This is a genomic window from Psychrobacter sp. CX14 (genome assembly GCF_057396205.2).
In genome coordinates this window covers 1268773-1326443 of the sequence record NZ_CM183187.1, presented here as the reverse complement: position 1 = coordinate 1326443, position 57671 = coordinate 1268773, and the positions used below count along the sequence as shown (strand labels likewise).

The following is a 57671-nucleotide window of genomic DNA, read 5'->3' as shown; positions in this document are numbered from 1 at the left end:
GCTCTGTATATATTGCTTACTGGGAATGAGCCAAGCATAGTTCTTCCCGTAATCACTACAAAATACACCTATATGACTTGGGTTTACTATAGAGTTGTTTAAACGTCCTTATGTCTCGTTTTCCGCAAATAAAATCAATGAACCGTCGTTTAAATCTATCAACAGCAACCCGTGTTCAAACGTAGTTTTTTTGACTAAACATAACTGTGTATTTTATCAAGTTCCATAACAACAGCTGGTTTATCATTAGACGGTAAAACAGTTTGTTCACCAAGTTGTTTGACCCAGTGGTAAACAGTCCCATAGCTGATACCAAGTATGGGACCAATAGCCCGAGACCATAAGCCTTCTAAGTACATATGAATGGCAAGGCGTTTGATATTATCGAGTATCTTGGTAGACTTTCTTTCTACGCTATTGGCATAGTATCACTGACATGATAGCCCATAATTCGTCTCGAATAAGCATCTATCACTAAAGACAGATAATGCGTGCCTTGCTTAGAAGTCACATAGGTTATATCTGCAACTAAGGTTTGTTCTGGTCTGACCGGTGCTGGTGCATCTTTAGTCAAGTTTGGGTGCTTTTTCATCCAGTACTTACTAAAGATCGTTTTAGTATAGCTTCGTCTAGGCTTTACTAATAGCTTGTGCACTCGTAAATAGTCAAAGAATGCGTCACGACCCATTTTTATCTTGTGTACAATAAGTTTAGGTTTGATCAGCCAGTATAGCTTTCTGCCACCTATTCGAGGCATAAACATTCGATAGTCTTGCACCCACTGCTTGATACAAGATAGCTCGTGTACTCTTTTATAGCAACGCCTTAAGTACTGGTAAATAGCTTGAGGGCTGATGTTTAATATACGACACCCTTCGGCTAAACTCATTTGCTTGTCTTGTTTGAGTTGCCAGAGGATGTCGTAGGTGACTTTTTTGTCTTCTTGACTCCGTTTGTCCCTTCTAGTGCTTCAACTATCTTAGAATCTGTATTCACAAGGATAAATAAATTAAAATACTCACATGAATAGAAAGATATATCCAACCGACTTAACCGATGAGCAATGGAGACGCATTGAACCTCACTTTAGCCGTCATCGGCGTTATAAATGGGACAAGCGAGAGCTAGTCAATGCGGTACTTTACATCACAAAGACAGGCTGTCAGTGGCGTTTGCTTCCTAATGACTTTCCGCCTTACACCACAGTATGGAGTTTCTTTAGGCGAGCTAATCACTCAGGTCTATGGGACAAAATACTACAAGACTTGGTTAAAAAAAGCGATTAAAAGCCAAAAGGGATGCTGAACCAAGTTACGCTATCATTGACTCTCAAAGCGTTAAAACAGCCAGTAAAGCACATGACACAGGCTTTGATGGCGGTAAAAAAATAAAGGGTCGTAAACGCCATATTGTGGTCGATACAATGGGTAACTTACTATCCATTGTCGTTCATGCTGCTAATATTCACGATACCAAATCAGGAAAGTTAGCCATAGAAAAACTACTTAGTGTCTATACTACTATTAAAGCCGTATCTGCTGATGCAGGTTATCGTAGAACCTTTGAGGAACAAATGATGCAAGATTTTAAGCTACCTGTCGATATCTCAACTAAGATTGCAGGTTCTTGGCAGATTATTCCTAAACGCTGGGTTGTTGAACGTACCTTTGCTTGGCTAAATAATTCACGTCGTCTTGCTAAGACTTTCGAAGTTACTGTGACCTCTGCTGAGAATTTCGTTAAGTTGGCTTACATCCATCTAATATTAAGGACTCTTTAGCTTGTGAATACGGCTTCTTACTAAGTAGTAACGTACGTTTTTTTCATCAGCCAGTTGTCGCTCTAGTCTTTTGATGGTTTGGACTGGGGTTTCTTTGTGTGGCATTCTTAGACTCCTTGGTGGTGTGCTCCAGTCTAATGTACCCTGTTTTCTAAGCCAAGTTAAAACGGTACTGCGTCCTTGTATGCCATAATGCTTTTGAGCTTGTTTGTAGGTCATGTCGCCTTTTTCAACTTGCTCTACCACAGCTAATTTAAAGCCTAGTGTGTAATCTTTCTGTGTACGCTTAATTATTGTAATCTGTGACTTGTCCATTTATAAGCTTCCTTTTCGTAAACTTATTTTAGGATGGGACAGTTGATGAACATGGTTTCTTTAAAAAACTTTTAGGAAGATAAAGAATATGGTATTACAACTATCATGACACAGGGGGAGTCTATCCAATTAAAGATTAATAAAACCGAGGATTAAATATGCATATAACTTTTTACTATTAAAAAAATGGAGAATGGTTGATGAGTCGGTTTATATTTACAATCATATGAGACCGCCTTTCGAGATTCATCAAGGTTATGGTTGTTCTGCATAGAAAAACCAGATACACGGGGTATCTGGCTTATTTTAAATCATCAACCTATTTTAATACAGGACAGTTTATTTAAATAGCTATTAAAAGAGATCACGGCTTATAGTTATCACGTAAACTAACAATTTGGTTAAACACAGGCTTATCGCTGGTGTGTTCTTCCGCATCGGCAACGAAGTAACCTTCACGTTCAAACTGGAAACGGCTGCCCGGCTCGCTGTTTGCTAATGATGGCTCAACCACTGCATTCAATACCGTTAATGAGTTCGGGTTTAACACTGCATGGATGTCTTCGGCAGCGCCTGGATTCTCAACGCTAAATAAGTGCTCATACAAACGCACAGTCGCAGGCACGCCTTGGTCTGCCGATACCCAGTGGATAACGCCTTTCACTTTGCGGTCTTCAGGGTTGTTACCCAGTGTATTTTTATCAATGGTCGCTTTTAGCTCAACCACATTGCCTGCATCATCAAGCACATGCTCAGTCACTGCAAGCACATACGTGTTACGTAAACGGATTTCTGTCTTCTCTGGTGACAGACGCTTATAGCCTTTAGGTGGCTCAAGCTCGTAGTCACCTTGATCGATATAAATGGTCTCGGTGAATGGAATTTCACGATCGCCCATATCAATATTTGGATGATTTGGCTGAGTTAACCATAAGGTACTGCTCGCTTCATCCCAACGTGCGTTTACACTATCGGCTTTCAAGCTTTCCCACTCGCTAACTGCTTCATTAAAGTTAGTAATGGTCACTTTAAGCGGTTTTAATACAGCCATACCGCGTGCAGTGGTATTTTCAAGCGATTGGCGAATGCTGAATTCTAGTAAACGGAAATCCACCATGCTGTCTGCTTTGGTCACACCAACACGGTCACAGAAGTCACGTAACCCCTCTGGCGTATAACCACGGCGACGCATGCCTGCAATCGTTGGCATACGTGGATCATCCCAACCGCTAACGATGCCTTCATCAACCAATTGCTTCAGCTTACGCTTACTGGTCATCGTATGGTCAACGTTTAGACGGCTAAATTCATACTGATGCGGCGGTACATCAAAGCCGATTTTTTCAACGGCCCAATCATAGAATGGTCGATGGTCTTCAAACTCTAACGTACATAATGAGTGAGTAATCCCCTCAATCGCATCAGATAAAGGATGCGCATAGTCGTACATCGGGTAGATACACCACTTATCACCCGTTTGGTGATGCGTTTGATGCATAACACGATAAATAACTGGGTCGCGCATGTTCATATTTGGGCTTGCCATATCAATTTTGGCACGCAGCACCGCTTCACCTTCAGCATATTTGCCGTTTTTCATATCATCAAAGCGCTGTAAGTTCTCTTCAACGCTGGCATCCCGCTGTGGCGACGGCTTACCCGGCTCATTAAACGAACCACGGTTTTCTTTGATTTGCTCTGGCGTTTGCAAGTCAACGTAGGCATCACCTTGCTCAATGAGCTGTAAGGCCCACGCATACAATTGCTCAAAATAGCTTGAGGCATGATGCGGCTCTCCCGCCCATTCAAAGCCTAACCACTGCACATCGTTTTTAATATTGTCGATGTAATCTTGTTTTTCCGCAGTTGGGTTGGTGTCATCAAAACGCAGGTTACACGCGCCTTTAAACTCTTCAGAAACACCAAAGTTTAAGCAGATAGATTTCACATGCCCTAGATGCAGATAGCCGTTTGGCTCTGGCGGGAAACGGGTCACAATTTTATCGTATTTGTCTTGTGCTAAGTCTTCGCGGATTATATGACGAATAAAGTCATTTTTCTCATCGGCAACATTGGCATTGGTATTCTCATTACTCATTCAGTTACTGCTCCTAACATCAAAAATTCTTATAAAAAGGGCAATTAAATACCCATTAAAAATAACAAATGCCCTATTCTAACAAACCTAAGCACAATCGCTCATCTATTTACACAATATATTTTGTAGCCCCTCTTTTAAAAGCCGTTAATCTTTATATTTCAATCTACTTTTGAATTCAAATATTTACTATTTCATAAATTCATGAAATAATGAACATTATAAATTAATCACATTCACTATAAAATACTGTGCTTGTATGACGATTGACCAAATACCGACTTGCCATAGCGATGACCATCAACATTCTAAGCTTTCGATGGTTGAGCTCAGTGAAGCTCAACACAAACAAGTCACAACTATGTTAAAAGCACTAGCAGACTCTCAGCGGTTACAGATGGTTCTTCTATTAAAGGATACTGGTGAAGTCTGTGTCAGTGAGATTGCAGAGATTACAGGTGATAAGATGTCCACCTTGTCTAATCGTTTAAAGCAATTGCATGAAGCAGGACTGGTCAATAAACGCCGAGAGGCACAGCATATTTATTATAGCTTGCAAGATGATCATGTGCGTCATCTACTTGATAACTTGGTTGCTCACGCCAACCATTTATAACGACTTGTTTGTTAGCCACGTGATTTACCTTTTACCTTCAAATTTTCGAGCATTAAGGAGTTATTATGAATACATGTAACCACCCTCAACATCAAAACCATGACCATCAACACGGTAAAAACTGTGGACATATTGCCATTCAACATGATGACCACGTTTGTTATGTACATGATGGCCATCTACATCATCCACATGGTGAACACGTTGATGAACATCGTTTAGAGGTTAGCGATACAAACCCTAACGCCTGTACGCCGGACCACCATTGCAGTGGACACGACGCTGATCACGTTCACGGTCCAAACTGTGGACATGAGGCAGTTCCTCATGGTGATCATATTTGCTATATTGTTGATGGTCATTTGCATCATCCACATGGCGACCATTGTGACAACCATGGCCCTGTAACGGTTCTATCTTAGTTGCCACTTATCTAAAGATGTCACAGATGTCACAATAGATATTTGCGTACATCTAGCGTGAGTAATAACCCATGTTGCTATGCCGTATAGCAACATGGGTTTTTTTATTAGCAATTATAAGAAGCGCTATATGCATCAGAGATAATTATAATTAGTGGTTGTCTCACAGCGCAACAGATGACAATATCAAAAAAAGACGTTAGACTAGCCTTTAATTTTTCACGCTTTACTTTATATGGTAATTCTTAGCTTCTGAAACACGTGGCTATTTATTTAAGATGCGTTTAAACACGTTTATCAAATGAAGTGTTTTAAAATACGCCACTGTCCCCATATAAAGACTGTTTTCATATAAAACACAAAGGGGCTGTTTGTACGTTTACTAAACTATAAATGAGCAGTAACCCAGTAAGGATTTTCCATGCAAGCAATAAAAGCATTTGGCTTTAGCACTTTAATGATGCCAGTATTTTTAATGGGCTGTGCGAACACGACCCCAACCACAAACTCCGAAACAACAGTAAAAACTAAGGAAACACAAATGAGTGATATGCCAGTAGTACAATTAGACACCTCAATGGGCGACATCGTTATTGAGTTAAACTCAGAAGCAGCACCTAAGACCGTAGACAACTTCGTTTCATACGTAAAAGCCGGTCATTATAACGGCACTATCTTTCACCGTGTTATTCCAAACTTTATGATTCAGGGCGGCGGTATGGACGCTGAAATGAATGAAAAAGCGACCAATGCTCCTATCGAAAACGAAGCAGACAACGGCCTTAAAAACGACGAAGGTACGATTGCTATGGCACGTACACAAGATCCACATTCAGCGACTAGCCAGTTCTTTATTAACGTAAAAGACAACGACTTCCTAAACCACTCTGGCAAAAACATGCAAGGCTGGGGCTATACTGTATTTGGTAAAGTAACGAGTGGTATGGACGTGGTTAAGAAAATTGAAGGCGTTCCAACAGGCCGTTTCGGTATGCATGCTGATGTACCTAAAGAGCCTGTGGTTATCAACTCTGTTACCGTAATTAGCGAGTAATTTAGCGGGTCTATTTTGACCTACTAAACCATCTAATATGTCAGATAATACCAAACAGCTAGCAAAGTACAGTCACTTAATCACCACTCGGCCGCATGATATTCGCCGAGTGGTCATCAGTGACTTACATTTATCTGCTGATGAGCCTGCCTTAGTGCAGGCTTTTTTGGCGTTACTAAATGACCTGATTGCGCTGCCTAATCTGACTGAACTATATATATTAGGTGACTGGTTTGATGCTTGGATTGGCGATGATGCCTATTTAGCACTATCAGATGAAGCCAAAACTCAGCACTGGTTGACGCCGCTTATTAACGGCTTAAGCCACTTGCATAGAAATGGCTGCAAAACCTTTGTGATGCATGGCAATCGTGACTTTTTAATTGGTCAGGCCTTTTGTGATACCTTTTATGGCAAGCTTATCGCAGAGCCGTATTATATTACCATTGGCGACAAGGTTTATCGCTTAGAGCATGGCGATGCCTTATGTACCGATGATAAAGCTTATCAACGCTTTCGCAAGTTAATACGAAACCCTCTGGTACAATGGATATTATTAAGAAAGCCTCTCGCTAAACGTGTTGAGCTTGCACATAAAATTCGTCAGAAAATCAGACAAGGCAAACAAACTAAGTCACTTGATATTATGGATGTGAATGACAAGGCCGTTACAAAAGCAGTGAAGGATTCTGACCACCTATTACATGGTCATACCCACCGCCCTGCCCAGCATCTGATTGCTAATCTCACTGTTCCAAAGATACGTTACGTATTAGGCGATTGGCGTGTGCTTCATGCAGGCAGCTCTAAGCAGCAAGTAGAAGCAGTCATTGCAATAACGTCCGTGTCAGAACAAAGCGAAGAGCAGTTTCAATTAACTAAGTTTGTGGTTTAGCCTTCGCTAACACCCATTAGTCACATCATTCACGCAAGAATCAATCAAAAAAAGCCAAACGGCTATACTTTCAAAGTATAACCACTTAGCTGTTATTATCTGCTTACCCATTTATCTATCCATATCGATTTTTAGATATGAGTAAAAAAAGTATCTTGGCAGATTAATCCAATAATTTGAAGAAATGCTGACGGTAGTGCTTAAGCTCTCGGATTGAGTCGCGAATGTCATCCATAGCAAGATGACTGCCTGTTTTCTCGACGCCTTTTAATATATCAGGGCGCCAGCGATAGCAAAGCTCTTTGATAGATGACACATCAAGATTACGGTAATGGAAGAAACGCTCTAAATTTGGCATTTGGCGTGCTAAGAATCGGCGGTCTTGGCAAATAGAATTGCCACACATCGGTGATTTGCCTTCATCTACCCATTTGCTTAAAAACTCAATAGTCTGACGCTCTGCTTCTTCTAATGTCACTGAGCTTCTACGTACTCTATCAATTAAGCCCGATTGGCCATGCTGCTTGGTATTCCAATCATCCATACCGTTCAGCTTTTGATCCGATACTTTAATCGCCAGTACAGGGCCTTCAGCCAAGACATTCAAATCATCATCTGTCACAATAGTGGCAATTTCGATAATCTCATCTGTCATGGTATCGAGACCCGTCATTTCTAGATCTATCCAGACCAAGCCTTTTTTGCCTTGATTTCTAATTCTAATTTTATTGGGATGATCGGTCTTACTCATAATTTTTCCTAAACTAAAACATGAAATAATAATATGATAGGAATCCGTCTAATCAGACACCTATACGAAAGCCTTTTATAGAAATACGGCAAGAATACAGTGATGACTAAAATTAACTTTATAATGAATCACTATTTGAATAATGGCTCTATATTAACAAATTTAACCCAGTTACCCTGAATAAATAACTCGATTGGTACATTAATTTGTGCATACTAAGGCATATATTAATAAATCCGACCACTTTTTAATCATTCAAATCTTTTAAACAAAACAGATAAATCAAAAATAGGTAAATCGCTTTTATGGCTTTAATACGACAACGTAAGCTCACCAAACAACAGTTAAGACGCATTGATAAACAGCAAGCGCAGCAACAAGAATCCATTGATGGCAGCCTAATGGATGGTGTCGTCATGGCGCATTATGGCAAACAGCTTGAGGTTCAAGTGACCTCATTGCCTGCAATCATTCCCGAGCAGCCCGAAGTTGCTGACGGTGATCCAGAGCCTTTTTGGCAAGAAATTGAGTTAGGCGATATTTGGCGTTGCCATGTGCGCACCAACCTGCCGATGTTAGCAACCGGTGATAACGTACGCTGGATGGCAGATCCCAATACAGGCTTTGGTCGTATTGAGTCGGTACAGCCTAGAACCTCACTTATTTCACGCCCAGACCGCTATCATAAACTCAAGCCGGTTGCTGCCAATGTCGATATTTTGGCCATTGTATTTGCCCCCTTGCCTGCTGCTGCACCAAACCTCATTGACCGCTATCTTGTGGTGTGCCATCACGCCGATGTCACTCCGCTACTGGTGCTTAACAAGGCCGATTTACTGTCTCTAGAGAACTACGCTTTTACTCAAGATTTGCTTAAAGAGTATCAAGTGCTTGGTTATGAGACCGTACTAACCGCAGCACCTTGTCCTGAAAATATCTTACAAAAAGCAGACGCTGAGACGGAGCAACAAGCATCAGAGTCTGATACTGTTGCGGCAGAGGATACTCAAAAGTCAGTCGGTCTTGGCGAGTTACAACAGAAAATTAAAGACAAGCTGGTTATTTTTGCCGGTCAATCAGGTGTGGGCAAAAGTACCTTGGTCAACGCCTTACTGCCAAACTCTGAGCAAAGCGTCAATATTATCTCTACAAACTCCAAACTGGGGCAACACACCACTACTACCAGTCGCCTATTGCCATTTGACCCAAGTGATTTGACCCAAGGTGGCATCGTCGATACGCCAGGTATTCGTGAATATGGTATTTGGCATCTAACGCCTGATGATATTATTGCAGGCTTTGTAGAGCTTGACCCCCTTGCCGGAGATTGCCAGTTCAGAGACTGTAAACATACCCAAAACAGCAAAGGTTGCGCGCTTTGGGCAGCGGTCGCGGAAGGTAAAGTATTGCAGCGCCGCGTTGAAAGTTTGGTGACCTTGCAAGCAGAAGCAGACACCCCCACTTATTAAGTATCCCTATATAGCAGAACAATGGCAGTACATCGCCTAAAAAGGAAGGCTAGGTAATGCATTCCTAGCCTTATCACGTTATAATAATTGCCATAAAAATTTTTACTGGAGAAGTGTTTTGTCACTAGATCGTTGGCTTGAGTTCATGGGTCACCACCCATTTTTATTTGGTACCCTAGCCGTCCTTATCGTTTTGTTCTTTACTGTAGAAAATAAACGCAGCGGCAAGAAAGTATCGCCAAATACCTTGGGTACCCTTGTAAACTCGCAAAACGCACAAATAATTGATATACGCGCTAAGAAAAAGTTTGAAACTGGTTATATTCAAGGCAGCCGTAACATTCCATTTACTCAGCTAAAAGATCGTTTGTCTGAAATCCAAGCCATTGAAGCGCCTGTTGTGATTGTTTGCGACATGGGTATTCAAGCTGGTGCTGCGGTGCAAATGATTGGTAAACCTAATGTATATCGCCTAGACGGTGGTATCGGTGGTTGGCAAGCAGCAGGTATGCCACTGGTTGGTGCGGCCTCTAAAAAAGGTAAAACTGTTAACGGCCAAGCTAAAACCCGTTAATAGCCGGCCAAGCTAAAACCCGTTAATAGCTTTTAGTATGATTATATTTACCATTATTATTAGCGCTATTGATCAAAATTAATTTACGTTAAATATACCGTATTTGGTTGAATCAATATAAACCAATACACTCTCTAAATTTATATATAAATAAAAGGGTTCATCATGACAACACCTGTAACCGTCTACACCACGCCTATTTGCCCATATTGCTCAAACGCAAAACAGCTTTTGAAATCTAAAAGCATTGAGTTTAAAGAAATCGGCATGCACGATATCAGCTCTGATGAGCGTATGGACTTAATGAAAAAGACCAATAACTACAGAACCGTTCCACAAATCTTTATCGGTGAGACCTTTATCGGTGGTTTTGATGAGTTAAACAAGCTTAATCAGGATGGTAAGCTTGATGAAATGGTTAATACTTAATTCGTTAAACATTAGCCTATAAGTATTTTATGGGCAGCTATCTACTGCTCTATATAGTAATAAATAATAAAATATCGCTACGTATCTCATGACTCTATTTACCAAACTATTTAATAGTACCGTCAATTTTACTAGGCGGATTTAACGAGATATTCTAACTTTACTTTTTTAATTAAGGATAATTATCATGGCCGAACAACAAGCCCAGCCACAACTTGCTCTAGAGCGCATCTATGTTAAAGATATGTCACTTGAAGTACCAGGCGCTGACGTATTCACTAAAGAGTGGCAACCAGAGCTTGATATTAATCTTGCAACCAATGCAGAAAAACTTGATGAAGATCATTATCAGGTAGTATTAACTGTGACGGTTACTGCTGAAAACGCAGGCGCACCAGCCTTTATCGCTGAGGTACATCAAGGCGGCATTTTCTTATTAAAAGACATTCCAGAAGACCAAATCGGTCAAATCTTAGGTGCTTATTGCCCGAACGTTTTATTCCCATATGCACGTGAAGTAATTAGCGACATTGTGACTCGTGGTAGCTTCCCACAGTTATTGCTAGCCCCAGTAAACTTTGACCAAGCTTATGCTCAAAGCCAGCAGCAAGCTCAGCAACAACAAGCAGCTGCTCAAGGTAACGCTTAATCTATTAGAGGTTTAATAGATGACAGATGACTTCATCTAATATAAAAAAGCCCCCTAATTAGTAATTAGGGGGCTTTTTCTTTATAGCGCTAATAATTATATTAGCCAGTTAATAATTAACATTAACCCTTTAGCGCGCTTAAGATGTTTTCTTTAACTACTTCAATATCTTTAGTACCGTCAAACTGATGATACTTAGGTGCATCAGCGTCTTCTTTGGCTTTTTGCTGATAGAAACCAACTAAAGTAGATGTCTGCTTATGATAAGTCGCTAGGCGGTCACGGATGGTCTCTTCTTTATCATCATCACGCTGCACAAGTGGTTCACCTGTCACGTCATCTAAGCCTTCTTGCTTAGGTGGATTGTATTTAACATGATATACACGGCCAGAACCTGGATGCTGACGACGGCCTGATAAACGTGCCACAATCTCGTCATCTGGTACGCTAATTTCTACCACATGATCAATAGCAACGCCTGCATCAACTAACGCTTCCGCTTGAGGAATAGTACGCGGGAAGCCATCAAAAATGCAACCATTAGCACAATCAGGTTTAGCGATACGCTCTTTCACTAGATTGATGATTAAATCATCAGATACAAGTCCACCTGACTTCATGATGCTTTCAGCTTTTTGGCCCAGCTCAGTACCCTCTTTGATAGCCGCTCGCAACATATCGCCTGTTGAGATTTGCGGAATATCATATTCTTTAGAGATAAACTGCGCTTGTGTGCCCTTACCTGCCCCTGGTGGTCCTAGTAATATAATACGCATCATAGTCGTAATCCTCTTATTTGGTGGAGATGAGCAAATATCATCTTATAAATTTAAGCGTCAATAACCACAAAGCCCTAAATATTTGGTGTTGCTACTAGGTATCTAACTATGGACGCTTTTATTGTCATTTATGTCGCATTTAAAACACAATTACCTTACATTGTGATGAAAAAAAGCTCAAGCTATTTTAATTATAAATACCGCTATAACGAAAACTTATGAGTCAAAATAATATCAACCAATAACGGCAATATATTGACAGCCTAAATAAAGCCTCATCTAAAAAGTGTGTCTTAATTCAGGCTGTAATTATTTTAAATAAATCATTTTATAGTACCCGACTTAAGGCACTTGCTGATTAATTTCGATAGACACCGCAAGGTTACCAGTATTACTATCTGTATAATTTAATACGATGGGCTCTGCGCTTAAATCACCTGATTCAGTGATTGCCTGACCTGACTTACTCACTCGTGCCGTCACTACAAGCTCAGCGCCTTCATTCATCGCTTTAGTTAAGGTGTGCGTTGGCATCATCGCATCATCATCGCTTAATTCCATCTTAAAGCCATCCACGGCTTTAGCCAAGTCACTTGCCGGCATACGTTTGACTGCTAATGGTGCACCGCCGCTCGACTCTCTAACAGTAACGTATAAGATATCAGTAGGCTCAACCAAAGCATGCAAACTGCTGTTTAATGTCACGCTTACCATGACCTTATTTGCAGCTACTGACTGATTATTAGCATTTGCACTTTGAGCCTGTGTATGCTCATTCAATGCTTCTGCTTTTTGTGCAGCTATATTGGCACTCAATGTATCTAGACTTTGTAAGGCTTCGCTATGGTCGCCGTCTCTTGCAGAGATACCCGCACGCAGCTTATCAATCCAAGCTTGTGCTTGATCAAAGTTACCGGCACGCGCTTCACCCATTGCCATAAGCATCTGAGCGCCTTGGTGATTGGGATTTTTTTGCAATACTTTTTGTAGCGCACGTCGGCCATCCGAACCTAGTATACCGCCATTAGTAAAGAATTCAGTCTGCGCATAGCGAACCGCAATTGCCTCATCTTCTGGCTGCAAACGATAAGCACGCGCCTGTGCTTCCATCGCCTGCTCATTAGCTTCGAACGCTAAGAAAATGTCTGACAAACGCATCCAGCGCATGGCATCGTGCGCATGGTGATGCACATTGGTTTGAATAGTACCCAATAGGCCAATACTATCCTCTGCCGCCCATTCAGGTGGCGCATCGATCTTACCCGTAAGCAAGTCATCTGCGACCTGACCGACTTTGTCCTGTGCTTCCCACAGATTAACCACCGGCGAGCGATCTGCTGATAAGAAGTACGCTAATACGATAAGAATAGGAACACAAATTAGAATCGTTAAGCGCGCTTTTGCGCTATGCGTAAATCGATACTCTTGTTTGGCTTTTGCTAGGGCACTATTTGTTGCATCGCTGTTGCCGGCACCCTCGTCTTGTATCTCAACATTCTTATCGTCACTGGCCAAAATTAACTGGCGCTCTAACTCTGTTTTTTGAGTTCTAAAAGACTCTTCGCTCATCTGACCTTTTGAATAGTCATTTCTAAGCTCTTCTAGGCGCTCTTTAAATACCTCAACATTGAGGGCGATTAGCTGATCGTTTTGAGCCGATTTGTCAGCTCTCAACCAAGGCATCAAAACAATAACAGCCAATAAAATTGCCAATATGACTGCCAGCGCGACAAAAATCACTAACGTTGGCATGATTTAACTCCTTACAAGTTGAGCTATAAACAGCAGAGTAGCGACAGCAGGATAATTGCTGTGTTGGTTAGCCTTTTTATCATTCATAGTATTAACGATAAAAACTAAGCTTCTTTTTAAACAAGATAATTAGTTAAACAAGATAATTAGAGGTTCTCATCTTTATGATAAGGTGACTTCTTACTACTAGTATGCTTATTTAACAATGCTTCTAATTTTTCAGCTTCTTCGCTAGATAAGTCGGACTCTAACGTATCCACTTCAGCTTGTGAGGCAGCCGTAGAAGCAGCAGCGGGCTGATTAGATTTGGCTCTTTTTGAGCGTAATATCCACCAACCAATGACCAAAATTAGGAATACAGGTGGAAAATACCAAAGAATCCAAGTTGATGGTCGTACAGGCGGTTTGTAGCTAATAAAGTCACCATAACGCTCGTACATATACTCACGTATCTGAGCATCTGTCTGGCCGGCCATGACCATCTCGTACGTCTTACGCTTTAAGTCTTGAGCAATTTGAGAGTCTGAACCTGCCAAGTTTTGGTTTTGACATTTTGGGCAGCGAAACTCTTCGATTAGCCCTTTGTACTGAGCTTCTTGACGCGGATTGTCAAATTCATAAACCTCAATAGCGGCATTCGCCAAGCCACTGACACTGCAGATAGACAAAATTAATGCCAACATTCTAAATAGTGGTAACAGTTTGTCTTTTGCAGTAATTAATATTGAATGCTTAGAGCTTAACGCACTTTTATCGAAAACGCTTAGGCTATTATTATTGTGTGTCATTTACATACCTCAGCAATATTTGCAGTCATCTCAGGAGTATCTAGATTGGCCTTTTGCTGTCCAAGCTCGTTTAATAAATCCATACAAGGTTGAATTCGAGCCTGCCAATTCTGCTCGTTTACTTCTCCGACGATATGCTGACGAATATTGCCTCGACTGTCCACAATAAACGTTTCAGGTGCACCGGTTAATCCCAAATCAATAGCAAAGCTGCCCGAATAATCACGGAAACTAAATAAGAAAGGGTCGCCACCATTTTGTAAATACTCAGTTGCATTCTCTAACTCATCTTTGTAGTTCACACCGACCATAGGCACGCCGCGGTCATGCAGCTCCATCAAAAACGGATGCTCTACAATACACGTTGGGCACCATGAACCCCACACATTAAGCAAGTAAGGACTGTCTGGCATATCACTATTAGACATATTTTGTGAAGTGTCCGCTAATAAAGGCAAATCGAAAGTCGGCACCGGTCTATTCAAAGCGTTATCAATCACTACATCTGTAGGCTTGCCAAGCTTGAAGAACAGCATAACAATCAAACCCACGAACACAATAAGAGGAACCAAAAACCAAAGCTTCATTTGCGACTTATTCATAACCGGATCAGACATCTTACTTCCTCATGCTCATAGAAAATCTAGTACATTTGGTCAAATACCCAAACCTCAGTAAACAAAGCGTCTCTTGAATTTCAAAGATACCCGCTTACTCTCTGATTGATGCTTACTACTTTTTTAAACGATAACGGCGATCTAATATACTAATAATGCCGCCCAGTGCCATGATGATTGCACCTAGCCATAACCACGCAATCATAGGCTTCACGTAAATTCGAACTGCCCAATTACCATTAGGATCATTATCATTAATCGGCTCACCAAGCGCTACATAGACGTCACGCATCAAAGTGGTGTTAATACCTGCTTCTGTCATTGGCATCATGCTAACCACATAGTTGCGTTTTTGTGGATATAGCGTGGTAATATATTTATCGTTTTTCTCAACTTTAATCTCAGCTTGCGTGGCGTCATAGTTTTGAGCACGCACTTCATCAAAGGCAGTTAAGGTAAAATGATAACCTCTAACTTCTACAGTATCGCCAACCGTCATCGCCACATCTTTTTCTACGCTCAGCGCGCTGGTTACACCAATACCTAATGCAAGAATTAGCATACCAGTATGCGCAATATGCATACCCCAGTAATGTAGCTTCAAGCGCTTTAGACCTTGCATAAGACTTGGGGCGTTACGAGTCTTGTCTTTAATATCAAAGATAATCCAGCTCAATACCCAAAAACATAATACGCCAGTGATAATAATCTGCAGGTTCATGCTTTGGGTCAGTAGATAAGTGGCAATACCGGCGAGCAATAAGCTGCTCGCAATGATGCCAGTCGCAACGCCTAATAAAGGACGCTTTTCACGTTTCCAGCGGATATTTGAACCCATACCCAAGGTTAATAATAATAGCCACGTTAATGGTACAAATAACGCGTTGAAGTACGGAGGGCCAACCGATACCTGACCAAGGTTGAACGAGTCGGCAATGATTGGATATAGCGTACCAAGTAACACCACTAAGGTTGCTACTAGAATAATAATGTTGTTAATAACCAGTAACGTCTCACGAGATTTGAGATCGTAATGACTCTCAACCGTCAGTCTCCAGCCGCGTATAGCAAAGGCTAATAAGCCTGCACCAATCACAATACCGAGAATCGCTAGAATAGCCAAACCACGGGTCGGGTCAGCGGCGAATGAGTGAACAGAGGTGATAACCCCGGAGCGTACTAAGAAAGTACCTAATAAACTCAGGGCAAACGCAAAGATGGCAAGCATAATTGTCCATGCTTTAAATACACCTCGTTTTTCGGTTACTGCAAGCGAGTGAATCAAGGCCGTACACGCAAGCCATGGCATCAATGAGGCATTCTCGACAGGGTCCCAGAACCACCAACCGCCCCAGCCAAGCTCGTAATACGCCCACCATGATCCCAGCGCAATACCTAATGTCAAAAAGCACCACGCAGCCAACGCCCAAGGACGCGACCAACGTGTCCAGACGGCATCCAAGCGACCTGCCCATAACGCTGCCATACAAAATGCGAAAGGTACAGACATGCCCACGTAGCCCATATAAAGCATGGGTGGGTGAAAAATCAAACCAGGGTCTTGTAGTAGTGGATTTAAATCAGCACCATCAACAGGAATGTTGGGTAACGTGCGGTCAAAAGGAGATGAGGTAAAGATGAGCATGGCCAGCATCATAAACTGAACAGCGGCTAGAATAACCAAAACGCGAGCACGCATATTCAGCGGTAAGCCGCGGCTAAACCAAGCCACCATGGCGGACCAAGCGGCTAAGATGGTTACCCATAATAATAGCGAGCCTTCATGACCACCCCAAGTAGCAGAGACCTTGTAATACCAAGGTAATAACGAGTTAGAGTGCTGAGCCACGTAGATCAAGCTAAAGTCGTTATAATAAAAGCCTGCCATCAAGGTCAAAAATGACACAAGGGCAGCGGCAAATTGCGCCCAGGCCAGGCTTGGAGCCAAACGCTGCAAATGGGTCTGATTTCTGACAATACCAAAAGTTGGCAGTACCACTTGCAATAAGGACAATACCATTGCTGCAACTAACGCAAAATATCCTAGCTCAGTTATTACCATATCCGCTCGCCCTAAACTACTACACTGTGACCTATTTTAATCGATAAAATAGGTGCATGAATACTCACTAAATATAAAATTCGGCTACTAATGATGACGCTAATTGTACTGAATGTCTATCCAAAAACACATCAAAAATCACCAAACAGTCATCTTGATACGAATGTTCTCAAGCAATCTTTAAACTCTATTTAGCTGACCTATAGTCCTTTCATAAACAAAGCCACTTATAATAAAAGTGGCTTTGTTTGCATCTTACTCTATTACCGTTGTTACGTTATCCACCACTTACTGGGAAGAATACCAAGATTAGATGTAGCCAACCCGCTAAGAAGCCAGTTACCCCGCCTAAAATAATCAAAGTGGTTTCATCTTCTCTAAACGCAGGTCGTAATAAATTTTGGAATTCGCGTGACGATAACGCTTTAATGCGCTCACTAAATAAGCCGAAAATCTTATTGGCGCGGCTCTCGTTAAGCTCAGGATCACGAATCGGAATCATGGTCGCATCAATAGATTTATCAAGAATGGTATTTTTGAGCTGACCAAATTCACGGCGCCCTAGCCCAACTCTTAATGTTGTATTCACCACCGGCGCTTCTAAAAGGCCATATAAATGACTCTTCATTAGATTACGGGTTTTTGCCGCGCGCTGACCATACATCATCTCATTCATGATGTTTTCAATCGTGACCAAATCTTTTACCACGATACCAGCGAACACTTCTGACACCTCTGGCTGACGTTTCATAAAGCCGCCTTGCCACTGATACGTATCAATTTGCGGCAGTACCGGCACAATAAATGGAAAGCCTTTCACACGTTTAAACAGCTTGAGGTACTTGATTGGCTTTGGATCAACAGGGTTAAACACCATCCAAATGGCAATCCAATTGGTCAAGAAACCCCAAACTGCGGCAAAAAAAGGCACTGTCCAATGCTGCGGTACTAGCAAATAGATAAACATCTGCACAATACCAAAGATAAAGCCAATCAAAGCACTGATGTGCCAAATAAAGTTAATCTCTTTTTGACCAACTTTGAGAAACATATTCACCATTAGACGGCGATCATTTTCCATCGTACGCACAATCATCTGGCGCATATCGACCAAATCTTCAACATTATGCGTTAAATCAACAACCAACTCGCGCATGATACCCGGCAATTGCTCATGAGCATAGGCATAGATACGGCGCTTCATGGCGTAAGGCATATTACTCCACAAGGACGCTGAACGCTCATTCATTATCTCATCAATCAGCTGATCCAAATTTGCATCAACGGTCTTGGTAATGAAATCTGCCATCTCCTCGGGTTCCATGGCTTTAAAAAACTCATCCAACGACCCAAGCTTAGAGAGAGTTTGGTCAACAATGACGCCTGAAATCTTGCCTGCCTTTGCTGGTACGATACCTTGCCAGCCAATCCCTTGCCAGCCATAAGGTAAATTTGGAATTTTAATACCCCAGAATTTAATGGGGTAAAAAAGCATTTTTAATGCCATCCACACATGGACCCAAGTTACGAAAGCGGTCACAAACGGAATAGTTAACATCGCTAAAAATTCAGGATGCGTGCTGATAACTTGCCAAATAGAGGAAAACATGTTGGGTATATCACTTATACTTTAGGTAAACTAACCTAGTCACTATAATTTTCGAGTGCTAAATTCTAACACACTCGCTCCTGATTTAGTTAATACAGTAACGTTTGCTACTTCAGACTTGATAATAGCCTTTTAATGACAGCTTCTGCAATAGCTTAATTTTTTACGTAATCTTTCTAATCAATTTACCTCATTTAAGTCGCTCACTCATTCGTCTTTACTTTCTCTTTAAATATCATATATTTAGTGAATAACTTAGTGGTATGCATAGATGTCACCATGATTTTTTGATTCATATCGGCTATTTTTAGAATTAGCATTTAGAATAAATAGCGACTTAAATAGAGGCGCTTACCTTGGTCAAACAATCTAACAGATAGCCCACATCCTACTGAGATTCACTAATTTCAATATGGTATAATAGACGGCTATTGGCTCACTTGGCTTTACGCCCTACTCCTACCCTTTATTAGCCTGCTAAGTATATAAATTTAATGAAACTACCCATATCACCAGATATCCGCCAAGAAAATCGGATATTCGTCCACCGTATCCTATTTGCTGCCTTATTTATATTCTTAGGCTTAGGCGTGCTATTGGCCCGCTATTGGTATCTGCAAGTATTTTCGTACGAAAAATACGCCACCCAAGCTGATAATAATAGAATCAAGCTAATATCAGATGCGCCGTCTCGCGGTTATATCTATGATAGAAATGGCTACATTCTGGCAGACAATAAGCCAGTATTTACCGCCATGCTTAGCCCAGATGAAGTCAAAAATCCTGAACGTACTTTGCAGTTGTTGGCACCTATTTTTGACTTAACCGAAGAAGATATTACCGATATCTTAGCGCGCGTTGATAAAAGTAAAAACGACCCTGTAACCGTTAAAATCGATCTGACCGAAGAACAGATGGCACAGTTTAGTGAGCGTAAGCCTTTCTTAAAAGGGGTTAGTATTCAAAGTAAGCTGACTCGTCACTACCCTTACGACGAGCTATTTGCGCACGTTATTGGTTATGTGGGGCGTATTAATGACAAAGAATCAAAAGAGATTGATAAAGACCGTTACGCCGGTACTGACTTGATTGGTAAGATTGGTATCGAAAAATACTACGAAGACTTACTGTTAGGTAAACCTGGCTATCAAGCGGTCGAGACCAATGTGCACGGCGATGTGCTACGTAAGTTAGAGAGCACCCCGCCAACGCCAGGTAATGATATTTATCTAAGTTTAGATTATGGCTTGCAAAAAGTCGCTCAAGAGCAGCTGAACGGTCGCCGTGGCGCTATTGTGGCTATTGATCCGCAAAATGGCGATGTGCTTGCCTTTGTGAGTAATCCAAGCTTTGACCCTAACCCTTTTATTTCGGGTATCTCGTTTAAAGATTACGCCACATTACGTGATGATCCCGATCAGCCGTTATATAACCGAGCGCTACAAGGCATGTACCCTCCCGCCTCTACCGTCAAGCCATTTGAAGGCTTAGCAGGGATTCATTACGGCATCATGAGCTGGAATGATACGATTTATGACCCCGGCTACTTTACCTTGCCTGGTGACAGCCACCGTTTCCGAGATTGGAAAAAAGGCGGTCATGGTACGGTCGATTTGACTAAGTCTATCGTGATGTCGGTGGATACCTATTATTATAAGCTATCTTATAAATTAGGTATTCAGCGTTTGCATGATTGGATGGTGAAGTTCGGCTTTGGTAGCGACACCGGTATTGATTTACCTAATGAGAAATCGGGGATCATGCCCTCACCAAAATGGAAAAAAGATACCTACGACAAAGAGTGGCTACCCGGTGAGACCATTTCAGTGAGTATCGGTCAGGGATATTTTCTAGCCACACCGCTGCAGGTAGCAAATGCGACGGCGATGACTGCTAACTTAGGTCAGAAGCTGACCCCGCATATGCTCAAGCGCTCAGATGGTGCAGCAGAGGTGCATCCTATTGATAGGCCAACTGGTAAAATTGAGTTTAACGGAACTCAAGCAGATTGGCTGAAAATGCAAAACGCAATGGAGCAAACCGTTAAACGTGGTACAGCGCGCCGTATTTATACGCCGCGCTACCGCATTGCCGGTAAAACCGGTACGGCACAGGTGAAATCCATTGCGCAGGGTCAAAGCTATAACAAATCTGCTCTTGATAAACGCCACTGGGACCATGCCTGGTTTACTGGATTTGCGCCGGTTGATGAGCCAAGTATTGCCCTTGCTATTCTCGTTGAAAACGGCGGCGGCGGTAGTACTACAGCAGCGCCAATTGGACGTGCTCTTTTTGATTACTGGGTATTACAGCGCCCGAATAATCCGATTCTACCACCTACCCCAGAAGAGTTAGAAGAGATCAGAGCGCAAAAGGCCATAGCGAAGGCACAATCAGAAGCAGAGCGCGAAGCCAAAGAAAAGCACGAGGCGTTAGAGAAAGAACAACAAGCAGCAGGAGCATCGGAGACAGCAGAACCGGCTGCTGCTACAGAATAAAGTGATCATAAGGTAAGAGTGCCATGAGTTCTAAGCGTCGTGCCCCAAACGAGCAAAATCCAAAATCTGGTAGATTAAACAAACGTCAGTTAGCAAAATCATCGCGCGCGCAGATAACCGGTGAAGTGCGTATCATTGGTGGCCAGTTTAAACGTCAATTAGTCCCTTTTATTGATGCCGATGGCTTACGTCCTAGCCCGGACCGCCTGCGTGAGACCTTATTTAATTGGCTACAGTTTGAGTTACATGATGCCAATGTACTAGACCTTTGCGCCGGTAGCGGTGTCTTGGGTTTCGAAGCCCTGTCTCGTGGTGCCAATCATGTGACCCTTATAGAGCTGCAACCCAAACAAGCTTACCTGATTGCGCAAACGGCAGAAAAACTCAAATTGTCTGATTCACAAGTAGACTTGCATATCGGTGATGCACTAGCGGTTATTCCCACCCTGCACACCTCTACAGTACAAAACTCTATAGAAGGGGTTGACTCTACCCAAAAAACTAACGATTTAGCCCCTTATCATTTTGTCTTTGTTGATCCGCCTTATAATTTGAATCTATGGGTACCTTTATTAAATAGCTTAATTGAGAATAAAAAGGTCACGGCAGAAACCCTCTTTTATATAGAAGACCGACGTGAATTGGCAGAGACTTTATCTGAGTTAAAACAAGACTATCAGGTACTTAAAAGCACCAAAATCGGTCAAATTTATGCCAACTTAATTCAAATATCGCTCTAAAAACACAGCCAATACAAATAAAGAGCGAAATAAACGCCCGTATTTACATTCATTGGTTGCTTTTTTATTGTGTAATGCATACAATGTGCGTCTGTTTTTTGAGAGCCCCGTTTCCCCTAACACTCTCAACAAAGGTGAGGTAGGATGTCATTATCTATCTTGACAACTGCCCCACTCGACAACTTAAGGTTTAATCATGAAAACACAAAGTGCAAAACCCGCTGAGGTTACTCACGACTGGTATATCGTAGATGCTGAAGGTAAAACTTTAGGTCGTCTTGCCACTCAAATTGCTGCCCGTCTTCGCGGTAAGCATAAGCCATCTTTCACTCCGCATGTTGATACTGGCGATTATATCGTTGTTATTAATGCAGACAAGATTGCTGTAACTGGTAAGAAAGCCCAAGACAAAAAATACTATCGTCACAGTGGTTATCCTGGCGGCATTAAAGAGACTAACTTCACTAAGTTAATCGCTCATAAGCCAGAAGAAGTCCTTTTGAAAGCCGTAAAAGGTATGTTACCTAAAGGTCCTCTTGGTTATGCTACCATCAAGAAGTTGAAGCTATATGCTGGTACTGAGCATCCGCATGCCGCCCAGCAGCCTCAAGAACTAGACCTTTAATCGCATAATCAGGAGTAAGTTATGGAACGCAATTACGGAACTGGTCGTCGTAAAACGTCAACTGCCCGTGTCTTTTTATCTAAAGGTACTGGTAATATCGTTGTAAACGGCAAGCCACTTGATGAATACTTTGGTCGTGAAACTTCACGCATGGTTGTTCGTCAACCACTAGAATTACTTGACTCAGCTGAAACCTATGATATCTACGCTACCGTTAAAGGTGGTGGTATCAATGGTCAAGCCGGTGCTATCCGTCATGGTATCACTCGCGCGTTGATCGAGTCAGACGAAACATTGAAACCTGCTCTTAAAGAAGCTGGCTTCGTTACTCGTGACTCTCGTCAAGTTGAACGTAAGAAATTGGGTCTACGCAAAGCGCGTAAACGTCCACAATTCTCTAAGCGTTAATTTATTTTATAGGCAGAGTTTACTTTGCTTATTTGATTCAAAAAAACCCTTGTTGACTCAAGGGTTTTTTTATTTTTACAGATGAGAATTTATTTTAGTACTAAAATAGCTTAGAATAGACACAATTAGTAATATTAGGCAAAGCCAATGTAACCCAATAGCTATTATTATAGATATATGACTCGACGGAATCACAACGGATTGAAAGTCATAGTCAGGTTACATAATATTTGATTGGGTACTACATACCAGTATGAAACATCGCGAATGACTTATATACTAGGTCACGTCGTTTCATGACTTTTATCTGGAGGAAGTTTTTAATGAGCCATGCCGAAGGCGTCAACATAAAACGCCGTAGAGTTCTGATCGCTTCGACTGCCGCTATAGGCGCAGTAGGGGTTGCTTCGGTGGCCACACCATTCGTACGTTCTTGGTATCCAAGTGCGAAGGCCGAAGCTGCAGGTGCTGCCGTAACACAAGACATTAGTGCTATCGAAGATGGCCAAATGATTGTTGTTAAATATCGCGGTAAGCCAATATTTGTCGTTAAGCGTACTGAAGAGATGATCGCAAACTTAGAAAAGGTAGTCCCTCAACTAAGTGATCCAAACTCTGAAGCTTCAGTGCAACCTGAATATGCCAAAAACCCAACCCGCTCACGTGAGCCTACTGTTCTAGTGGTAGAAGGTGTGTGTACCCATTTAGGGTGTGCGCCTAACTATCGTCCAGAAGTAGGTGCTGCTGATTTAGGTGGTAATAGTTGGTTTGGTGGATTCTTCTGTCCCTGCCATGGTTCAAAATATGACTTAGCTGGCCGTGTATACAGTGGTGTACCTGCTCCGCTTAACCTAGCAGTACCAGAATACAGTGTTGATGGTTCTATCTTAACTGTCGGGGAGGCATAATCATGAGCTTTGGTAAAAAAATGATGAATTGGGTTGATGCCCGCTTCCCTGCAACTGAGACATATGAATATCATATGTCAAAGTACTACGCGCCAAAGAACTTTAACTTTTGGTACTTTTTTGGTGTTTTGTCGATGATCGTATTAGTCAACCAGCTAGTAACTGGTATTTGGCTAACGATGATGTTTAACCCAAGTGCTGAAGGCGCATTCGCCTCTGTTGAATACATCATGCGTGATGTCAAAGGCGGCTGGTTGATTCGTTATATGCATTCTACCGGTGCCTCTGCTTTCTTCGTAGTGGTCTACCTCCATATGTTCCGCGGTATGCTCTATGGTTCGTATAAGAAGCCTCGTGAGCTTATCTGGTTAATTGGTATGGGTATCTACCTATGTCTAATGGCAGAAGGCTTCTTCGGCTACCTACTTCCTTGGGGTAACATGTCATTCTGGGGTGCTCAGGTTATTCTTAACTTACCTGCGGCTATTCCTGTTATTGGTGACGGCCTTGCTGAATGGGTTCGTGGTGACTATCTAATCTCTGGTATTACCCTAAACCGTTTCTTCGCTCTTCACGTTGTGGCAATTCCACTGGTATTGGTTGGCTTAGTATTTATTCACTTAGTGGCCCTACACCATGTTGGTTCAAATAACCCTGATGGCGTTGATATTAAGAAGCTTAAAGATAAAAATGGCGTACCTTTAGACGGTGTTCCATTCCATCCTTACTACACTGTGCATGACATGGTTGGTATCGTGGTATTCTTTATCATCTTCTTTGCTGTGGTATTCTTCTTCCCAGAAGGCGGTGGTTTCTTCTTAGAAAAACCAAACTTTGAAGTGGCTAACTCACTAAAAACACCAGAACACATTGCACCAGTTTGGTACTACACACCATTTTACGCAATCTTACGTGCGGTACCTGATAAGTTAGGTGGTGTTATTGCTATGGGCGGTGCGATTGCCATGTTGTTCTTATTGCCTTGGTTAGACCGTTCACCTGTGAAGTCTATTCGTTACAAAGGTATCTTATCTAAAATTGCTTTAGGTATCTTCGTGGTTAGCTTCTTGGTATTGGGTTATTTAGGTGTGGCACCTGCTACTCCAGTTAATACAATCATGGGCCGTGTCTTTACTATCTTGTACTTCTTATATTTCCTATTGATGCCAATTTATACATCAATTGAGACTTGTAAGCAGCCACCTGAACGCGTTACTGGAGGTCACTAATGAGTGCTTTAACTAAATCATTGACCGGATTTGGCTTTGGTGTTGCTATGGCACTTGCAGCCACCACCTCAGCTCAAGCAGCAGGTGGACATGGTTGTGGTACATTTACAAATGCAGAAGGTGTGGAAGAGCATCTAGCTTGTAGTACTGCCCCTATTGATTTTGGTAATAAGGGGTCATTACAACGTGGCGCGACCATGTTTATGAACTACTGTGCTGGGTGTCATACTGCTAAATACGTACGTCATTCACGTATTGCTCAGGACTTAGAGATTCCACCTGAATTGGTTGAGAAGTACTTACTGGTCACCTCCGACCAAATTGGTGATCACATTGATAACGGTATTGACCCTGAGATTCAAGCGGGTTGGTTCGGTGCTCCGCCACCTGACTTATCTTTAGAAACTCGTTTACGTGGTGATGACTGGGTGTACACTTACCTATTAAGCTTCTATGAAGACCCTAGCCGCCCTTGGGGTGCTAACAACTTAGTACTTAAAAACGCTGCAATGCCTCACGTTTTACTTAACTTGCAAAATGAGTTGGGTGAAGAAGAGTATCGTAGCCGTGTGGGCGATTTAGTGAACTTTATGGCTTGGATGGCCGAGCCAGTTCGTGAAGACCGCCAACGTTATGGCTTCTTTGTTATCTTGTTCTTATTGGTACTATTAATTCCAGTATACTTATTAAACAAAGAATTCTGGAAAGACGTTAAATAAGCGCTTCTACCTATCAATAACTAGTAAGTCAAATACAAAAAAAGAGATGATATTAACTATCATCTCTTTTTTTTGGCTGATTATTGCCTATCTGGCACATTTTTAGTCTATGACGGCTTTATCATCTATTAATCCTCTCACACTGTTTTTAAAGCGGTTTAAAATAGTACTGTTAAGTATTATGCTATTGATTAACGCCCCCAGTTTCGTTACGATGCTAGTCTACTTATTGCCCTATGTCGTGTATGATTGATCCTAAAGACATTCCTGATAGCCAGCTTGTGTTGTATGCCGATGATGGCTACGATAGCCATGTTATCCGGTTTTTGTTGGCTGAAAAACAGCTGAAATACTATTTATCGCTCCTTGATAGTGAGCGCCCTGAAGATTTACGTCAATTAAATCCGTATAACACCCTACCGGTATTGACGCATCGCGACCTAAGCCTTTATGAATTAAATGTTATCTTTGAATATTTGGAAGAAAGATATCATGGTCATAAACTGCTGCCTGACACACCAAAACTAAAAGCGGTTCAACGGCAATTGGCATGGCGCATTCAGAATGATTGGCTTAAACTTGGCAGAATATTACTGACTCATAAAGACAGTATTAATCCTGAGCAAGCAACAATAGCACACCGTAAATTAAGTGATGCGCTTGTTACGCTCTCCCCTGTTTTTGGACAATCAACTTACTTTATGTCTGACGAATTCGGTTGGTGTGATGTATTATTAGGCACCATGTTATACCGCTTGGATGAGATGGGTATCGAGTTGCCTACTCACTTAACACGTCCATTAATGGATTATCAAAAGCGTATATTTGAGCGTGAAAGCTTTATTAAAACTTTGGACTAATCCTTATTCAGTCCCTAGCATTCAGCACGATATTTAATCTATAGTTTTCAAGCATTCTCTAATAAGTAAAATAGAATTTAATATAAAAATACAGATGAGGTCATTATGTTAGAGCAAGAATTAAAGTTAACCCCTACTCGTCCCTATATGATTCGTGCTTTTTATGAATGGCTACAAGACAATGCCCTAACCCCTTATTTATTGGTCGATGCCACTCAAGATAATTTGGTTATTCCTACCGAGCATGTTCAAAACGGACAGATTGTATTGAATATCGCCAGTCAAGCCACTGGTAATATGAACATAGATAATGATTATATTAATTTTAATGCACGTTTTGGTGGTGTCTCTCGTGAGCTGTGGATTCCAATGAAAGCGGTATTGGCTATCTTTGCCAAAGAAAACCAATCCATCGTGATGCCGTTTGATCCGACTGAATACGATAACTATACGCCTGAAGAATCAGACAACACGCAAACGACCAAAACTAAGCCTGCTGCGAGTAAAGCCAAACCAAAACGTGAGAACAAACCGGGATTACGTGTTTTAAAATAAGTTACCGATAAGTCAGCCGATAACCCTTTGCAGAATAAGAGGTCTCTTGATAAAGAGGCCTTTTAATTTGTTTAAAACCTAACCATTGCTTTTATGACTAACTAACCAATTAATGTGACCAAACATGCCCAATTATTTCATTAACCCTGACATGTTAATCTATCTTTTCGATATGATTGGCGTCATTGCTTGTGCAATTGCAGGAACGCTATTGGCTCAGCATAAAGGCTTTGATATTGCAGGCTGTATTTTGGTATCAATGGCAAACGCCATTGGTGGAGGCACCATCCGTGATGTGGTGTTAGACCGTCACCCTCTATTTTGGATGACAGACTTAAACTATCTCATTGTTATTACCCTAACCTCGCTGATACTACAGATATTCTTTCACCTGTATCATAAGATTGATAATGCGGTGAAATTATTTGATGCAGTTGGACTGGCGGCCTTTAGTGTGATTGGATTAAAAGTCGCTTTATCACAAGGCGTGGACCCAGTAGTTGCTGTATTAATGGGTGTCTGTACCGCTATTGTGGGCGGGTTAATACGCGATATTATTTGTAATGAAATCCCTTTGGTATTACAAAAAGAGATTTATATCACTGCCAGCGTTTTGGGTTCCTGTTTTTACTTCTTAATGGCACGTTTTGGTATAGACCCTGGGATGAATGATTTATTAACCTTGGGTTTTATCTTTTTAGTCAGGGTACTGGCCATTGTTTTTGATTGGCATCTACCCTCTATTCGCTTAGTAAAATAGCTTGTCACTATTTCACATATGTGACCATCCATATTGATGGCTCTTGATTAGGCTATCATGGCACAATCGATGCCACTGCAAGCTCTTTGACCATCAGCTGGATGCTTTGATTGCCATTCCATTCATTGATATCCATCTCATATAAGATATGCACCTCTTTGGCACGATAATCCCATTTTTCGTCATCATAGTTAAACCAAATGGCATCGATAGGATATTGCACACCGGGATACTTAAGTGAGAACTTCAAATGCTTATCTTTTAGTATTCGAAAGCTTAATACCTCAAACACCCCATCAAATTGTGGTGGCACAAAACCATGACCCCAAATATGGCTATGAGTCAAGGCATCGGCAAACTGTAAGCTAAAGTCCTGCGCTAGCAGCTCCCCATCAGTAAATTTCTCTTCTTGAAATACTGAGGCATCAATGGTGTCCATAAGCTTGTTAAAAGCTACGCTGAATGCCTCAAAATTCTTTTTCTTAAGGGTTAAGCCTGCTGCCATCGCATGTCCACCAAAATGAGTAATCAGCTCTGGATGACTCTCCGCAATGCTTTCAATGGCATCACGTATATGAATACCTGGGATTGAGCGTGCAGACCCTTTAATCGCATCTTCAGGACCAAGCCTTCCAGCATCTGCCGGTGCAAAGATAATCGCTGGACGATAGTAGGACTCTTTTAGACGCCCCGCAACAATGCCTATCACGCCTTGATGCCAATCATCTTGATACAGCAGTACACTACGCGGCTTAGACTCCTTCTTATCATCTTGAGGCTCAGACTGATTATTTGTATTAGCAGCTTCATCTAAATCAGCTTGATTTTCCAATTGACATAATATGTCATCCGCCTGCTCACGCATACCCCCTTCGACTTGGCGGCGCTCTTTATTTAACTTATCAAGCTCGAATGCCAAACGCTTGGCCTCGGTCATGTCATCGGCTATTAAACACTCAATACCAATACGCATATTATCCATGCGCCCTGCGGCATTAATACGTGGTCCAATGACAAAACCAAAATCCTGCACACTCATTTTTTGTGGGTCACGGCCTGCCATCTCTAATATCGCTAGGATACCTAAAGAGCAGCGGCCTGCTTTAATCGCTGCTAAGCCGTGACTGACCAGAGTTCTATTATTATGGTCTAGCACCCCAACATCAGCTACTGTACCCAATGCGACTAAGTCCAAATAACGACTAACTTGCACACTTGAGCGGCCAGCATCACGGCGATATTTTGACAATCGTCCCAATAGATAAAACGCCACCCCAACGCCAACTAAAGCTTTACTACTAAAATCACATTCTAACTGATTTGGATTGACGACTGCGGTTGCATTAGGCGTGGCTTTAGTTGTCAAATGATGGTCGGTAATAATAACGGTAATCTCATTCTCTATGGCCTTATTTACGCCTTCATGGCTAGAGATACCATTATCAACGGTGACAATAACGTCTGGCTGATACTCGTCAATACCTAGCTGTACAATCTCAGGCGTTAAGCCATAGCCATATTTAAAGCGGTCTGGCACCACATAGTCGACATTGGCGCCCATCTCTTTAAGCACACGCATCATAATGGCAGTACTGGTTGCCCCATCGCAATCAAAATCACCGACAATCAAGATACGCTGTCCGGTCTCTATCGCCTCATCTAATAATTGCACCGCTTTATCGATATCACGCAGCCCTTCTGCAGGTAGCAGGGAGGATAAAGAGTAGTCCAACTCTTTGGTCGATTGAATACCGCGTCCTAAAAATAGACGAGCAAGCGTTGGCATTTGTTCATGAACAGGTACTAAGGATTCAGGTAAATCATCGGGTAATTTACCAGTATAACGAGGGGTCAAATTTAACATAGGGTTTTATTTACTCTAAAAAGAAGTGCAAAAGGATTTTAAATGTCTAAATGGTTCACTATTTAAGTTTAATAGTCAGAGCTTACTTGTGACGTTACGGTATTTATATCAGTGCAGTTATAGCAAACCCACCACTTTTAAAATAAAATGGTCATATATTTACAAAACTTAAGCGTATCACGGGACTAAGATACAAACTGCCACTTGAGTGCTTAAGCCAGTTCTTTAAAATAAATAGCAAATTTAATTCAAACTTTGTTTTTCATATCAAAGATTAAGATAAGAAGGTTTGGCTTTATTATTTTGTGCCATTATCTATTATTAGTGAGCCATATTAATATTTTAAGTCAAACCTATTTGTCTACTCATCTCTTATTCACCCTAATTATAAGGATACTTTATGCAAACGCTTCCTGCAGCAGAAAAACTACCAGAAACGATTGATCCAGATTTGGATCTAGAAAAAGTAAAAGAAGAGTGCCAAAAGCTAGTTAAAAGCCGTGCTAAATATTCTGCAGGCGCTGCAATCATTCCTGTACCATTTATTGATGTAGCTATCGATGCCGGTATCTTAACTCAGCTTCTACCAGAAATCAGTGAGCGTTTTGGTCTTATCTCTGGGCGTGAATCTGCTATTGATTTAGAAGCCAAAGAAGTTCACTGGAAAGAGATGAAAGATCGTGCTGTTGATTTCGCAGGCTTAATGGCTACTCGCGGTGTGGTTAAAAAGACCGTTCAAGGTTACGGCGGTCGTATCGTTGCCAAACAGGTCACTAAGTTTATACCATTAGGTGGCCAATTGGTTGCTGCATCTATGGGTTATATGATCTTTAAGAAAATCGCTAATGATCACATTAATGAGTGTTATAGACTGGCTAAAAATATTCAGCAAAAACAACACGGCAATAACGTGTAATTGCTAATATAGCCATCATCAACAAGATGCTATTCGCAATGTGTTAGTAAATAAGAAAGCCCTCAATTTGAGGGCTTTCTATTGTTTATACTTATGTCGTTTATACTTATGTCATTTATCTTCTGGCCTATATTTAAGGCTACCTATTTAGCGAATTAAAAGATATTGCTTAAAATCAGATAGCTGACAACCGACATAGCCCCAGCTGCCGGCAAGGTAATAACCCATGCCATACCAATTGGCTTCATCAGTGCCCAGTTGGTGTTCTTATTAACCATACCAATACCCAATACCGCACCAACTAAAACGTGGGTACTAGAAACCGGTAACCCAAGTATAGACGCGCCCATCACTACCGCCGCTGCTGATAATTCCGCTGAGAAACCTGATGCAGGGTGCATTTGCGCAAGGTTGGTACCAACCGTTTGGATAACTTCTTTACCGATAAACCATAGGCCCACAATAAGCGCCACACCAAAGGTAATCATAACAGGGCTTGGCACCGCGGCTTCACTAGAAATAGTATTGGTACGAATCACATCCATAATAGCCGCAAACGGACCGACTGCGTTCGCAATATCGTTAGCACCATGACTAAAAGCAAAACCGGCGGCAGTGAATACTTGCATCCAACTAAATAAGATAAAAGTAGCTCGAGTTAGGTCTTCCTTTTGTTTACCTTTAATACTCTTCGTATAAATAAAGGTGGTTAGCCAAATTAAAGCACCTACCATACCCATGACCAACACGCTATGTAGCGTTGATAGGCTCATATCGACGTTTTTAAGGCCTTTGAATACGACCATAGCGGTCATTACCATACCGCCCATCGCGGCAATCATAGGTACCCATTGACGAATGGCTTTAAGCGTATCAAGATTGCTGCGCTCACGCTCAATATCATATAGCTCTTGATAGTAATCTGTCTCTAAGTCATCACGCTCGGTGTCCTCATCTTTATAAATCTCTTGGTCTCGTACCATCTTAGAGGTGTAAGAGACTTGCAACGACTCTGCTAACTCATTAATCCACTCTTTGTGGCGTTTCTTTAGCGCCTTTTTGGCCGCTTTTAACTCTCTAACACGCTCTTCTGCTCGGTCGTTATACGCCAAAATGTTAATTTTAATTTGGCTATACAGCGCATAAGCCAGCGCCCCACCTAACAAAGGAGACAACACCCAAGACAGAGCAATTTGACCCACTTGATCCCAGTGTACGGTAGACAGTGCTAAGTCTGTACCGCCTATCTGGATACCCATGATGATTGAACTACCGACCACACCACCGATAATAGAGTGCGTCGTCGATACCGGCAGACCTTTTTTGGTTGCAAACAAAAGCCAGAACGCCGCTGCAATAAGTGCCGATAACATCACGTAAATAAACTGATTGGGCGTCACCGGCAAACCATTTAAATCAACGATGCCTTTACGGATGGTATCAGTCACCTCACCACCGGCAATAACCGCACCTGAAACCTCGAAGATAGCTGCAACGGCCAATGCTTGAGGTATAGACAGGGTACCCGCACCCACCGAAGTGCCAAAAGAGTTGGCCACATCGTTACCGCCGATGTTAAAGGCCATAAAAATACCGAACAAGGTGGCGACAATGAACAATATGACTTGGTGGTGATTGGTATAATCAAGACCCCACCACATAAAATACGCGGTAATAGCAAATAAGATAATACCAAAAGACACATTCGCTTTTGTTGAACCTTTGAACTGAGTATTTTGCGTAGTAGTGGACTTTGGAAGCATGAGATTTCTGAGCCAATCGAATGATAAAGAAATGTAAAACCCCGAAATATCGGGGTTTCAATGAAGTTATAGTAAGTCGGTTTGTTCAAGACAGTCGCTAGGCAATCTAGCCATCACTATCGGTATGACTGTCATATGCAACAGCGCTAACCTGTCGTAGTGTTCATGCTAACCTTGACATCTTGAATAAAGGCGCCTTACATCATTATTATGACGTAAAGATTAAATGCCTTAAAATAAATTGTGCATATTATACCCTCGTCGCTGCCAACTTAAAACCGCTGTTTTTAGACCTGACTTTCATCAAACGTCGATGACTTTCTCAAGCTGAGCGATAGCATGATCTAGAACCGCCAATCGGGCAGTACGCTTATCATTGGTAGCAACCACATGCCACGGAGCATACTTGGTATTGGTACGTGCCAGCATATCTGCCGCAGCTTGCACATAGTCATGCCATTTATCACGGTTACGCCAGTCATCATCGGTCAGCTTAAACTGCTTGTGCGGTGTCTCTTTTCTATCTTCAAAGCGCTCAAGCTGCTCTTTTTTATCAATTGCTAGCCAGTATTTGATAACAATCGTGCCTTTATCGGTCAAATCACGCTCCATACGATTAATCTCATCGTACGCACGTTGCCAAGCCGCTTCACTGGCAAAGCCCTCAATACGTTCTACCAACACGCGTCCATACCAAGTTCTATCGAAAATCGCAACACGGCTTAAACGCTCTTCTTTTGGCGATGGTGAAAACTCTGGCAAGCGTTGCCAAAAACGCCACAAATAAGGATGCTGGAGCTCCGTTTGACTTGGTGCAGAAATATTGTAAATCTGATACTCACGCGGATCTAACGGAGATACCAAGCGTTTGATAGAACCACCCTTGCCTGCTGCATCCATACCTTCAAAGGCAAAGATAATATGATGATTCTTGCCCTCTTTATCGCTATCAGCACGCGCACGAACCAATTCGGCAAATCGGGCTTGTTGTTTGGCCAGCTTCTTCTGGTAATCAGACTTTGCCATATCCGGATCATCGATATCGGTCAGCTTGTCTGGCACATCTGCCCAAGAAAAGGCAGCATTGATATTACGTGAAATGGTGGCCACAACTGGATGTGTGCTGTCATTTTGCTGACTGCTTAACAATGCCGACTGGGTGGCATGCAACACTTCATGGCAAAAACGCACATTCGCCTCTTCGTTAAAGCCTTGGTCCTTATAAGATTTATCGCTGGCTTTCTTACCCTCATCACTACCATCAATAATAACCCAGTCGTTTTGCTGGCTTAGGATGATTCTGGCAATTTCATTAAACTGTTTGACTTTCTTTTTATCCTGCCAGTCCATGTGGTATAGCCACTCTGGATCTTCTCTGTCATCTTTTAAGCGATTTTTTAGGGTCTCTTCGTCAATATGGAACCAGCACTTTAAGAGTTTTGTATGGTTATTCACCAAGTCAGCTTCAAATTCAGACAATATTTTTAGCTGAGTACACATATACGCTTCCCACTTTGCTACCTCATCATCGGATTTAGACTTTTTTTCATCTTGCATTAACTGCAAAGCGCCTTCGATAAGATCGGCATACCAATTACCGAAATAAGCGGTAATATTGCCATGGCGTGGCAACTTGGCCGCATGTACTTGCCAGATAGGCTCAAACTGGCTAGGCACTGAGCCTATGCTTGCCTCTACATTTAATAATCTTGGATCGACCCACTGCCTTAACTGAGTCACCGCAGCACCTTTACCGGATAACTCCATCCCATTAACCAGCACCAAAAGCCCAGTGGCTTGACCTTGCTGTCGAGTTTCGCGCAGTGCATATTGCGCTTTTACTAACTCTAAGCGCAGCTCATCTTCATCCATGTGAAAATGGCTTAGCGGATCAGCGTTGATGATAATCTCTTTGTTATCACTGTTCTTGTTTTTAGACATTGCATTATCCTTTGTGTCGGTCATTTTATTTTCATTTTGATGGGTTATTATGGGCGTACTTTATCATAGCTATTAGGCTGCGCTATTCAGTGACGCACCAATAACCTGTGCCTTGTTATTCTAAACGTTCATTTAAAAATCATCTTAATTCTAAAAACATAGTGCTAATTTATAACGAACTATTAATGCTAATGGGGCTTGATTTTAACCCCGACTCGTCGACTGCCATGGTAACGGGTATAATATTTATTATAATAGTTAATTATTGCAGTTATGAAATATGCTTTAAGTAACGGATTAAGCTTAATATCGAAATATGGTTATTTAATGCTTTGGCATGCTCTATTATGAGCCTCATGCTATCTGCCACTTATAACGATTCGTAAAATCCATATATTTGTCTGCTTATTTACGATATTATGTTTTAAAGTCTTATCGCCAACCCATTTTAGGAGTTTATGTATGTCAGCATTATCTGACTTAAGTGTTCATTTAAAAGAATTTTGGGAACTGCCGCATCATAACAATCCAGAGCTTGCAGAAAAATTATCGCAAGTACAAAACTGGCAAAAAGATCGTATGCGAAAAACCCATGCCGGGTTATTTGCAGAGCCTAAAAACAAACCAATGGCAGAGTACTTTTTAAACCATCTATATGGCGGCGAAACCTTAGGTGAAATCGTTAGTCAATTAGAAAAAATCGTACCTAAAGCCCGTAAACTTGAGAAATACGCTCCAACTGCTGCGCTAGAGACAGGGACGCTTGGCGTAGAAACTGCCATTAACTCTACCAAACTTGATTTAGATTTAGCAAAGTGGCTGCTTGAAAACGATTTAGCGGTTAATGAAGAAAATATGCATACTGCTTACCGTGCTGTGGATGCTGCTGATGCCCGCCGTCAACAAATTGCTGACTTAAAGCAAGTGTGCTACCGCAGTGACAAATACTTAAACTCTTTTATTCTACAAAAAGGTTTTAAACTGGCGAAGAAAAAAGCCTATCAACATGGCCTTCAGCCTTTATATGATTTTATTGGCGCAGGTTTTGCAGCAATGAAACCACTTAAGAGTGTGAGCAGCTTTATTGACCCATTCGCTGAGCGTGAACTACAAATCATTGATGACGTCCATAAGCCAAGTTAAGCCCAACGCCTCTATTCATTAAGTACATCTCTAGTGTACGGTGCGTATGCGTTAATAAACCATACCACCGTAACGCGCCACCTATTATGACAATCAGGATCTATAATGAGTCAATCTAATAATAACGATAATACAAACCCAGATAACCAAAACAGCAGCACCCAAGATTTGCAAAATGACTTGGTTAAGCAAACCATTAAGCACGATCAACAAACCAATGCCCAAGTGCGGCAATCTCTACAATCAGGGGCTCAAATAAGCAGCGTGCTAAATGATGAGTTTAGCGATGTAACCGAACTGCCTGCCGGCACACCACAAGGTCAACAAACCACCCGACCTTTTAATAGCCAAACCAATAATCAAACTACAGGCGCTACAGAGTCAGCGACTCAGCCAGTTAACTCTATTGAAGCCAGCACTGGTCAATCCGGTTATGTTAAGTTCAATCCCAAAGATGATATTAATAACCCGCATACGCCTGACACAGACGGCCTAGAAGAGACTCACTTTGGTTATAAAAAAGTGAAAAAAGCCGAAAAACAGGCGAAAGTTGCGGATGTATTTACCTCGGTTGCCAAGAAATACGACATTATGAATGATTTGATGTCATTTGGTATTCATCGCCTTTGGAAGCGTTATACCATTAGCTTATCTGGTGTGCGTGCCGGCCAACATGTATTAGATATCGCAGGCGGTACTGGCGATTTAGCCAAGGCCTTTAGCCGTGAAGTGGGTCGTACTGGTAAAGTGGTATTGTCTGATATTAACGCAGCCATGCTTGATGTCGGCCGTGAGCGTTTGATTAACTCGGGCTGCAATAACGTTGATTTTGTTTTAGCCAATGCAGAAACACTTGCGCCATTTGAAGATGAAAGCTTTGATTTATTAACCATCAGCTTTGGTCTGCGTAACGTAACGGACAAAGATGCGGCATTACGCTCTATGTACCGTGTGTTAAAACCAGGTGGCCGTCTGCTGATTTTAGAGTTCTCTAAGCCTATCTTTGAGCCGCTATCAAAAGCCTATGACTTGTACTCATTTACCGCATTGCCATTAATGGGTAAATTGGTTGCTAATGATGCAGAGAGCTATCAGTATCTAGCAGAATCTATTCGTATGCATCCAGATCAGCAGACCCTTAAAGGCATGATGGAAAATGCAGGCTTTGTAAATTGTGATTATCATAATCTAACCGCAGGTATCGTCGCAGTACACCGTGGGTTTAAGAAATAGCGTGCTATTTAGTTAACCGATTAAACAAATTTTTTAAAGTGAAACACATTATTTCAGGCAGTGTACTATGATTACGGTTCTAATTTTGACAGGCGTAGAGAAACTTATTAACTTCGCTATTTTAAGTGACAGCATAACTAAGTCTGGCTTAACACCTCTATCAGGTAAAGTGCTGCGCTTAGATATGGCCAAACCTGAGTTTCGTATTGACGTACTCTTTAATGACGATCATATCCGTTTTGAACCGGTTAGTACGCCAAGCAGTGTGTTTGAAACTCCAGGTAATACCTCTGATACCGAGCGTGACCAAGCACAGCAGCATTATGCAGCGACCGGTCATACGCTTCCTGACTGCACTATTAAGGTTGACAACCCGGCTGAGCTGCTAAATTTAATGCGTGATTCGTCCGGCAACTTACCTATTGAAGGCGACTACAAGGTCTTAATGCAGGTGAAGCAGCTTATTTCAGGCTTTAATCCGGATATTGCTGCCCAGCTTGAGCCCTTAATCGGCACATCGCTTGCCAGCCAATTGGGTTTATTAATCAGAGCCCTAAAAGGCAATGTTAGCCATACTGCAAGGCATGCTTTTAATGATGTTGCAGATTGGGCCAATGACGTGGCAGGTAATGCCCCCGAAGACCCTGTTATGCAAGCGGAGGCCAATGACTTAAAGCAGCAGTTATTAAAACTGCGTGCCGATGTCGAGCGTGAAGAGGCGCGTCTGGCAATGATTAAGGCCGAGCAAGCACGTCTTAAAAATCAGCCTTAGTTTGAAGGCTTAACGCCCTACTCTTGATTAGAGCGCTTAATGAGACTGGATTTAATTAAAACAACGTTATCAAAAGACCTTGTCATTATTGTGATAGGGTCTTTTTTATAAGCAGAATAAATGTTTGAGCATAAACGCCGATGAGTCGAAATTTGTTGCTATTGCGATGCCTGCTTTATTCTTAAATGAGCCTTGCCGTGGTATGATATTGACCATCCTTATGACTTTAGTGAATCACTCTGACTATGTTGCTAACTCACCGAAAACGCTTGCTTGAACTGTGGCGCATTGCCGCCAAACACCGCCTAGACACTCATTTACCGCTGGAAGATGCCCCGCAGCTACAATCCGTGGCTCGTATGATTAAGTCGCATCCAGCCGCGTGGGGTGAGAAGCATCAACCAAATGGCGTCAAGTTGGCACTTGAGGAAATGGGTACCCTATTCTTAAAGTTAGGACAATTGTTATCGACCCGTCGTGATTTAGTGACCCCTGAAATTATTGACCAATTGGTGCAGCTGCAAGACCGCGTCAAACCGTTTGATGTCAGTATCGCTATCGCCCAGATTGAAGACAAAAATCATGGACTGGGTCAGTCGATTGACCAGTTATTTGCCCGTTTTGATGTTAAGCCATTAGCTGCGGCTTCTATCGCACAGGTACACACCGCTGCCCTACATGATGGGCGCGAAGTAGTCGTCAAAGTTGTCAGACCTGATATTCGTGAGCGCATTGTCGCTGATTTTGAATTGCTACGAGATATCGCTCAGTGGACCTCAGCACGTATTGAAGCGGCTCGAGCAGTGCGAATTATCGAGGTAGTCGAAGATTATCGCCAGATTATGCTCAATGAGCTTGATTTAACCTTTGAGGCGGACAACACTACTAAGATGCGTAATAACTTCTTAGGCTCGAGCATGATGTATGTGCCTGAAGTGTATGATGCGTCCAAAAACGTTATGGTGATGGAGCGCATCCATGGTGTGCCTATCTCGCAAACGCAAGTCTTTGATGAATTAGACTATGACCGCGCGGCACTGGCCGAAAAAGGGCTGACCATCTTCTTTACCCAAGTATTCCGCGATAACTTCTTCCATGCTGATATGCATCCCGGCAACGTGTTTGTTGAAACCTTGCCGCCAGATACGCCTGAGCCTTATCGCCATTATCCACGCTATATTGGTCTTGATTGTGCCATCATGGGTGAGCTGTCCCGTGACGACCAAATGATTGTGGCGCGTATGCTGCTTGCGGTGATGAATAATAACTTTGCCAATCTGGTCGATATCGTTAGCCGTGCAGGCTGGATACCGCCCAATACTGATAAACATGCCCTTACCCGTGATATGCGCCGTACGGTTGCACCGATGGTGTTAAAGCCTATTAATGAGATTGATTTTGCTGGCGTGTTGATGCAAATTTTGGATATTGCGCGCCGTCATCATATGAGTATTCCGCCTCAGTTAATGCTACTGCTTAAGACCTTAGTTCATGTCGAGGGTTTAGGTCGTGACTTATACCCCGAGCTTGATATTTGGTCACTGGCCAAACCGATTTTGACCAGCTGGGTTAAAGAGCAGCTAGACCCTGCACGTAATATGCGTGAATTACGTGAGCAGCTGCCCGAGCTGATGCTATCGACCACTCAGATTCCTAAATTGATTGATCAAAGCTTGCAAAGTATGGCCTCTCAAGGCTCGCGTCAAGATCAACAGCTGCGTGAAATTCAGCAAATCCGCGCTGATATGTTAAACGACAGACGCCGCGACTGGATTGCCTTAGCTGGCTTTGTGGTCAGTGTGGCTATTGCAACCCAAGTCATCGGTTGGCTATCGCCTATTTTCTATATCATTGCCGTGCTGTTTGTATTGTGGCGTATTGTTGGCTAGATTAGCCTAACAGTTAAGCGCTGCTATTATTCATTATTAACAATCAACCACAGTCAAAATGAATTAACCTTTACCTTCACATTAAGCCCATTGTTTATCGTGCCATGGGCTTGGCCTAATTCTTGAGTGAGTATAACGATGCGTACTGCCACCATAACTATAGATTCTGCTGCTTTAACCCATAACCTACAACAAGTCATTGATACAGTGCCAACAGACACTAAGATACTGGCGATGGTCAAAGCTAATGCTTATGGTCATGGCATCGAAAACTGCTTGAATGCATTAAAAGACGCCGATGCATTGGGTGTGGCATGTTTTGAGGAAGCGTTACAGATACGCCAGTTAGGTTGGCAGAAAGGTTTGGTTCTCATCGAAGGCGTGTTTAGTGAATCCGAATGGCAACAAGCGGTTGAGGCGCAGTGTCAAAGCATTGTTCATAATCAAGATCAAGCCAATTGGGTCATCCATCATGTGCCTAAATCAGGGTCGCCAGGTCGCACCATTTGGCTAAAGCTCAATACCGGTATGAACCGTATTGGTTTTGAAGCGCATGAGATTACCCAAGTGGCTAAACAGTTAACACAGGCTGGTTATCAGCTTATTCTGACCAGTCATTTTGCCAATGCGGATATGCCCGAGCATCCCTCAAACCAAGATCAGATTCAAATCTTTAAGCGCATATTAAGCGAATTACGTACTGAGGTAAATGCCAATGTTAAAGCCTCTTTATGCAACTCTGCCGGTATTATCAACTTTCCAGAATGTCATTTTGATTGGGTACGCCCAGGAATCATGCTTTATGGCAGCTCACCTGTCAGCGAACAATCCGCGAATGAGCTTAATTTAAAGCCAGTAATGACTTTTGAGGCACGCCTCATGGCAGTACATCAGATAGCTGCAGGGGCGTCAGTCGGTTATGGCAGCCGCTTTAAGGCAAGCTGCGATATGCTCAAAGGCATTGTCAGTATCGGCTATGGTGACGGCTACCCACGTGTCATCGATGAGTCAGCTTGGGTCAGCTTACATCAAAACGGCAAGACGTATCGATGCCCTGTCATTGGCCGCGTCGCCATGGATATGATTGCCATTGACTTAACGGGCGTCCCTAAGCCAACTTTCTCCAGTCCCGTGACCTTATGGGGCGATAGCTCAAAGGGTGAGCCGAGCGTTGATGAGATTGCAAAATCCGCCAATACTATTGGTTATGAGCTACTGTGCCGAATTACTCAGCGACCTGCTAGAAAGGTTATTTAATAATTGTGCTTTAAATATTTTCACATCGCTATAAATTTCGCTATACTGGATGTTTTCCTAATTTATTACCCTGATTATTATCGACCAACCTGTTGATTATTAACTTAAAGAGAGTCCCATGAGCGTGCGTCATTTTTTAACTCTTCTTGATTTGTCTCCAACCGAGCTAGAAGCACTTATTAAACGAGCCAGTGAGCTTCGAGAAATGCAGCACGCCGGCGAAGTGTATCAGCCTTTTGTGGGCCGTACGTTGGGTATGATTTTTGAGAAATCGTCAACACGAACGCGTATTTCATTTGAGACTGGTATGGGTCAATTTGGTGGGCACGCTATTTTCCTATCACCAAAAGACACGCAATTGGGACGCGGTGAGCCTATTGAAGATTCTGCCCGCGTTATCTCTAGCATGGTCGATCTCGTTATGATTCGTACCTTTGAGCACGAAAAGGTCGAGAAGTTTGCTGAATACTCTTCTGTGCCTATTATCAATGCCTTAACCGATGATTTTCATCCCTGCCAGCTATTGGCTGATATGCAGACCTATTACGAGCATCGCGGCAGTATCCAAGATAAAATCGTCACTTGGGTTGGCGATGGTAATAATATGTGTTCATCGTTTATGACAGCGGCCAATCAGTTTGGTTTTGAATTAAGAGTGGCTGCGCCTTATGGCTTTGAGCCAGATCCTGATTTGCTTGATAAGTTCAAACACTGCGTTACCCTAGTCGATGATGTACAAGATGCGGCAAAAGATGCGCATTTGATTGTCACTGACGTATGGGCAAGTATGGGACAAGAAAGCGAGCAAAACACCCGTGCCCGCCGCTTCGCCCCTTATCAAGTAACGCCATCTATGCTCGATAAAGCCGATCCAGAAGTGTTATTTATGCACTGCTTGCCAGCACACCGCGGTGAAGAGATTTCCCACGATATGCTAGACGACCCACGCTCTGTGGTTTGGGATGAAGCAGAAAACCGATTGCATGCGCAAAAAGCGCTGATGGAATTCTTACTCAAAGATAAGATTAAAATCAGCTAAGCGCTAAAAACGTCTCTAGCACCTTATTTAATTGTTCTGGTGCTTCAACAGGTGAACTGTGTCCCGCCCCTTGAAGCACGGCAAGTTTAGAGCCTTTAATCGCAAAATGCATCAGCTGCGCTTCTTCATAAGGTGTTGCGACATCCTCATCACCCACCACGACCAACGCCGGTAACTTAATCTCATTTAAGCGGCTTAAAACCTCTGCTCGCTCTAATACGCCGCGCGTCGCTTTAATCGCACTTTTCTTGTCATTCTGCTTTAAATAGGTCACCCACGTCTTAAATTCTTGTTTGCGTGACTTGTCATTTATGAAAGTGCGGCCAAACATAATCGACATGATTTTCTTGCTAATCAGCTTGATACCTATGATGCGTATGACTTTAATCAGCTTTTTATACTCTGCTCTTTTCTCATCACTCTCCGCTCTTGCGCCTGTTTCAAGCAATATTAATGAGCTTAGTAAATCAGGGCGCTCTAAAGCCACACGCTGTGCGACATACCCGCCCATAGATAAGCCAACGAAATGACATTGATCGATATCAAGCGCTTCGAGCAAAGCAATCGCATCAGAGGCTAACGTATCCATATCATAGCCTGACTTAGTGGCTTCAGACTTACCTTGACCACGAAAATCAAAGGCAATACAGCGATACTGATCACTAAAATGAGCGACTTGTTTGTCATATAAATGCGTGCTCCATAATAAACCATGAGCAAACATCATCACCGGTTTGCGCTGAGCGACTGGTAGGCTGTTGTTATTAGGAGCGCTGTCTTCGTAATAAATCTTAGCGTTATTGAGGGTGATAAATGGCATAATCTCGACATCCTTGTCATAAAATAAAATTCAATAAATAAAGGCAAGGTTAATCATTTAACCTTGCCTTTATATTTAACCACATTTTACTGGTGTATCTTCAACCAATTTATATTATCGCTTTAATGTTTCTACGCCGCTTTGTTTGGCGATCAATAAAGTATCAGCTTGATTGGCAGCGAACAGTCCATTACATACCACACCAACGATGTTATTAAGAGTTTGTTCCATCTCAAGTGCGCTTGGGATATCCAAATGATAGGTATCCAAAATTAGGTTGCCATAATCAGTCACAAAGCCTTCACGGTAAACCGGCTCACCGCCAAGTTTCACCAGTTCACGCGCCACATAAGAACGGGCTTGCGGCAATACTTCAATCGGTAATGGAAACTCTCGACCCAGTTGAGTCACCCATTTACTCTCATCTACCAGACACACAAACTCTTTAGAGGCCGCAGCAACGATCTTCTCACGGGTTAATGCACCGCCGCCACCTTTGATAAGCTGTAGATTAGGATTGACCTCATCGGCGCCATCAATATACAAATCAAGCTCACCCACGAAGTTTAAATCCATCACCTCGATACCTAACGCTTCAAGCTTATCTTGAGTGACTTTTGAGCTGGCCACGGCTCCTTTTAGATTCACATTGGGTAGTAAATCAATCAAACAATTCACTGTACTGCCGGTACCAACACCCAGAATCATCCCATCATTAATATAGCGTAATGCTTCTTTGGCGACTTCTTGTTTAAGCTTTAGTTGCTGACTCATTCGTTCCTCTATGTGCTTTGCTTGAAGGTTATTGGAAGTATCTTTAACGTGACTTACGACTTATATAATGACTAAATAAATAGCAATACCCATAAATAATTGTAAAGGTATATTGTTCAGATATTAGGCATAGAGCCAACTTTGGATGGCTTTTTTATTCTTAATGCCCCGACTAATGTATTGGGCAGTGATTGTTTTATTGAACTTTATATCTAGCAGCTCCTCTAAATCACTAATTGCTTCTTTAAAATTCAATAATGTGGGGGTCTGTATATTGCCGAATATATGATTATGAATAAGTATTTCACTTTCAGAGTCAATATGCCAATTACCGATAACTGTACGAGTCATATTATCCAGCCTTATCATAAAGCAGTCACCACTTTTTAATGTACCCGCTATAGCGCGAAGTGGATAGACCGTTACCTCAACGTTAAAAAAGTTGTCTTTATCAATATTTGTCTTATCATCAAATATTCCAAGCTTTTTACCCAAATTATTAAACTCAAAACGTATATGCCAATCATCATCTGTTGGTAGTTCTAAGCCGATTTCTTTTGCCCATCTATATGACTGTAAAGTATCTTGCCTATTTAAAAAATAAGATTCGACTTGCTGTTGTGTATTTTTATATCGAGTATTGTCGATGAATTTTAAAAGACGCTTAAACTGCCATAAATCATCGTGCTCTATCTTTAGGGACTTATGAATCAACTCATTGACGAATTCAAAAGCGTCTTTGTCTTCACTTTGCATCAGTAATGCCAGACAATACCAATAACTTATGACGTCAAAGTTGCTATCAGGTCTGCCTTGCTGCTGATGAGCGCTGAGCTCTCGCTCATGAACATAATGGCTAAGATTAGATAGAACAAAGCGGACAACGTCATCTTTGTCCGCAAATACCTTCATCCTATCCACTTCTTTTTGATTAGTGGGCACATGCCAATAGTTATCGAGCCTTTTAGCAAGCTTTAAGCACTCCTTTGCTTCTTGTTTAGGTAAGTCAATTGCCGCTAATTGCATCTTCTCGGATAAATTCCCCATACGAGACTTACTTCCCTATCTGGATTAAACGACCTATCTATCATGTTTGCTATATCGGCATACACACTATCAATGCACATTATTTTATCAAATTTATGCCGCTATTTTAGCAACAGTTTTGCAATCGGTGTATTTCGTTTATGCTCTACCCTGTCACGCTAAATTATCATCTTGATATTGCTTTAAAAAAAGTTATTAATCCCCTAAGAGATTGTCATTAATAATTTATGGCTAAACCTTGCAGGATGATAAAAAACAGCATAGGCTTAACCATCAATACTTTATTATTGAAAACTTGATTAAAACTGCACTTTAGGATGATATATGCTTTCAAAATGGGTTCGTAATATTCTCCAAGCCACTGTCTATGACGCTGCTATTCAAACGCCGCTGGATTTTGCCCCTAAGCTTTCTGCTCGCTTCAATAATGATATTCGTTTAAAGCGAGAGGACTTACAACCTGTTTTTTCTTTTAAGTTACGCGGTGCATACAACCGAATTAGCCAATTATCGGAAGAACAAAAAGCCCGCGGTGTCATCTGCGCCTCTGCCGGCAACCATGCTCAAGGCGTGGCCTTTTCGGCGGCTAAATTAGGCCTAAACAACACCATCGTCATGCCAACCACGACCCCAGATATTAAGGTCAAAGCGGTCAAAGCATTGGGCGGTAACGTGGATTTATATGGCGACAGCTTTGATGTGTCTAACCAATATGCCATTGGGCGTTCTATCAAAGAAGGACTCACCTATATTCCGCCTTATGACGACGAATTGGTCATTGCAGGGCAAGGTACAGTTGCACTTGAGGTCAATCAACAGTGGCGTGATGTGGAATATGTGTTTGTACCTGTGGGCGGCGGTGGCCTGATTGCTGGTATTGCTGCATTTTTGGGTGACGTGGCTCCGCAAGTCAAAGTTATCGCTGTTGAGCCAGAAGGTGCAGCCAGCTTAAAAGCAGCGATAGAAGCCAATGAGCGCGTTAAGTTATCGCAAGTAAGCTTATTTGTTGATGGTACCGCTGTTGCTCAGATTGGTGAGCTACCGTTTGAGATAGTAAATTTACAAAAAAGCGATGACTCAGGCAAATTAATCGAGCAAGAAGTCGTTACCTGTACTAATGACGAGGTGTGTGCCGCGGTCAAAGATGTATTTGAAGAAAATCGCAGCATCGTTGAACCCTCTGGTGCGCTTGCTTTAGCCGGTATGAAAAAGTATATAGAGAAGCATAACATCACCGATAAAAACTGTGTGGCTATTATCTCTGGCGCAAATATGAACTTTGACCGTTTGCGTTATATCGCAGAGCGTACTGAAATTGGTGAGAAAAAAGAGGCCATCTTTGCGGTCACTATTCCTGAGCGTACAGGGGCATTCTTAGAATTTTGCCGAGACTTAAAAGGTCGCAATATCACCGAGTTTAATTACCGTGTTCGTAATCGCACCTCACCTGACTCATTAGAGCCCGCCTCTATTTTTGTCGGTATTGCCTTAAAAGAGGGCGATAAAGAGCGTAAGATTATCGCCGACTCCTTGGACTCTGAAGGGTATGATACTCATGACTTAACCGATGACGATATTGCTAAATCACATATTCGTCATTTGATTGGCGGGCATCCAAGCTTAGAGGAGGAACATATCTTTAAAGTCAGCTTCCCTGAGCGCCCTGGTGCTTTGCTTAACTTTCTAGAAAAGCTTGGCTCAGACTTTAACATCACCTTATTCCATTACCGTAACCACGGCGCAGCAGATGGTCGGGTATTGGTTGGTATTCAAGCATCTGAAACCAACTCAAAAGCGTTACAAGACACTCTGTTAGATATTGGTTATGACTGCACGCCAGTATCTGATAACATTGCTTATAAGCTATTTTTAAAATAAAACATTACTTTTCGGCTTTAAAATGTCTTGATACTTTACTTTTAAATAACGGTAATATTCTTATGATGCCTTTTGTAATCAAGTCCCTAATATGCGTCAGTGCTTTGGCATTTTATGCTCATGCACAAGCCGATCTGGTTGATAAGTCAACAACCTTGGTTAAAACTGAAGCTGACATGCTTGCGTATTATGCACAGACTTTTGCTACGCGCGATGCGTCATGGAAAAAAACACCTAATCTTAAGGTACCTTACAGTGTTGCTAAGCGTCATAACTCTGGTGATACCTTTAAATTAAGCGCTCGCCTTGATGTGGCTAAAGATGGCAGTATAACAAACGTATCGATTGTTCAAAGTAGCGGAGATCAGCGTTTGGATAGTAACGCCTTAACAGCATTTAAAAATGCAAAATTAAACCCATTTATAATAGATGGAAAGCCTGTTCTAGGTCGAATTACTATCCCAGTGGTTTATCAGATTGAATAACACCAGTAATATTAGCGCTTAGCTATTTTGGTTTATTATAAACAGCTTATAAACGTTACTATTTTCCTAAATCTTATTTATAGAGGGTCTATTTGATTATGTCTAACAATGCTCATTCAGACTCTGCGCAGCTACAAAAGGTGCGCCTCGATAAATGGCTATGGGCAGCTAGATTTTTTCGTACACGCAGTTTGGCAAAGCAAGCCATTGAAGGCGGCAAAGTCCACTTTGCTGGTAGCCGAGTCAAAACCAGTAAAGAAATCAGCGTCGGTGATGAGCTGACCATCCGCCAAGGCGCTGCCACAGCGATGACTGAAAGAACGGTCGTGGTTAAAGATTTATCGACTCAGCGCGGCAATGCCACCATTGCGCAAACTTTATACGAGGAGACAGAAGAAAGTATCAGTCGCCGCGCTTATTATGCTGAACAGCGAAAACTTGCCAATCTTGCCCGCCCTGATACAAAACCCAATAAAAAACAGCGCCGTGATTTACAGCGCTTTAAATATCAAAGTGACTAGGCTGACTCATCTAAAATAGCTCATCTGTTGCTCATATGTCTAAGTATTGATGTCTCTATGTTCATTGACACGCAATACTCGATATAAGTCTTTTGAACCGGCTATCGTTTCAAGGTTAACATTGGTAGAATAAGCACCTTCGCAAATTAATCATTGATAAGTCAGTACTCATCTTGAACGGCTTATCTATCTGCTTTATTCAATTTCAAAGGTTTTGTTATGCCATTGTCAAACTCTATCCCTAAATCTGTTCTATTGGTGTGCCTAGGTAATATCTGTCGTTCGCCAACAGCAGAAGGCATCATGCGTCAGCGCACTGCTATTGCTGGGATTCCGCTTAAAATCGACTCAGCAGGTACTGGCGACTGGCATATTGGCAAACACCCTGACCCACGCGCGCAAAAACATGCCAAAGAACATGGCTATAACATTAGCAAGCTCGTCGCCCGTCAGGTTAGCCCACAAGACTTCGTCGATTTCGATTTAGTATTGGCGATGGATACTCAGAATCTAAAAGACTTAGAGGTCATCAAGGCGCAAGCTGCACAAAATACAGATAAAGAGCGCTTAGCACAGTTGTCCTTGATGAGTGAAGTTGATGCCAGCTACTGCCGACAAGACGTACCTGACCCGTATTACGGCGGTGAAGAAGGGTTTGAGCAGGTCATCAGACAGCTTGAATCTTCTGTCGACGCTTGGATTGACGTTTGGCAAAGCTAAAGTGTGCTTACTAGCGCTTAACTAATGACCGCAACCCTCTGCTCCTTTACCGCTTTTGTTTATTATTGATGATACGACTATGACCTCAACCTATCCTGCTTCTGCTATCAATTCTGCTGATTTAACGCATTTAAATACTATGCGACTTGGTTGTACGGCAAATAAGCTAATTCCGCTACATAATGAAGCAGACGTTGAACCAATAGTGACTCAGTTGCAGGCCAATAATACACCGCTATTCATATTGTCTGGGGGCAGCAATATTATCTTGCCAACACAGCTGCATGCTCATGTGCTTCAACCTTTATTTAAAGACATTCATGTTATCTCTGAAACCAAGAACGAGGTTGAGATTGAGGTCATGGGCGGCGAGAATTGGCACGAGCTGGTGGTTTATACGGTTAATAAAGGCTGGTACGGGCTTGAAAACCTAGCTTTAATCCCAGGCTTAACCGGTGCTGCCCCGGTGCAGAATATCGGGGCTTACGGTGTGCAGCTTGATGACCGCCTTACGTATGTCAAAGCGCTACATTTACCGACGCTTGAGTGGCATACTCTAGACAAACAAGCGTGCCAATTTGATTATCGTGACAGTAAATTTAAGCGTGAAGCGGGTCAATGGCTAATTACGCGCGTTGGCTTTAAGCTGCATAAAGACAAAGAGCATATCAATGCCAATTATGGCGATGTCTCTACTCTTGCTCTAAGCTTAGCAAAGCAGAATGCACGCCGAACTGTCACACCGGCCGATGTTATGAACGCCATTATTGAGATTAGACAATCTAAATTGCCTGACCCGCAGCGACTGGCTAACTGCGGCAGCTTCTTTAAGAATCCTATTATCCCAACCTCTCAGTTCACAAGCCTGCAACAGCAATATGCTAGTATTGTGGGTTATACGGTTGATAATGAGCGCACCAAAGTAGCAGCTGGTTGGTTAATTGATCATGCCGGCCTCAAAGGCAAAGGGATTGAGCCTATCCTGACTCATGCAAAGCAAGCGCTCGTATTGGTCAACCACACCCCTAAAAATAGCGCTTCGCCGGCTACTCAAGCTGATATATTGGCAACTGAGCAGTTTATTCAACAACATATCAAACAAATATTCGGTATCGATTTAGAGCGTGAACCGGTTTGGATTGACAGCACAGCGAGTTATAATATCTGTTAATCTTAATGCTCTTACTCCTCACTGAGAGACCCGACAACATAAATGAGCCAGTTGCTTAAAAGCGGTTATAAATTTGTGATACGCAGCTTACTTGGCGCGCTATTGCTAGGTACATTGCTGCTTATTAGCTTCTATACGCCTGTCTTCTCCTCAGTCGGCCTTTGGGTATTAAATCATCTACCCGTGCCTTATATAGAGCACACAGAACCTGCTTCAAACTCTTTGAGCGCCTCTGACCCTGATAATCATGCCTCTCAAAGCTATCCTGCACCAAATAATCTAAATTTAGATTTAGATTTACCGCTACAACATCAGCCCACCGCTTATGTGGTACTCGGCGGCGGCTTAACTGAATCTGATACTTATCATGATACCCCGCCCGTAGATACTGCGCTTTCTAGTGAGGATAAAGTGGCAAATGAGGCATCCAATCAGGCCGATAATCAGGATTCTAAAAAAGAATCGACGGTGAGTAATCCATCAGAATCAGATGCTGAGAATCAGACAAATCTTGCTCAAAATCACAAAGCACCGATGAGTAATATCGTACTCAATGACTATACTCGCATGCGTATGCAAACAGTGATATGGTATTACAAACAATATCCTTTACCTATTGTACTAACAGGAGTTGATGCGCCGTGGATGCAAGACTGGCTGTTTAATTATGGTATTGACAATATTATTACTGAAAATGCCAGTATGAATACCTGTGAGAATGCACGCTTTACGGCCAAGCGCCTGAAGCTATCAGACGTTTATTTAATTACCGATGCCTACCATATGACCCGCGCGCGTCGTCAATTTGCATTAAATGGCATTCATACCACCCCTATTGCTGCCGCGCTGCCGATGAAAAAAGGTTGGCTTGTCCCCAAGAAAAATGCGCAACATTCTCGGCGCACCCTATATGAATTGGCTGCCTATGCGCGTGATGTTTTCGCTCCACAAAAGAATTGCCGTAGCGCCAATGAGGTCAGCTTCGATACGTTAAAGCGCAGTCGTAAACCAGAAGATGTGAAAACCTTTTAGGCAGTCAGAATGCGATGACATTGATATTAAACAGCGAATGTATCCATATAAGACAATACAAATCGTGCAGCTTTTGCTAAAAATGTTATAATATATCAACTATTTCTGAGCATTAAACACCCTGCATTAGACACCCTGCCTGATGCGATGATTAACCAATATAGGTCGTTCATTATGGCAAGTATGTATTTGCTTATCCCTCTTAGCCTAATGCTATTTGTTGTTGGCATATGGGCGGTTCGTTATGCCGTTAAGTCCAATCAGTTTGAAGACTTAGACAATGCGGCACAGCGTGTGATTCTTGATGACAGGCAAGAGCGACGTCAAGCATTAAAGGACAACAAGCCGGCTAGATATATTGCCAGTACTGATAGAACTGATAGAGAAGCAGAGGATTATAATGATGGAGATGGTGGCTCTGATGGTTCGAGTGATGGCGCCGGTGATTAACCCTGTTTAACAGCTACCTGTTAAGTGACTGATTCTACCTTTCTATCGCTGTATAAATAATCACACCTTATCTATTTATATCGTATCTTCTTATATTATATTTGGCCCCTATTGGATAACCCTTTATGACGTCGTCTCTTTTGATTGCCGCCTTTGCAATGGGCTTTTTTGGCTCTCCTCATTGTTTGGGTATGTGTGGCGGTCTGGTCACTGCTTTTGGTCTTTCAATGAAAGATGTCAGCCCGCTTAAAAAGCGAGGACTGATAGCCACTTATCATTTAGGTCGATTGCTGAGCTATTCGTTTTTGGGCATTATTGCCAGCTTAATAGGCATTGCTGTATTGCAGCCGATTATGGTGGGTAATAGCTTACCAAGAATCTTCTTAGGCTTAGTGTTGGTATTTATTGGCTTGACCATGTTGGGTGCACCATTTTTAAATAGGCTTGAAAAAGTCGGTATGCACTTGTGGCAAAAACTATCACCGCTACGTCAAAAAGTATTCCCAATAACTACCTTGACTCGCGCATTAGCAGCTGGCTTACTATGGGGATTTCTGCCCTGTGGTCTGGTTTACGGCGCTTTGATGATGGCGGTCGTTGGCAGTGGTAATAGTCTATTATCGGGTGCTTTATTGATGTTTGCTTTTGGTTTGGGTACTGTACCGATGTTGGTGGCTACTCAAGAAACCGTGGGCTGGTTACAAAGACAAATTGGACGCTTTCAACTGCGCCGATTAAACGGCATTATTATGATACTCTCAGGTATTGCCGTTATTTTTGTGCCCATTGCTATGCAGCAAGGTCTATTTGGCGGGCATGGAGCTCATGGTAGTCATGCGGCTCATGGTGCTGGTGCGCCTATGATGCATGAATCGTCACATACAGATATGGCGATGCACGACACGGGTACGCACTCTATGCCGGACACAGCTGAGCATTCTGAACACCAACATAGGCAGCATGATATGCCTATGTCTGACATGCCGTTAGAAGATGGAGACCATCCTCATGCGCCGGCTCATGATATGACACACAGTACTGAATAACGGTCAAAACAAGCAACCAATTGAGGGCGGTATAAATAGTTTATACCGCCCTCAATCATAAAGATTAGCTATCGAACTGTTCAAGCTTGAGTTTGGTCTCTAAATGCGCCTCTAAACTAGGCAGATTAAACGCATCATCTTCACTAACAAAGCTAATACTAATACCGGTCTGACCCGCTCGGCCGGTACGTCCGATACGGTGTACATAGTCATCGGGCTGATCAGGCAAGGTGTAATTAATTACATGGCTGACATCATCCACATGGATGCCACGCCCTGCCACGTCGGTTGCTACCAAAATATGAGCGTTACCGTTCTTAAATTTATCCAGATAGCGCTCGCGCTTACTTTGGTCCACATCCCCGGATAGCATCACTACATTATGATTGTCGCTTAATCGATTATATAAGCGTTTGACTTGATCCTTACGATTAGCGAATATAATCACCTTTTGCACATCAGAGCCTGTTAGAATCTGGTTTAGCACACTGTATTTATCGGCTTCGGTTAATAAGTAAAAGCGCTGATCGACCAAATCACTGGTTTTATGCTCGGGTTCAATTTCAATAAATGCCGGTGACATCAACCACTGATAGGCCAGATTCATCACATCTTGGTTGAAGGTTGCTGAAAACAATAGGCTTTGTCTGTCAGTATTGGCCGGCATATAGCGCATCAAGCGTTTGATATCTGGAATAAAGCCCATATCTAGCATGCGATCGGCTTCATCTAAGACAAACGCCTCAATGCGGTCTAAAAACACATGGCCCTTATGAATCAAATCAATCAAACGCCCTGGAGTCGCAATTAAGATATCAGTATAAGCTTTATCTAATGCGGTAAGCTGCTGATCATAATCGATACCGCCCATCACACAAACGCTATGCAGATTTGTGTGTTTGGTGAGTGCAATCGCATCTTCAAAGATTTGGTTAGCAAGCTCACGGGTGGGCGCCAATATCAAGGCCCTTGGCTCCCCCACATAACGAGTTTCGTCATCTGCAAAGGGGCGCTTTAATAGAGCTTCAATAATGGTAATTAAGAAGGTTGCTGTTTTACCCGTACCAGTCTGAGCTTGACCGATAGCGTCTTGCCCCGCCAAAGTATGCGGCAAGATTTGAGCTTGAATAGGTGTCAGTTCAGTAAAGCCCAAATCATTAACTGACGCTAAAATACTGTCACTAAGACCTAAGTCTTTAAATTTAACAAACGTGTCCATTTTACTTCCTTTATTATCGTTAATCGTTTATTTTCGAGTAGGATAGCATATTATTGAAGGGTACAAATCTATTCGACAAATGGCGGATTTTATATCAATAATAGCGCCAAAAATAACGACAAGGTAAGCCAAAGAAAGTAAGGTTAATTAGCGATATAGCATGTAGAAACTCAGTAAGCCAAACAGCGTATTTATTTACAGCGTTATCAGTCATTAGAGTGCTACACTCTAGAAAGAAGGTTGAGGTATATAAACTATAAAAACAACAAAGCCAATATACCCCTTTAAACAGCAAAAATACTGACTAGACTTGGATATATTGGCTTTTAGGTAAACCCCAGTCACACACCTTGGTATATGACTGTCAAACAAGATTGCGGATACGACGTGAGTAACAACAATCGCTGTTTGTTAAACTATGATTTACTCGTCTACTTTAGTAACTTCTTCAGCTTGTAAGCCTTTTTCACCTTCAGTAACGATAAATTCAACTTTTTGACCGTCTTGTAGCGAACGATAGCCGTCACCTTGGATGGCACGGAAATGAACGAAGATGTCTTCACCGCTTTCACGTTGGATGAAGCCAAATCCTTTTGAATCATTAAACCACTTAACAGTACCTTGCTCACGAGCTGACATAATTTACTTCCTAAAACTTAATTAACAAAACTTCAATTTAATCCCAATCTATCGCCTTTAAATTGAAAAACAGCAGACGCATATTGGGTATAAGATTCATGGTCGTTTGACCACAGGATAACAATGGTGCATATAATGCCATCAGTATCAGATTAAAAACAGATAATCCACCTCTGTAACACTGCAGACACGTTTATTATCTAAAACTAATCATAGCACGCCATTTTATCAACACAAAGTGTTTTAACATAATTTTCACATTACCCATTTAACTTAATGTGGTCTAATCAATAAAGTGCCGTGAAATTAGCGCTTTAGAAAGTCATAAAAGATAAAATATTATGATTTAAAATATGATAAGTTAAGTCGCATTGTCATATGATATTTCCAATACTGAATCTATAATACCTATAAGCACTTTGAGAACCTATAAGCACTTTAAGATTTATCACAAGACACATAAACATCGAGCCTATCATGACACAGTCCATCACTGCCTCAGCCCATCGCCGACTTCTCCTTATTAATGGCCCCAATTTAAATCTATTGGGTCTACGTGAGCCTGAAATATACGGTTCAACGACCTTGCAAGATATCGAGCAGCGTCTTGTTGCTACAGCTAATGCGCATAATATTGAGCTGATTTGTATTCAGTCAAATCATGAAGGCGAGCTAGTTGATGCCATTCAGCACCACGGCCTACTGGCAGATGATGAAGATTTAATCGATGGGGTGATTATCAATCCTGCTGCTTTTACTCATACGTCTGTCGCACTACGTGATGCCCTACTGGCAATAAATGTGCCTTTTGTTGAGGTTCATTTATCCAATATTCACAGCCGCGAACCGTTTAGAACCCACTCTTATTTTAGTGATAGGGCAGTCGGCGTAATCTGTGGATTAGGTCATTTAGGTTATGACATGGCATTAGACTACTTCTTAGAGCAATATCGTTAATTATTAGTATATTGTTAATCATTAAATTTTGAACAGCACAAATTGGCAGCTAAACGAAACAACCCCCTTGTTATAGCACACACGCGCATCTTGGCTAAGGCATTGATATTATGGCAACCTCAAGCAAACGCTTCATGAAATTGGCAGGAATGACCGCTAGCATCGCGGGCAAAGCCGCCAAAAACTCATTTAAAAGCCTATCAGGTGATGAAAATCAGCGTGCTGAAGCCCGCTCAAAGATGCTACAAGAAGTGGGCATTCAAATTGCCGACACCCTTGGTGAGATGAAAGGCGCAGTAATGAAGGTTGGACAAATTGCCTCACAATACAAAGATGTCTTTCCACCAGAAGTGGCTGCGGCATTAGAAAAGCTGCAGAAAGACGCTCCTGCCATGCCCTATACCATGATTAAATCACAAGTTGAGCGTGAGCTTAGGATGCCTATTGAGGAAGCTTATACGCATTTTGAGGAGCAGCCTTTTGCGGCAGCCTCTATTGGGCAGGTGCATAAAGCCGTTTTACCCAGTGGTCAGCACGTGGTCGTAAAGGTTCAGTATCCTGATGTTGATAAAAACTGCGATAGCGATTTAAAACAAGTACGCATGGCGTTAAAAATGACTGGCGTGCTTAGCATGGGACGTGAGCTACAAGATCAGATATTTAACGAGATTCGTGATAGCCTAAAAGACGAGCTCGATTACGTAAAGGAGGCTCATAACCTAGCTATCTTCGGTGCATTTCATGCGGATGATGAGGGTCTTATTATCCCTAAAGTCATTAAAAGTCATTCGACTCGCCGCATACTAACTCTGACCGAAGAGTTGGGTGAGCCTTTGAGTGTTGCGGCTACTTGGGATAATGAGATTAAGAAAAAGATTGCCACACGCCTGTTCCACTTTAGCGCCGGACAAATATTTGAACTATACCGTATGCACTGCGATCCGCATCCGGGTAACTTTGCGTTTCGTCCCGATGGCAGCGTAATCGCTTATGACTTTGGCGGTATTCGTACGTATAGCGATGCTGAGGTACAATTATTTAGACGCTTTGCAGTTCATGCACTGCGTAGTGATGTGACTGCCTTAGAGCAGGATTTGATGGCGCTTGACATCCGCCGAGAAGATAAAGTCGATATCCCAGGAGAGTTTTATCAAAACTGGCTAGCGGTTGGTCTAAAACCGCTCTCAGTTGAGCCTTATTTTAGTGGTCCTTTCGACTTTGCCAATAGCCAAGTACATCATGAGGTCATCAGTCAGGCCAAAGATGGCTTAAAATACTTTAAACAGTTTCAGCCTTCTGCTACTACCATGATGATAGATCGAACCATTTCCGGACAATATTGGAACTTAGTTAACCTAGGTGTTGAGATTGATTTAAACCCTCTGGTTCGTCATTATATTGATTATTAAATTTATAAGGTAAGCTTCTAATCAGGCTTTTCTGCTTATTTTAAAGCGCACAGACGGGACACTGTTTATCCTGACGATAGCGCATTTTATGCTGAGTCATACTGCTACCATCCCAAATAAGCAGTTGCCCTGCCAACGGATTGTTATCTAGACCTAGATATTGTAACGCCGCATTGGCCTGCAGATTACCCATAACCGTTGTGGTACTGGCAAGTACGCCTGAATTGGCACAGGTACGCGCATCGATATCGGCTTCATCCGTACTCTCTGCAAAGGTTGCCCCAAACACACAGTGGTAGCAACCTGTCTGTTTTCTAGGCTCATATAATGCCAACTGCCCGCTCATACCAATGGCCGATGCCGATAATAAGGGCAAACCTTGTTGTACGCTTACCTTATTCAGCAGCTCTCGAACCGTAAAATTATCCGTGCAGTCGAGCAATAATGTGTGCTCTTTATTGGTTATTTTCTCGGTTAATACAGTAGATACATTATCAACATCTACCCGCTTCGTGCTATAACTCACCTCAATAAATTCATTAATCTGCTGCAAAGTACGACAAGCGACTTCGGCTTTGTATTGACCAATATCACTGGCCAAAAATAAGGTCTGACGCTGCAAATTGCTGGCTTCAATGACATCATTGTCAATGAGGTGGATTCGGCCCACACCTGCCCGCGCTAATGTCTCTGATACCGGACAGCCTAGACCGCCTGTACCTAGAATAATAACCGTACTGGCTTTAAGTCTCTGCTGCGCCTCTATATCCCAGCTATCAAGTAGAATCTGCCGCGAATAGCGCATCATCTCAGCATCGCTTAGGCTAAAGTTGTCATCCAAATATTCTATACCGCTATTTATCGCCAAAACCTACTCCACGTATATTATCTTGATAACCTTAATTGAGTTTATCGTACCGAAGATTACTCTCACTTTTTCCTATCGATATAGGTACTTTTATTATTCAAATATTTTAACATTACTACTGAATCATTAACGAATTATAGTTTTATATTAACGATAACTATTATCATTTACAAATACATAGCTGTGTCTTATACTGAATATGCTCCTAAGAAATAAAGCAAAAATATAGGACGTTACTTAATAAAGTATAAGCCGATATAAATCAATTTATCTCTTAACGTCCTAGTATTTAGAATAATAAAAACAACGTACTCGCCCGTTTTCTCCACACCCTACTAAGGTGACTTAGTAGGGGTTTATTTTATAAATAACCACCTATCTAAATCGCCGATAAAATATTATAATAAAACATTCATTTTAAATATATCTTATAGGCGAGGCGTTGCCATGCTTCAAATACATCCCTCCAGTCATCAGCCAACATCTCCACATCCCATTTTAAACTTAGGGTTCCGCATATTCTTTGTGGGCGCCAGTATATTTGCCATTATTATCATGCTGCTTTGGGCATTTGTGTTTATGGGCAAAACGGATATCAATGTAACTCAGATAAATCCATTTTATTGGCATGCCCATGAAATGCTTTATGGTTATGCGATGGCAGTTATTGCTGGATTTTTATTAGCTGCCGTCAAAACTTGGACTGGTATTATGATGCCTTATGGCTACCGTCTAGGCGTTATTTTTGGCTGCTGGGCACTGGCACGTCTCTGTTGGATAGCCCTAGGACTTGGCTTAGGTAGTGACACCCTTTGGTTAAGCATAGCGCTCATTAGCGATTTATTATTTATGATACT

The 57671-nt window shown here is 42.1% G+C and carries 55 protein-coding genes and 3 pseudogenes (1 of these 58 running past the window's edge); 39 read left to right on the top strand and 19 right to left on the bottom strand.

What is annotated here, in order from left to right:
* Nucleotides 1-421: 421 nt before the first annotated feature.
* Nucleotides 422-790 (bottom strand): annotated as a pseudogene (locus AC2SLO_RS05510) (IS3 family transposase); the annotation flags it as partial.
* Nucleotides 791-1022: 232 nt separating this feature from the next.
* Between AC2SLO_RS05510 and AC2SLO_RS05505 the strand changes: the two are divergent.
* Together AC2SLO_RS05505 and AC2SLO_RS05500 are read left to right on the top strand one after the other, a co-directional pair.
* On the top strand, nt 1023-1286 hold the full coding sequence (locus AC2SLO_RS05505; RefSeq protein ID WP_486543127.1) for a transposase: 264 nt from the start codon (nt 1023-1025) through the stop codon (nt 1284-1286).
* 11 nt (nt 1287-1297) lie between these two features.
* A pseudogene (locus tag AC2SLO_RS05500) lies at nt 1298-1780 on the top strand (IS5 family transposase); the annotation flags it as partial.
* A 39-nt stretch (nt 1781-1819) separates the two neighbouring features.
* On the opposite strand, the pseudogene AC2SLO_RS05495 reads toward AC2SLO_RS05500, so the two are convergent.
* Nucleotides 1820-2095 (bottom strand): annotated as a pseudogene (locus AC2SLO_RS05495) (helix-turn-helix domain-containing protein); the annotation flags it as partial.
* 364 nt (nt 2096-2459) lie between these two features.
* Nucleotides 2460-4193: a glutamine--tRNA ligase/YqeY domain fusion protein gene (locus AC2SLO_RS05490; RefSeq protein ID WP_486543129.1), complete on the bottom strand. Its 1734-nt coding sequence runs from the start codon at nt 4191-4193 to the stop codon at nt 2460-2462.
* Between the two features lie 259 nt (nt 4194-4452).
* On the opposite strand from AC2SLO_RS05490, the gene AC2SLO_RS05485 reads away from it, so the two are divergent.
* From AC2SLO_RS05485 to AC2SLO_RS05470, 4 genes are all read left to right on the top strand, one after another.
* Entirely contained in the window at nt 4453-4809 is a 357-nt protein-coding gene (locus AC2SLO_RS05485) for an ArsR/SmtB family transcription factor (RefSeq protein WP_486543131.1), read from the top strand.
* 65 nt (nt 4810-4874) lie between these two features.
* Nucleotides 4875-5231 carry a hypothetical protein gene (locus tag AC2SLO_RS05480; RefSeq protein ID WP_486543133.1) on the top strand — a complete coding sequence of 119 codons (357 nt, stop codon included), beginning with the start codon at nt 4875-4877 and terminating at the stop codon, nt 5229-5231.
* A 541-nt stretch (nt 5232-5772) separates the two neighbouring features.
* Nucleotides 5773-6285, top strand: coding sequence for a peptidylprolyl isomerase (locus tag AC2SLO_RS05475; protein ID WP_486543231.1), 513 nt, complete (start codon nt 5773-5775; stop codon nt 6283-6285).
* A 37-nt stretch (nt 6286-6322) separates the two neighbouring features.
* Nucleotides 6323-7180 carry a UDP-2,3-diacylglucosamine diphosphatase gene (locus AC2SLO_RS05470; RefSeq protein WP_486543135.1) on the top strand — a complete coding sequence of 286 codons (858 nt, stop codon included), beginning with the start codon at nt 6323-6325 and terminating at the stop codon, nt 7178-7180.
* Nucleotides 7181-7343: 163 nt separating this feature from the next.
* Here AC2SLO_RS05470 and orn read toward each other — a convergent pair whose 3' ends face one another.
* Nucleotides 7344-7931 (bottom strand): oligoribonuclease, encoded by a 588-nt coding sequence (gene orn, locus AC2SLO_RS05465; protein ID WP_486543137.1) that lies wholly within the window; start codon nt 7929-7931, stop codon nt 7344-7346.
* 305 nt (nt 7932-8236) lie between these two features.
* Here orn and rsgA point away from each other — a divergent pair, with 305 nt between their 5' ends.
* From rsgA to secB, 4 genes are all read left to right on the top strand, one after another.
* Nucleotides 8237-9400 carry a ribosome small subunit-dependent GTPase A gene (rsgA, locus tag AC2SLO_RS05460; RefSeq protein ID WP_486543139.1) on the top strand — a complete coding sequence of 388 codons (1164 nt, stop codon included), beginning with the start codon at nt 8237-8239 and terminating at the stop codon, nt 9398-9400.
* A 145-nt stretch (nt 9401-9545) separates the two neighbouring features.
* On the top strand, nt 9546-9974 hold the full coding sequence (locus tag AC2SLO_RS05455; protein WP_486543233.1) for a rhodanese-like domain-containing protein: 429 nt from the start codon (nt 9546-9548) through the stop codon (nt 9972-9974).
* A gap of 165 nt (nt 9975-10139) precedes the next feature.
* Nucleotides 10140-10403 (top strand): glutaredoxin 3, encoded by a 264-nt coding sequence (grxC, locus tag AC2SLO_RS05450; protein WP_486543141.1) that lies wholly within the window; start codon nt 10140-10142, stop codon nt 10401-10403.
* A 184-nt stretch (nt 10404-10587) separates the two neighbouring features.
* Complete coding sequence (gene secB, locus AC2SLO_RS05445; RefSeq protein ID WP_486543235.1) at nt 10588-11052, top strand: protein-export chaperone SecB; 465 nt, start codon at nt 10588-10590, stop codon at nt 11050-11052.
* Between the two features lie 122 nt (nt 11053-11174).
* Here the strand turns inward: secB and adk are convergent, their stop codons facing one another.
* The 6 genes from adk to AC2SLO_RS05415 all read right to left on the bottom strand — a co-directional run bounded on the left by adk (nt 11175) and on the right by AC2SLO_RS05415 (nt 18659).
* Complete coding sequence (gene adk / locus AC2SLO_RS05440; RefSeq protein ID WP_486543237.1) at nt 11175-11828, bottom strand: adenylate kinase; 654 nt, start codon at nt 11826-11828, stop codon at nt 11175-11177.
* Between the two features lie 345 nt (nt 11829-12173).
* The gene (gene ccmI, locus AC2SLO_RS05435) at nt 12174-13583 is read right to left on the bottom strand and encodes a c-type cytochrome biogenesis protein CcmI (RefSeq protein WP_486543143.1); all 1410 of its coding nucleotides are present in this window, start codon (nt 13581-13583) and stop codon (nt 12174-12176) included.
* Nucleotides 13584-13729: 146 nt separating this feature from the next.
* On the bottom strand, nt 13730-14266 hold the full coding sequence (locus AC2SLO_RS05430) for a cytochrome c-type biogenesis protein (protein WP_486543239.1): 537 nt from the start codon (nt 14264-14266) through the stop codon (nt 13730-13732).
* Between the two features lie 101 nt (nt 14267-14367).
* Nucleotides 14368-14988, bottom strand: coding sequence for a DsbE family thiol:disulfide interchange protein (locus tag AC2SLO_RS05425; RefSeq protein WP_486543145.1), 621 nt, complete (start codon nt 14986-14988; stop codon nt 14368-14370).
* Nucleotides 14989-15103: 115 nt separating this feature from the next.
* Nucleotides 15104-17050 carry a heme lyase CcmF/NrfE family subunit gene (locus AC2SLO_RS05420; protein ID WP_486543147.1) on the bottom strand — a complete coding sequence of 649 codons (1947 nt, stop codon included), beginning with the start codon at nt 17048-17050 and terminating at the stop codon, nt 15104-15106.
* Between the two features lie 277 nt (nt 17051-17327).
* The gene (locus AC2SLO_RS05415) at nt 17328-18659 is read right to left on the bottom strand and encodes a DUF445 domain-containing protein (RefSeq protein WP_486543149.1); all 1332 of its coding nucleotides are present in this window, start codon (nt 18657-18659) and stop codon (nt 17328-17330) included.
* A 494-nt stretch (nt 18660-19153) separates the two neighbouring features.
* Here AC2SLO_RS05415 and mrdA point away from each other — a divergent pair, with 494 nt between their 5' ends.
* From mrdA to AC2SLO_RS05365, 10 genes are all read left to right on the top strand, one after another.
* On the top strand, nt 19154-21157 hold the full coding sequence (mrdA, locus tag AC2SLO_RS05410; protein ID WP_486543151.1) for a penicillin-binding protein 2: 2004 nt from the start codon (nt 19154-19156) through the stop codon (nt 21155-21157).
* Nucleotides 21158-21180: 23 nt separating this feature from the next.
* Nucleotides 21181-21897: a 16S rRNA (guanine(966)-N(2))-methyltransferase RsmD gene (gene rsmD / locus AC2SLO_RS05405; RefSeq protein WP_486543153.1), complete on the top strand. Its 717-nt coding sequence runs from the start codon at nt 21181-21183 to the stop codon at nt 21895-21897.
* A 196-nt stretch (nt 21898-22093) separates the two neighbouring features.
* Nucleotides 22094-22522, top strand: coding sequence for a 50S ribosomal protein L13 (gene rplM / locus AC2SLO_RS05400; RefSeq protein ID WP_486543155.1), 429 nt, complete (start codon nt 22094-22096; stop codon nt 22520-22522).
* A gap of 21 nt (nt 22523-22543) precedes the next feature.
* Nucleotides 22544-22930, top strand: coding sequence for a 30S ribosomal protein S9 (rpsI, locus tag AC2SLO_RS05395; protein ID WP_007393902.1), 387 nt, complete (start codon nt 22544-22546; stop codon nt 22928-22930).
* 323 nt (nt 22931-23253) lie between these two features.
* Nucleotides 23254-23838, top strand: a complete 585-nt coding sequence (gene petA / locus AC2SLO_RS05390) for a ubiquinol-cytochrome c reductase iron-sulfur subunit (protein WP_486543157.1) — start codon at nt 23254-23256, stop codon at nt 23836-23838.
* A gap of 23 nt (nt 23839-23861) precedes the next feature.
* Complete coding sequence (locus AC2SLO_RS05385; protein WP_486543241.1) at nt 23862-25067, top strand: cytochrome b; 1206 nt, start codon at nt 23862-23864, stop codon at nt 25065-25067.
* Nucleotides 25067-25786: a cytochrome c1 gene (locus AC2SLO_RS05380; protein ID WP_486543159.1), complete on the top strand. Its 720-nt coding sequence runs from the start codon at nt 25067-25069 to the stop codon at nt 25784-25786. The genes AC2SLO_RS05385 and AC2SLO_RS05380 overlap by 1 nt, the downstream gene beginning before the upstream one ends.
* Before the next feature lie 245 nt (nt 25787-26031).
* Complete coding sequence (locus AC2SLO_RS05375; protein WP_486543161.1) at nt 26032-26646, top strand: glutathione S-transferase N-terminal domain-containing protein; 615 nt, start codon at nt 26032-26034, stop codon at nt 26644-26646.
* A 105-nt stretch (nt 26647-26751) separates the two neighbouring features.
* Nucleotides 26752-27201, top strand: coding sequence for a ClpXP protease specificity-enhancing factor (locus AC2SLO_RS05370; protein WP_486543163.1), 450 nt, complete (start codon nt 26752-26754; stop codon nt 27199-27201).
* 124 nt (nt 27202-27325) lie between these two features.
* Nucleotides 27326-27961 carry a trimeric intracellular cation channel family protein gene (locus AC2SLO_RS05365; protein WP_486543165.1) on the top strand — a complete coding sequence of 212 codons (636 nt, stop codon included), beginning with the start codon at nt 27326-27328 and terminating at the stop codon, nt 27959-27961.
* Between the two features lie 55 nt (nt 27962-28016).
* Here AC2SLO_RS05365 and recJ read toward each other — a convergent pair whose 3' ends face one another.
* A complete protein-coding gene (gene recJ / locus AC2SLO_RS05360; RefSeq protein WP_486543167.1) occupies nt 28017-29825 on the bottom strand; it encodes a single-stranded-DNA-specific exonuclease RecJ in 1809 nt (602 codons plus the stop codon).
* Nucleotides 29826-30225: 400 nt separating this feature from the next.
* Between recJ and AC2SLO_RS05355 the strand changes: the two genes are divergently transcribed.
* The gene (locus AC2SLO_RS05355) at nt 30226-30741 is read left to right on the top strand and encodes a hypothetical protein (RefSeq protein WP_486543169.1); all 516 of its coding nucleotides are present in this window, start codon (nt 30226-30228) and stop codon (nt 30739-30741) included.
* 155 nt (nt 30742-30896) lie between these two features.
* Here the strand turns inward: AC2SLO_RS05355 and AC2SLO_RS05350 are convergent, their stop codons facing one another.
* Together AC2SLO_RS05350 and AC2SLO_RS05345 are read right to left on the bottom strand one after the other, a co-directional pair.
* Nucleotides 30897-32504 carry an inorganic phosphate transporter gene (locus tag AC2SLO_RS05350; protein WP_486543171.1) on the bottom strand — a complete coding sequence of 536 codons (1608 nt, stop codon included), beginning with the start codon at nt 32502-32504 and terminating at the stop codon, nt 30897-30899.
* A 303-nt stretch (nt 32505-32807) separates the two neighbouring features.
* The gene (locus tag AC2SLO_RS05345; protein ID WP_486543173.1) at nt 32808-34445 is read right to left on the bottom strand and encodes an ATPase; all 1638 of its coding nucleotides are present in this window, start codon (nt 34443-34445) and stop codon (nt 32808-32810) included.
* Between the two features lie 462 nt (nt 34446-34907).
* On the opposite strand from AC2SLO_RS05345, the gene AC2SLO_RS05340 reads away from it, so the two are divergent.
* From AC2SLO_RS05340 to argF, 7 genes are all read left to right on the top strand, one after another.
* Nucleotides 34908-35588: an FFLEELY motif protein gene (locus tag AC2SLO_RS05340; protein ID WP_486543175.1), complete on the top strand. Its 681-nt coding sequence runs from the start codon at nt 34908-34910 to the stop codon at nt 35586-35588.
* Between the two features lie 105 nt (nt 35589-35693).
* A complete protein-coding gene (ubiE, locus tag AC2SLO_RS05335; protein ID WP_486543177.1) occupies nt 35694-36821 on the top strand; it encodes a bifunctional demethylmenaquinone methyltransferase/2-methoxy-6-polyprenyl-1,4-benzoquinol methylase UbiE in 1128 nt (375 codons plus the stop codon).
* Nucleotides 36822-36888: 67 nt separating this feature from the next.
* A complete protein-coding gene (locus tag AC2SLO_RS05330; RefSeq protein ID WP_486543179.1) occupies nt 36889-37593 on the top strand; it encodes a ubiquinone biosynthesis accessory factor UbiJ in 705 nt (234 codons plus the stop codon).
* Between the two features lie 124 nt (nt 37594-37717).
* Nucleotides 37718-37870, top strand: a complete 153-nt coding sequence (locus tag AC2SLO_RS05325; RefSeq protein WP_486543181.1) for a hypothetical protein — start codon at nt 37718-37720, stop codon at nt 37868-37870.
* Nucleotides 37839-39482, top strand: coding sequence for an ABC1 kinase family protein (locus AC2SLO_RS05320; RefSeq protein ID WP_486543183.1), 1644 nt, complete (start codon nt 37839-37841; stop codon nt 39480-39482). The genes AC2SLO_RS05325 and AC2SLO_RS05320 overlap by 32 nt, the downstream gene beginning before the upstream one ends.
* A 138-nt stretch (nt 39483-39620) precedes the next feature.
* Nucleotides 39621-40739, top strand: a complete 1119-nt coding sequence (gene alr, locus AC2SLO_RS05315; protein ID WP_486543185.1) for an alanine racemase — start codon at nt 39621-39623, stop codon at nt 40737-40739.
* Between the two features lie 118 nt (nt 40740-40857).
* Nucleotides 40858-41778, top strand: coding sequence for an ornithine carbamoyltransferase (argF, locus tag AC2SLO_RS05310; RefSeq protein ID WP_486543187.1), 921 nt, complete (start codon nt 40858-40860; stop codon nt 41776-41778).
* On the opposite strand, the gene AC2SLO_RS05305 is transcribed toward argF, so the two are convergent.
* The 3 genes from AC2SLO_RS05305 to AC2SLO_RS05295 all read right to left on the bottom strand — a co-directional run bounded on the left by AC2SLO_RS05305 (nt 41771) and on the right by AC2SLO_RS05295 (nt 44398).
* Nucleotides 41771-42598, bottom strand: a complete 828-nt coding sequence (locus AC2SLO_RS05305) for an alpha/beta fold hydrolase (protein ID WP_486543189.1) — start codon at nt 42596-42598, stop codon at nt 41771-41773. The genes argF and AC2SLO_RS05305 overlap by 8 nt on opposite strands.
* Nucleotides 42599-42712: 114 nt before the next feature.
* A complete protein-coding gene (gene rpiA / locus AC2SLO_RS05300; protein ID WP_486543191.1) occupies nt 42713-43372 on the bottom strand; it encodes a ribose-5-phosphate isomerase RpiA in 660 nt (219 codons plus the stop codon).
* A 123-nt stretch (nt 43373-43495) separates the two neighbouring features.
* Nucleotides 43496-44398, bottom strand: a complete 903-nt coding sequence (locus AC2SLO_RS05295; RefSeq protein ID WP_495637093.1) for a hypothetical protein — start codon at nt 44396-44398, stop codon at nt 43496-43498.
* A gap of 345 nt (nt 44399-44743) precedes the next feature.
* On the opposite strand from AC2SLO_RS05295, the gene ilvA reads away from it, so the two are divergent.
* The 8 genes from ilvA (at nt 44744) to AC2SLO_RS05255 (ending at nt 51722) form a co-directional block, all read left to right on the top strand.
* A complete protein-coding gene (gene ilvA, locus AC2SLO_RS05290; protein ID WP_486543195.1) occupies nt 44744-46297 on the top strand; it encodes a threonine ammonia-lyase, biosynthetic in 1554 nt (517 codons plus the stop codon).
* A gap of 62 nt (nt 46298-46359) precedes the next feature.
* Nucleotides 46360-46782, top strand: coding sequence for an energy transducer TonB (locus AC2SLO_RS05285; RefSeq protein WP_486543197.1), 423 nt, complete (start codon nt 46360-46362; stop codon nt 46780-46782).
* Between the two features lie 98 nt (nt 46783-46880).
* A complete protein-coding gene (locus tag AC2SLO_RS05280) occupies nt 46881-47303 on the top strand; it encodes an RNA-binding S4 domain-containing protein (protein ID WP_486543199.1) in 423 nt (140 codons plus the stop codon).
* A gap of 219 nt (nt 47304-47522) precedes the next feature.
* Nucleotides 47523-48023, top strand: a complete 501-nt coding sequence (locus tag AC2SLO_RS05275; RefSeq protein ID WP_486543201.1) for a low molecular weight protein-tyrosine-phosphatase — start codon at nt 47523-47525, stop codon at nt 48021-48023.
* A gap of 79 nt (nt 48024-48102) precedes the next feature.
* Nucleotides 48103-49194, top strand: coding sequence for a UDP-N-acetylmuramate dehydrogenase (murB, locus tag AC2SLO_RS05270; RefSeq protein WP_486543203.1), 1092 nt, complete (start codon nt 48103-48105; stop codon nt 49192-49194).
* A gap of 42 nt (nt 49195-49236) precedes the next feature.
* Complete coding sequence (locus AC2SLO_RS05265; protein ID WP_486543205.1) at nt 49237-50226, top strand: YdcF family protein; 990 nt, start codon at nt 49237-49239, stop codon at nt 50224-50226.
* A gap of 174 nt (nt 50227-50400) precedes the next feature.
* A complete protein-coding gene (ccoS, locus tag AC2SLO_RS05260) occupies nt 50401-50676 on the top strand; it encodes a cbb3-type cytochrome oxidase assembly protein CcoS (protein WP_486543207.1) in 276 nt (91 codons plus the stop codon).
* Between the two features lie 125 nt (nt 50677-50801).
* Nucleotides 50802-51722 (top strand): sulfite exporter TauE/SafE family protein, encoded by a 921-nt coding sequence (locus tag AC2SLO_RS05255; RefSeq protein ID WP_486543209.1) that lies wholly within the window; start codon nt 50802-50804, stop codon nt 51720-51722.
* Between the two features lie 64 nt (nt 51723-51786).
* Here AC2SLO_RS05255 and AC2SLO_RS05250 read toward each other — a convergent pair whose 3' ends face one another.
* Nucleotides 51787-52941, bottom strand: coding sequence for a DEAD/DEAH box helicase (locus AC2SLO_RS05250; RefSeq protein WP_486543211.1), 1155 nt, complete (start codon nt 52939-52941; stop codon nt 51787-51789).
* Between the two features lie 423 nt (nt 52942-53364).
* On the bottom strand, nt 53365-53580 hold the full coding sequence (locus AC2SLO_RS05245; protein WP_486543213.1) for a cold-shock protein: 216 nt from the start codon (nt 53578-53580) through the stop codon (nt 53365-53367).
* A 477-nt stretch (nt 53581-54057) separates the two neighbouring features.
* Here AC2SLO_RS05245 and aroQ point away from each other — a divergent pair, with 477 nt between their 5' ends.
* Entirely contained in the window at nt 54058-54537 is a 480-nt protein-coding gene (gene aroQ / locus AC2SLO_RS05240) for a type II 3-dehydroquinate dehydratase (RefSeq protein WP_486543215.1), read from the top strand.
* A 110-nt stretch (nt 54538-54647) separates the two neighbouring features.
* Nucleotides 54648-55946, top strand: a complete 1299-nt coding sequence (locus AC2SLO_RS05235; RefSeq protein ID WP_486543217.1) for an ABC1 kinase family protein — start codon at nt 54648-54650, stop codon at nt 55944-55946.
* A gap of 40 nt (nt 55947-55986) precedes the next feature.
* Here AC2SLO_RS05235 and AC2SLO_RS05230 read toward each other — a convergent pair whose 3' ends face one another.
* Entirely contained in the window at nt 55987-56754 is a 768-nt protein-coding gene (locus tag AC2SLO_RS05230) for a HesA/MoeB/ThiF family protein (RefSeq protein WP_486543243.1), read from the bottom strand.
* 507 nt (nt 56755-57261) lie between these two features.
* On the opposite strand from AC2SLO_RS05230, the gene AC2SLO_RS05225 reads away from it, so the two are divergent.
* Nucleotides 57262-57671, top strand: partial view of an NnrS family protein gene (locus AC2SLO_RS05225; RefSeq protein WP_486543219.1) — the 5' portion only. It continues 823 nt past the right edge of the window; the window shows 410 of its 1233 coding nt (coding positions 1-410); it begins with the start codon at nt 57262-57264; its stop codon lies beyond the right edge, outside the window.

Excerpts from the sequence above, each read along its gene's own strand:
- AC2SLO_RS05430 (WP_486543239.1), bottom strand. The coding sequence starts at position 14,266 with ATGTTGGCATTAATTTTGTCTATCTGCAGTGTCAGTGGCTTGGCGAAT.
- rsmD (WP_486543153.1), top strand. The coding sequence starts at position 21,181 with ATGAGTTCTAAGCGTCGTGCCCCAAACGAGCAAAATCCAAAATCTGGT.
- AC2SLO_RS05370 (WP_486543163.1), top strand. The coding sequence starts at position 26,752 with ATGTTAGAGCAAGAATTAAAGTTAACCCCTACTCGTCCCTATATGATT.
- mrdA (WP_486543151.1), top strand. The coding sequence starts at position 19,154 with ATGAAACTACCCATATCACCAGATATCCGCCAAGAAAATCGGATATTC.
- recJ (WP_486543167.1), bottom strand. The coding sequence starts at position 29,825 with ATGTTAAATTTGACCCCTCGTTATACTGGTAAATTACCCGATGATTTA.
- ccoS (WP_486543207.1), top strand. The coding sequence starts at position 50,401 with ATGGCAAGTATGTATTTGCTTATCCCTCTTAGCCTAATGCTATTTGTT.
- AC2SLO_RS05420 (WP_486543147.1), bottom strand. The coding sequence starts at position 17,050 with ATGGTAATAACTGAGCTAGGATATTTTGCGTTAGTTGCAGCAATGGTA.
- grxC (WP_486543141.1), top strand. The coding sequence starts at position 10,140 with ATGACAACACCTGTAACCGTCTACACCACGCCTATTTGCCCATATTGC.
- AC2SLO_RS05505 (WP_486543127.1), top strand. The coding sequence starts at position 1,023 with ATGAATAGAAAGATATATCCAACCGACTTAACCGATGAGCAATGGAGA.
- AC2SLO_RS05340 (WP_486543175.1), top strand. The coding sequence starts at position 34,908 with ATGTCAGCATTATCTGACTTAAGTGTTCATTTAAAAGAATTTTGGGAA.
- AC2SLO_RS05345 (WP_486543173.1), bottom strand. The coding sequence starts at position 34,445 with ATGTCTAAAAACAAGAACAGTGATAACAAAGAGATTATCATCAACGCT.
- rpsI (WP_007393902.1), top strand. The coding sequence starts at position 22,544 with ATGGAACGCAATTACGGAACTGGTCGTCGTAAAACGTCAACTGCCCGT.
- AC2SLO_RS05380 (WP_486543159.1), top strand. The coding sequence starts at position 25,067 with ATGAGTGCTTTAACTAAATCATTGACCGGATTTGGCTTTGGTGTTGCT.
- AC2SLO_RS05275 (WP_486543201.1), top strand. The coding sequence starts at position 47,523 with ATGCCATTGTCAAACTCTATCCCTAAATCTGTTCTATTGGTGTGCCTA.
- AC2SLO_RS05295 (WP_495637093.1), bottom strand. The coding sequence starts at position 44,398 with ATGCAATTAGCGGCAATTGACTTACCTAAACAAGAAGCAAAGGAGTGC.
- AC2SLO_RS05230 (WP_486543243.1), bottom strand. The coding sequence starts at position 56,754 with ATGATGCGCTATTCGCGGCAGATTCTACTTGATAGCTGGGATATAGAG.
- AC2SLO_RS05485 (WP_486543131.1), top strand. The coding sequence starts at position 4,453 with ATGACGATTGACCAAATACCGACTTGCCATAGCGATGACCATCAACAT.
- AC2SLO_RS05425 (WP_486543145.1), bottom strand. The coding sequence starts at position 14,988 with ATGTCTGATCCGGTTATGAATAAGTCGCAAATGAAGCTTTGGTTTTTG.
- AC2SLO_RS05305 (WP_486543189.1), bottom strand. The coding sequence starts at position 42,598 with ATGCCATTTATCACCCTCAATAACGCTAAGATTTATTACGAAGACAGC.
- AC2SLO_RS05480 (WP_486543133.1), top strand. The coding sequence starts at position 4,875 with ATGAATACATGTAACCACCCTCAACATCAAAACCATGACCATCAACAC.
- AC2SLO_RS05265 (WP_486543205.1), top strand. The coding sequence starts at position 49,237 with ATGAGCCAGTTGCTTAAAAGCGGTTATAAATTTGTGATACGCAGCTTA.
- orn (WP_486543137.1), bottom strand. The coding sequence starts at position 7,931 with ATGAGTAAGACCGATCATCCCAATAAAATTAGAATTAGAAATCAAGGC.
- AC2SLO_RS05330 (WP_486543179.1), top strand. The coding sequence starts at position 36,889 with ATGATTACGGTTCTAATTTTGACAGGCGTAGAGAAACTTATTAACTTC.
- argF (WP_486543187.1), top strand. The coding sequence starts at position 40,858 with ATGAGCGTGCGTCATTTTTTAACTCTTCTTGATTTGTCTCCAACCGAG.
- ubiE (WP_486543177.1), top strand. The coding sequence starts at position 35,694 with ATGAGTCAATCTAATAATAACGATAATACAAACCCAGATAACCAAAAC.
- AC2SLO_RS05235 (WP_486543217.1), top strand. The coding sequence starts at position 54,648 with ATGGCAACCTCAAGCAAACGCTTCATGAAATTGGCAGGAATGACCGCT.
- AC2SLO_RS05490 (WP_486543129.1), bottom strand. The coding sequence starts at position 4,193 with ATGAGTAATGAGAATACCAATGCCAATGTTGCCGATGAGAAAAATGAC.
- AC2SLO_RS05375 (WP_486543161.1), top strand. The coding sequence starts at position 26,032 with ATGATTGATCCTAAAGACATTCCTGATAGCCAGCTTGTGTTGTATGCC.
- murB (WP_486543203.1), top strand. The coding sequence starts at position 48,103 with ATGACCTCAACCTATCCTGCTTCTGCTATCAATTCTGCTGATTTAACG.
- ilvA (WP_486543195.1), top strand. The coding sequence starts at position 44,744 with ATGCTTTCAAAATGGGTTCGTAATATTCTCCAAGCCACTGTCTATGAC.
- aroQ (WP_486543215.1), top strand. The coding sequence starts at position 54,058 with ATGACACAGTCCATCACTGCCTCAGCCCATCGCCGACTTCTCCTTATT.
- AC2SLO_RS05365 (WP_486543165.1), top strand. The coding sequence starts at position 27,326 with ATGCCCAATTATTTCATTAACCCTGACATGTTAATCTATCTTTTCGAT.
- alr (WP_486543185.1), top strand. The coding sequence starts at position 39,621 with ATGCGTACTGCCACCATAACTATAGATTCTGCTGCTTTAACCCATAAC.
- AC2SLO_RS05245 (WP_486543213.1), bottom strand. The coding sequence starts at position 53,580 with ATGTCAGCTCGTGAGCAAGGTACTGTTAAGTGGTTTAATGATTCAAAA.
- AC2SLO_RS05320 (WP_486543183.1), top strand. The coding sequence starts at position 37,839 with ATGTTGCTAACTCACCGAAAACGCTTGCTTGAACTGTGGCGCATTGCC.
- AC2SLO_RS05350 (WP_486543171.1), bottom strand. The coding sequence starts at position 32,504 with ATGCTTCCAAAGTCCACTACTACGCAAAATACTCAGTTCAAAGGTTCA.
- adk (WP_486543237.1), bottom strand. The coding sequence starts at position 11,828 with ATGCGTATTATATTACTAGGACCACCAGGGGCAGGTAAGGGCACACAA.
- AC2SLO_RS05415 (WP_486543149.1), bottom strand. The coding sequence starts at position 18,659 with ATGTTTTCCTCTATTTGGCAAGTTATCAGCACGCATCCTGAATTTTTA.
- rpiA (WP_486543191.1), bottom strand. The coding sequence starts at position 43,372 with ATGAGTCAGCAACTAAAGCTTAAACAAGAAGTCGCCAAAGAAGCATTA.
- AC2SLO_RS05285 (WP_486543197.1), top strand. The coding sequence starts at position 46,360 with ATGATGCCTTTTGTAATCAAGTCCCTAATATGCGTCAGTGCTTTGGCA.
- rplM (WP_486543155.1), top strand. The coding sequence starts at position 22,094 with ATGAAAACACAAAGTGCAAAACCCGCTGAGGTTACTCACGACTGGTAT.
- AC2SLO_RS05470 (WP_486543135.1), top strand. The coding sequence starts at position 6,323 with ATGTCAGATAATACCAAACAGCTAGCAAAGTACAGTCACTTAATCACC.
- AC2SLO_RS05475 (WP_486543231.1), top strand. The coding sequence starts at position 5,773 with ATGAGTGATATGCCAGTAGTACAATTAGACACCTCAATGGGCGACATC.
- AC2SLO_RS05255 (WP_486543209.1), top strand. The coding sequence starts at position 50,802 with ATGACGTCGTCTCTTTTGATTGCCGCCTTTGCAATGGGCTTTTTTGGC.
- AC2SLO_RS05355 (WP_486543169.1), top strand. The coding sequence starts at position 30,226 with ATGCAAACGCTTCCTGCAGCAGAAAAACTACCAGAAACGATTGATCCA.
- AC2SLO_RS05280 (WP_486543199.1), top strand. The coding sequence starts at position 46,881 with ATGTCTAACAATGCTCATTCAGACTCTGCGCAGCTACAAAAGGTGCGC.
- AC2SLO_RS05250 (WP_486543211.1), bottom strand. The coding sequence starts at position 52,941 with ATGGACACGTTTGTTAAATTTAAAGACTTAGGTCTTAGTGACAGTATT.
- ccmI (WP_486543143.1), bottom strand. The coding sequence starts at position 13,583 with ATGCCAACGTTAGTGATTTTTGTCGCGCTGGCAGTCATATTGGCAATT.
- petA (WP_486543157.1), top strand. The coding sequence starts at position 23,254 with ATGAGCCATGCCGAAGGCGTCAACATAAAACGCCGTAGAGTTCTGATC.
- AC2SLO_RS05385 (WP_486543241.1), top strand. The coding sequence starts at position 23,862 with ATGAATTGGGTTGATGCCCGCTTCCCTGCAACTGAGACATATGAATAT.
- AC2SLO_RS05455 (WP_486543233.1), top strand. The coding sequence starts at position 9,546 with ATGGGTCACCACCCATTTTTATTTGGTACCCTAGCCGTCCTTATCGTT.
- rsgA (WP_486543139.1), top strand. The coding sequence starts at position 8,237 with ATGGCTTTAATACGACAACGTAAGCTCACCAAACAACAGTTAAGACGC.